Origin of the sequence: Burkholderia pseudomultivorans (assembly GCF_001718415.1) — a bacterium.
GTDB classification, from domain to species: domain Bacteria; phylum Pseudomonadota; class Gammaproteobacteria; order Burkholderiales; family Burkholderiaceae; genus Burkholderia; species Burkholderia pseudomultivorans_A.
In genome coordinates this window covers 57,672-114,096 of record NZ_CP013378.1, presented here as the reverse complement: position 1 = coordinate 114,096, position 56,425 = coordinate 57,672, and the positions used below count along the sequence as shown (strand labels likewise).

Below are 56,425 nucleotides of genomic sequence, written 5' to 3'. Positions count from 1 at the left end.
GGCCCGAGCGTCACGACGAAGCGGCCGAACGACACGCCGCTCAATTGCCACAGGAAAAGATTCTGCGGATTGCCGAGCGGCGTCGCGACCGACCCCGCATTGACGGCCAGTGCGACGACGATCACGAGCCGGCGAAACGGCAGCGGCGTCAGCGCACGCAGCGATACCATCAGCGGCACGACGACGAACAGCGCGACGTCGTTGGTCAGCCACATCGACAGCACGGCCGCGAATACGACCAGCAGCATCGCAAGGCCGCGCTCGGAACGCACGTGATGAACGATGCGGTGCGCGAGCCACATCAAGCAGCCGGACAGCTCGAGCGCCTTGGTCAGCATCAGCAGCCCCGCGAGCGTCGCGACCGTCTGCCAGTCGACACGGCCGGCCAGTACGCCGAATGGTTGCGGACGCACCCATTCCAGCACGACCAGGCCCAGGACCAGCACCGACAGCACGGGTTCCTGCGCGAGCCATCCGAGCCACCGGCGCGGCGCCAGCGCGCTCGCATCATCCATCGATGTGGCCTCGTTATTCTTCGGTTGCGACGTTGCCGCGCAGCCGCGCGAGTATGCCCTCGAGCGCATCGAGGTTGCCGAAGTCGATCATCACCTGCCCTCGCCCGCGACGGCCGAGCTTGATCTTCACCGTCGACGCCAGCAGGTCGGACAACTCCTCCTCGAGACGACGCGTGTCGCGCCCGCCGTCGTCCTTCGCGCGCGCCTTCACGGCCGGCGCTTCCTTGGTCGTCTGCGCGACGAGTTTCTCGGTCTCGCGCACCGACATGCGCTTGTTGACGACCTGGTGTGCGAGCGTGATCTGCGTCGCTGCATCGACTGCAAGCAGCGCACGCGCGTGCCCCATGTCGAGGTCGCCCGCGAGCAGCATCGTCTGGACCGGCGATGCGAGATTCAGCAGGCGCAGCAGGTTCGACACCGCGCTGCGCGAACGACCGACCGACTCGGCCGCCTGTTCGTGCGTGAAACCGAATTCGTCGAGCAGGCGCTGGATGCCGTGCGCCTCTTCCAGCGGATTCAGATCTTCGCGCTGGATGTTCTCGATCAGCGCCATCGCGGCGGCGGCCTGATCGGATACATCCTTCACCAGCACCGGCACCTCGTCGAGCCCGGCGAGACGCGCCGCGCGGAAACGCCGCTCGCCCGCGATGATCTCGTATTTGTCTGATGAAATGGGCCGCACCAGGATCGGCTGCATCACGCCCTGCGCGCGAATGCTGGCCGCCAGCTCCTGCAGGCTGCCTTCGTCCATCCGCGTGCGCGGCTGGTACTTGCCGGCCTGCAGCTTGCCGAGCGCGAGCGTGTTCGGCGCCCCTTCGATCTTCACCGCTTCGGTGATGTCGGCGCTGCCGCCGAGCAGCGCTTCGAGGCCACGTCCCAAGCCCTTCTTCTTTGGTACGGCGTTCATGTCTTTCTTCCTCGCTTCGCTCATGTCCGGCTCACGATGCCTCGAACGCGCGGACGCGCTCGATCATCTCTGCACCGAACTGGAGATAGGCCTGCGCACCGCGCGAGCTGCGATCGAACACGACGCCCGGCAGCCCGTAACTCGGCGCTTCCGCCAGGCGCACGTTGCGCGGAATCACCGCGTCGAACACCTTGTCGCCGAAGTGCGCTTTCAGTTGATCGGAGACCTGCTGCTGCAGCGTGATGCGCGGATCGAACATCACGCGCAGCAAGCCGATGATCTTCAGGTCGCGGTTCATGTTCGCGTGAACCTGCTTGATCGTGTTGACGAGATCCGAGAGCCCTTCGAGCGCGAAGTATTCGCACTGCATCGGGATCACGACGCCGTGCGCTGCGCACAGGCCGTTCAGCGTCAGCAACGACAGCGTCGGCGGACAGTCGATCAGCACGAAGTCGTAATCGTCCTCGACGCGCTCGAGCGCCGCCTTCAGTTGGCGCTCGCGGTTGTCGATGCCGATCAGCTCGATCTCCGCACCGGACAGCTCGCGGTTCGCGGGCAGCACGTCGTACGTGACGGCCTCCGGCCGGATGCGCGCATCGGCAACCGACACGCCGTCGACCAGCACTTCGTACACGGTCGATTCGCATGCGGCCTTGTCGATCCCGCTGCCCATCGTCGCGTTGCCCTGCGGGTCGAGATCGATCAGCAGGACTCGTTGCTCCTGCGCTGCAAGGCTTGCGGCGAGATTGACCGATGTCGTCGTCTTGCCGACGCCCCCCTTCTGGTTCGCAACGCAGAAGATCTTTGCCATCGTTGGTGTGTTCCTCTTACCTTCAAACAATCGGCGCGCCAGCGCGCGCCGTCAAATCGCTTCGTCGACGGTCACTTCGATCAGATGCCGTTCGGCATCGAGCATCGGGACCGTCAGCCGCATCGTCTGCTTCACGTGGCTGCCTTCCGGCAGTCGCGCAATCTCGTCGTGCGGATGCACACCCTTCATTGCCCAGATCGATCCGCCCGGCGCGACCAGATGTCGAGCAAGTTTAACGAAGTCGGACAGGTCAGCGAAAGCGCGCGATACGATCATGTCGAATTTTTCCGGCACTTCGACGCCCGGCTGCAGCGATTCGACCCGCCCGGTCACCACCGACAGGTTGGCGAGCTTCAACTCCGCGCGGGTCTGCGTCTGGAACGCGGACTTTTTTTGCACGATGTCGTTCAGCGTGATCTGCCAGTCGGGCTCGACGATCGCCAGCACGATGCCCGGCAACCCGCCGCCCGAGCCGACGTCGAGCACGCGGGCCGACGCGCGACCACGTAGGTGCGGAACGATGGAGAGCGAATCGAGGATGTGCTGGATCAGCATCTGCTTCGGGTCGCGGATCGCGGTCAGGTTGTAGACCGCGTTCCACTTGCCGAGCAGGGCTACATAGTCGAGCAGCTGGTTGCGCTGCGTATCCGTCAGTGCCAGGTCGAGCGCGGCCGCGCCTTCGACGAGCATCTGTTCGAGTACGTCCCGATTAACCGCCGGCGCGCGACGCGCCGTCATTGGCGCGTCGGGACGACGTCGTCCCCCTGCTCTGTTGCCGATGCGGCGGCGCCGCTGCGGCGGCCGAGGCCGCGCCGCTTCAGGTGCACCATCAGCAGCGAAATCGCCGCCGGCGTGACGCCCGAAATGCGCGACGCCTGCCCGATCGTTTCCGGCCGGAACTGATTGAGCTTCTGGCTCACCTCGAACGACAGGCCACGCACTTCGCGGTAGTCGATGCCGTCCGGCAGACGCGTGTTCTCGTTCGCATCGTTGCGCTCGATCTCGGTTGCCTGACGCTCGATGTAGCCCTGATATTTGATGCCGATCTCGACCTGCTCCTTGATCTGCGCAAGCAGCACCGGATCGTCGGCCAGCGGCTCAGCCGGGCCGCATTCGCCACCCTTCAGCCCGCACACGCCGTCGTAGGTGATGCCCGGACGGCGAAGCAGCTCGGCGAGGCTGTATTCGTGATCGATCGCCTTGCCGAGCAAGGCGGTCGCCTCTTCCGGCGGCAGCGTCTTCGGCGTCACCCAGGTCGTCTTCAGGCGCTCTGTTTCACGTGAAACAGCATCGCGCTTGCGGCAGAACGCATCCCAGCGCACGTCATCGACGAGGCCCAGTTCGCGACCGATCTCGGTCAGGCGCATGTCCGCATTGTCTTCACGCAGGCTCAACCGGTACTCGGCCCGGCTCGTGAACATCCGGTACGGCTCTGCGACGCCGCGGGTCACGAGATCGTCGACCAGCACGCCGAGGTAAGCCTGATCGCGGCGCGGGCACCATGCATCCTTTTCCTGCACGTAGCGGCCGGCATTGAGGCCGGCCAGCAAGCCTTGCGCCGCCGCTTCTTCGTAGCCGGTCGTGCCGTTGATCTGGCCCGCAAAGAACAGCCCGTTGATCGCCTTCGTCTCGAGCGACGCCTTCAGCGCGCGCGGATCGAAGTAGTCGTACTCGATCGCATAGCCGGGGCGCAGGATATGAGCGTTTTCGAGGCCGCGCATCGAATGCACGAGCTCGAGCTGCACGTCGAACGGCAGGCTCGTCGAGATCCCGTTCGGGTAGAACTCGTTGGTCGTCAGCCCTTCCGGCTCAAGGAAGATCTGGTGCGATTCCTTCGACGCGAACCGGTGAATCTTGTCCTCGATCGACGGACAGTAGCGCGGGCCGACGCCCTCGATCACGCCTGTATACATAGGCGAACGGTCGAGGCCGCCACGAATGATGTCGTGCGTGCGCTCGTTCGTATGCGTGACCCAGCATGGCAGCTGCTGCGGATGCTGTTCGGCCCGGCCCAGGAACGAGAACACCGGGATCGGGTCGAGATCGCCCGGCTGCTCTTCCAGCTTCGAGAAATCGATCGTGCGGCCGTCGATACGCGGTGGCGTCCCGGTCTTCAGGCGGCCCTGCGGCAGCTTCAGCTCCTTCAGGCGCGCCGACAGCGACACGGCCGCCGGATCGCCCGCGCGGCCGCCCGTATAGTTGTTCAGGCCGACGTGAATCTTGCCGTCGAGGAACGTGCCGGCCGTCAGGACGACCGCGCGTGCGCGGAAGCGAATGCCGATCTGCGTGACGGCGCCGACCACGCGGTCGCCTTCGACCATCAGATCGTCAACGGCCTGCTGGAACAGCCACAAATTCGGCTGATTCTCGAGCCGGCGGCGGATCGCAGCCTTGTACAGGATGCGGTCGGCCTGCGCGCGCGTCGCCCGCACGGCCGGGCCCTTCGACGAATTGAGGATCCGGAACTGAATACCGCCCTCGTCCGTCGCGGCCGCCATCGCGCCGCCCAGCGCGTCGACTTCCTTGACCAGATGGCCTTTGCCGATGCCGCCGATCGACGGATTGCAGCTCATCTGGCCGAGCGTTTCGATGTTATGGGTCAGCAGCAGCGTCTTCGCGCCCATTCGGGCGGACGCCAACGCGGCTTCCGTGCCGGCATGACCGCCGCCGACGACGATGACGTCAAATTCTGTGGGATAAAGCATGGTGGATTCCGTACGCAGAGCTGCGCACGAACCTATCTGAGAAATGTATGGGGCGAATTATAGCGGGTTCGCTTTTCGCTCGAAGGCCGTCCGAATGGTAGGGTCTGTTCATTTCGACGATTTTCCTTTGCTCGATCGGCCAATCTGTGCGAATTCGCGCCATCCCGGCCGGGCGACTGTGGGACCAGAGCCGGGAAATCGTCGGCTCGCTGTGGTCTGCGCTGCGCGCCGGACAAACAAGCCTGTGGACCGAACGGACACGGACGTCGGGCGCATCAATTCGATCCCTCTCTCACAGAACTTTCGATTGACTGCCAGAGACTTGTCCACTGGCCGCCGTCGGCGGTGCCGGCACGATCCATGTTCCGCCAACATCAAGGCCGGGCAGTGACAGTGCGCTTTCCAGATCGGTGCCTCTTCACAGCACTTCCGACTATTCCTTCCGTAGTTATCCACTCACCTCGACCCACCGGGATAGCCAGTCCCGCGCTGTTCCACGCGCTTCCCCCCAATCGGGATAGGGGCGGTCAGTTAACCTGACCGATCCCCTCCCACACCACCCGGCATGCGGGTCCGCACCGGGCGGTTGGAATGGTTGAGGTTGCCGGGCTTGTGTTGCTCCCGACCCGACACCCAGGTTCGCTGTTGTCTGCTTCACCGAAACTGATTCCTCGCTGCCTGGGCCTGTCGGGCTTCACCCTATCCACCGTTCGGCGAGCTTCACTTACGCGAACATCTGAGGCTATTCACTTCCGAGAACCAGAGGGCTTGCCCTCCCATTCCTTCGGCCCTTCGCTGGCAGCTTTAGCCTTCCCGGCCACACCACCTCACTACTACGGCCTCTGCTGACTTCTCGCTCCGGTCTGCACCGTCGCCCTTTCAGGCACAAGGCGAGATCTCCCCAGGTAAGAACGCACTCCTTCATCGCACAACCGCCGTATTTACGCCGCTTCGCTTTGGTCACGAGAGCTTTGCGGTTTGTTGCCCGCTCGCCCTACTCGGCAGCGCCTTCTATACGGTTCTTGTCCATCGGCTCGCGATTTACGCTCCACGCTTCCTCCCCACACTCGGTCGCCCTCATGCAGTTGCGCTTCACTTCATTCGCCATGACCAGCTTATGGCGGGACTTTCACCCGCAGGAGTGCGCCCATGCTGGGCGCACAACAAAAACGGCGTGTTTCACGTGAAACACGCCGTCCGTTTCCCGCCTCGGGACCGCTCGCTCAAGCCGTCTTCTTCGCCAACCCGAGGTAGGTTTCGATCACGCGCGGGTTCTGTGCAAGCTCGGCAGCCGGCCCTTCCAGCGCAAACTCGCCCGTCTCCAGCACATAACCGTAGTCCGAGATCTGCAACGCAGCGCGGGCGTTCTGTTCGATCAACAGCGTCGCGACGCCCGTGCCACGCAGCGCGCTGATGATATGAAAGATCTCCTTCACGATCAGCGGCGCGAGCCCGAGACTCGGTTCGTCGAGCATCAGCAGGTCGGGCTTGCCCATCAGCGCGCGCCCGACCGCGAGCATCTGCCGCTCGCCGCCCGACAACGTACCGGCCGCCTGCTTGCGTCGCTCCATCAAGCGCGGAAACAGCGCGAACACGTGATCGAGCTGATCGAGGAAGTTCGCCTCCCCGGCCTGCTTGCGGCGATACGCGCCCAGCACGAGGTTATCCTCGACCGTCATCGTGCTGAACAGCTCGCGCTTCTCCGGCACCAGGCACATCCCGCGCGCGACGCGCTGCTCGATCGGCAATGCGCCGACGTCGTCGCCGCGGTACACGACCGCGCCCGACGCGTGCCCGGTGACCGGCAACGCGCCCATGATCGCGTTCAGCAAGGTCGACTTGCCGGCGCCGTTCGGGCCGATCACGCTGACGATCTGCCCCGCACCGACCTTGATTGCCGCGCCGTGCAGCGCCTCGACCTTCCCGTAGCGGACCGCCAGCCCGCGCACTTCGAGAATCGGCATTGTCGTGTCCGCCATCACTCCACCCCGCCCAGATACGCTTCGAGCACCGCCGGATCCTGCTGCACGTCCTGCGGCAGCCCTTCGGCGATCCGCGTGCCGAACTCCATCACCACCAGCCGGTCGGTGAGGTTCATCACGAAATCCATGTCGTGTTCCACGAGCAACACGCTCATCCCTTCCGATTTCAGCCGTCGCAGCAGGTCCGCAAGCTGCTGCTTTTCCTTGTAGCGCAGCCCCGCCGCCGGTTCGTCGAGCAGCAGCAGCGTCGGATCGCAGCACAGCGCGCGGGCGATTTCGAGGATCCGCTGCTGGCCGAGCGCAAGGCTGCCCGCTTCGTCGTACATATGCTGCTCAAGGCCGACACGGCGGATCTGGCGCGCGGCTTCCGCCAGCAGCTGCGCTTCCTCATGCGCATTGAGCCGCGCGACGCTGCGCCACACGCCCGTATGGCCGCGCAGGTGCGCGCCGATCGCGACGTTTTCGAGCACCGTCATCCCCGGCAGCAGCTTCACATGCTGGAACGTGCGGCCGATCCCGCGCCGCACGATCTGGCGCGACGTCAGCCCGTCGATGCGCTCGCCGCGGAACGTGATCGCGCCGGCCGTCGGCTGCAGCACGCCCGTCACGAGGTTGAAGGTGGTCGACTTGCCTGCGCCATTCGGGCCGATCAGCCCGATGATCTGCCCCGCCTTCACATCGAAGCTGACGTCGTTGACGGCCACCAGGCCGCCGAACTGCTTGCGCGCCTTGTCGACGACCAGCAGCGGCTCGCCGGCTGCCGGCCGTTCGCGCTGCGGCAGCGGGTCCGCCTGCTCGGGCACATGCGCGCCGGGCCCGCGCGGAAACAGCTTCGCGACGAACGGCCAGACGCCCTGCCGCGCGTACTGCAGCAGCAGCACCATCAGCACGCCGAACACGATGATCTCGAAGTTGCCTTCCGAGCCGAGCAGCTTCGGCAGCAGCGTCTGCAGATAGTCCTGCAGCACGGTCAGGATCGCTGCGCCGAGCACCGCGCCCCACAGATGCGACACGCCGCCGACCACCGCCATGAACAGGAATTCGATCCCGTGATTCAGGCCGAACGGGGTCGGATTCACCGCGCGCTGCAGGTGCGCGTACAGGAAGCCCGACACCGCCGCGAGCACGGCCGCGTAGACGAAGATCACGACGCGCATCCACGCGGTGTTCACGCCCATCGCCTCGGCCATCACGCCGCCGCCGCGCAGCGCGCGGATCGCGCGGCCGGGCCGGCTGTTCAGCAGGTTCTGCACCGACACGATCGCGGCCAGCACGACGGCCCAGATCAGGAAATACAGGCTGCGGCCGGTGTCGAGCGCGAGGCCGAACAGGCTCAGCGCCGGAATCCCGTTGATCCCGTCGTACTTGCCCAGCATCTCGAGGTTGCCGAACAGGTAGAACAGCGCGAGGCCCCACGCGATCGTGCCGAGCGGCAGGAAGTGCCCGGACAGCCGCATCGTGACCGCGCCGAGCACCAGCGCGACGAGCGCCGTCAGCACGACGCCGACGATCAGCGCGAGCCACGGCGACACGCCGTATCGCGTCGTCAGGAACGCCGTCGCGTACGCGCCGATGCCGACGAACGCGGCCTGCCCGAAGCTCGTCATCCCGCCGACGCCGGTCAGCAGCACGAGCCCGATCGCGACGATCGCGTACAGGCCGATGTAGTTCAGCAGCGTGATCCAGTACTCGGGCACCTGCAGCACGCCCGGCAGCACCGGCAGCGCGAACAGCACCACGAGAAACACCCAGAAGGTCTTGTTGCGTACCATCGTCGTCTTCATCGCGTCACTCCTCGTCCTCTTCCGCGTGCGGCGTCGCGAAGCTGCGCCACAGCAGCACCGGAATGATCAGCGTGAACACGATCACCTCCTTGTACGAACTCGCCCAGAACGACGAATACGATTCGAGCACGCCGACCAGCAGCGAACCGGCCGCCGCCAGCGGATAGCTGACGAGCCCGCCGATGATCGCGCCGACGAAGCCCTTCAGCCCGATCAGGAAACCGGAGTCGTAGTAGATCGTCGTCAACGGGCCGACCAGGATCCCGGACAGCACGCCGAGCGCGGCCGCCAGCGTGAACGCGAGCCGCCCCGCTTCCGTCGTGCCGATACCGACGAGCCGCGCGCCGAGCCGGTTCACCGACGTCGCGCGCAGCGCCTTGCCGGCGATCGTGCGACCGAAGTAGACATAGAGCGCCGCGATCAGCACCAGCGCCGTGACGACCACCACGATGCTCTGTGCGGACACCGCGAGGCTGCCGATCGACAGCGACGCATCCGAGAACGCGTTGGTGCGCGACCCTTCGGCGCCGAACATCACGAGCCCGAGGCCGACCATCGCGAAGTGGACGGCGACCGATACGATCAGCAGCAGCAGCGTCGTGCCCTCGGCGATCGGCTGGTACACGAGCCGGTAGACGAACGGCCCCATCGGCACGACGATCGCGAGCGTCAGCGCGATCTGCGCCAGCATCGGCAGCGGCTGCGCGGCGAAGCTGCGCGTCAGCGCGAACACCGCGAGCGGCAACAGCACGTAGCGGCTGCCGAGCGTCGCCAGCGTGCGGCCGAGCTGGCGGCGGCGCTCGCGATGCCGGATCAGGCCGCCGACTTCGAGCAGGAAGCACGCGATGCCCATCACGAACAGTAGCCAGCAGGTGGCGGGAAATTTTTGCGCCTGCAACGCGGCGAGCGTCAGTGCGCCGTAGGCGACGAACTCACCCTGGGGAATGAAGATCACCCGCGTGACGGAAAACACCAGCACGAGCGCCAGCGACAGCAATGCGTAAATGGCGCCGGTCGTGATGCCGTCTTGAGCGAGGATCGCCGCAATCGAGAGATCCATACGTTTCGTGTATCGAGAAGGCTGCGGAAAACTGCGGACTGGAACCGCGCGGGCGCGCGCAACGCAGGCGCATGCGGCGGACGCGGTTCCACACGGCGCGGACGCGGCGCCCGGGCGCGCGTCCGGCCGACGGCGTGTGCGGCAGCATCCGCGCCGCACACGCCGGTTTCACGTGACACTCATTCGGCCTGCAACTTCCACTTGCCGTCGACGATCTGCACCATCACGCGTGCACGCGTGTCGAAGCCGTTGTGATCGGTCGGCGTCATGTTGATCACACCGTGCGAGACCGGCAGGTCCTTCACGTTCTCGATCGCGGCACGCAGCGCCTCACGGAACGCCTCGGTGCCCGGCTGGGCCTTCTTCAGCGCTTCCGGAATCGCGCGCTGCAGCAGCAGCCCCGCGTCCCACGCATGGCCGCCGAAGGTCGCGAGCGAGCCGGCGCCATAGGCCTTCTCGTAGGCGGCCTTGTACGCGAGCGCAGGCTTCTTCACTGGATTCGAATCGGGCAGCTGGTCGGTGACGAGCACCGGGCCCGCCGGCAGGATCTCGCCTTCGCAGTCCTTGCCGCACACGCGCAGGAAGTCGTTGTTCGCGACGCCGTGCGTCTGGTAGACCTTGCCCTTGTAGCCGCGCTCCTTCAGCGTCTTCGCCGGCAGCGCCGCCGGCGTGCCGGAACCGGCGATCAGCACCGCGTCGGGGTTCGAGCCGATCAGCTTCAGCACCTGCCCCATCACCGACGCGTCGGTCCGCGCGTAGCGCTCGTTCGAGACGATCTTGATGCCGTTCTTCGCGGCGGCCGCGCTGAAGGTGTTGTACCAGCTGTCGCCGTACGCGTCGGCGAAGCCGATGAAGCCGACCGTCTTCACGCCGTGCTTGGCCATATAGCCGGCGATCGCGTCGGCCATCAGCTGGTCGTTCTGCGGCACCTTGAAGCTCCAGGCGCGCTTCGCGTCCATCGGCGAGATGATCTGCGCGCTCGCCGCGAGCGAGATCGTCGGCGTCTTGCCCTGCGATACCGGGTCGAGCATCGCGAGCGAGTTCGGCGTGACGGACGAACCGATGATCGCGTCGACGTGATCCTCGTCGATCAGCTTGCGCACGTTCTGCACCGCGCGGCTCGTGTCGGACGCGTCGTCGAGCACGATGTACTGCACGCTCTTGCCGGCGATTTCCTTCGGCAGCAGCGCGATCGTGTTCTTTTCCGGAATGCCGAGCGACGCGGCCGGCCCGGTGGCCGACAGCGTCACGCCGATCTTCACCTGCGCCGACGCGCTCGCCGCTGCGCACGCGAGGCCCACCGCCAGCACGGCCTCCATCCATCGATTCATCTTCATTTAGCTTGTCTCCAAACGCTGCTCGAAAAATCCGCGGGTCGCTCGGGCGGCTCCCGGTCCTCAAACAAGTTAATAATTTAACTATCTCGCATCGCCCCGCCTACGCTCGTTTTCCCGTGAAACGCCCCGACCGCTGCACGGCAACGCGCGAACGTTCTCCCGTCACGATGCGCAGCGGCAGTGTCGTCAGGATGAAGCGATGTGAAATTCTGGAAATGATCGTTGCGGACGCAACGATCGTCGGCGTGCACGCGAATGCGGCGCGGCACGGCGCCCGACGAGACGGCGGGAAAGCGCCGGCTCATGCGGCTCGCGAACCCGTGAAACCGGCGCGGAGCATGGGCTCCGTACGGGCGGATGCGCAGACAACGACCCGCAGCGGCGATCTTGCGCAGGCAACGCGCGTACAGGCCGCAGGACGGCCCGCAGACACCGCGACGCCCCTACCCGTGCGCGACGACGCGCGAGCGGCGCCAGCCGCCCTTTCTGCCCCGATCCATCGTCCTGCGCTTGTCATTCAACCGCACTCCCTGTTCTGCATTCTGCTTGTAGGAGAACTGCCGACCGATTTTCCCGACCGCCCGGTCGGTGAAAGGCGAGTGTAACGGACGGATTTTGCGCACGCCAACCGGGTAAGCCCGGACGACCGGGCGCCGGCGAGCGGTTGGCGCAGGCGGAAAAACGAGGAACGGGAGAAAGCGCGACGACGCGTGCGCGCGAACAAACGGCAACGCGCCGGTCGACGCATGCTTGTCCGGCGAAAATCCGGCGTACAAATGAAAAAGCGCTGTTGGATTCCGTCCAACAGCGCTTTGGGGTCCGGGCACTTTGTGCCTCGATTGTCTCCTCGTTCTCCACCTGCAAAATTCGTTTCGCGGTGCATCAGAACTGAAACGAATATTAAAGATGCTGACCGGGCACGGCAACTTAGCATTTACCCCTATGGTGCATCGCCGCACGAAATTGGGGCACCAGCTTGCCGCGCGGCACCGGCCCGGGCCTGCCGCCGGGGCCGCGCCGACGATGCCGGATGGTGCTTCGCATCAACGCCGGCCACCGCGCTGCCGCGCCGCTACGATGCCCGGAGCGGTTTGACCCGCGCGATCATCTCGCCGACGATCCCGCGCCGGAACGCCAGCACGCACGCAATGAAGATCAGCCCGGTGACGATCGTCGCCGATTCGCCGAGCGAATGAAACCAGCCGATGCCGGTGGTCGACGCGAGCCATTCGCCGATATCGCCGAGACGATCTTCGAGCGCGACGATCAACGCCGCGCCGAGCAGCGGGCCGAACAGCGTGCCCATCCCGCCGACGAGCGTCATCAGCACGACGAGGCCCGACATCGTCCAGTACGCGTCGGACAGCGTCTCGAAGCCGAGCACCAGCACCTTCAGCGAGCCGGCCAGCCCCGCGAGCCCCGCCGACAGCACGAAGGCGAGCAACTTGAAGCGGTCGGTGTCGTAGCCGAGCGAGATCGCGCGCGCCTCGTTCTCCTTGATCGCGATCAGCACCTGGCCGAACGGCGAATGGACGACGCGCACGATGAACGCGCACGCGGCGACGATCACGGCCAGCACCACGTAGTACAGCGCGACGTCGTTCGACAGGTCGAGCAGCCCGAACAGCCGGCCGCGCGGCACGCCCTGCAGCCCGTCCTCGCCGTGCGTGAACGGCGCCTGCAGGTAGATGAAGTAGACCATCTGCGCGAACGCGAGCGTAATCATCGCGAAGTAGATCCCCTGCCGGCGGATCGCGAACAGGCCCACCGCGAGCCCGAGCAGCGTCGCGGCCACGGTGCCCGCGAGCACGCCGAGTTCGGGCGTGAAGCCGAGCGTCTGCATCGAATAGCCGGTCGCATAGCCGGCCGTCGCAAGGAACATCGCATGGCCGAACGACAGCAGCCCCGTATAGCCGATCAGCAGGTTGAACGCGGCCGCGAACAGGGCGAACGCGAGCACCTTCATCACGAACACCGGATACGCGCCGATGAACGGCGCGACGAGCAGTGCGGCGAGCAGCACGCCGTAGAGCACTTTTCTCTGCATCATTTTTCCTTGCCGAACAGGCCCGCCGGGCGGATCAGCAGCACGATCGCCATGATCACGAACACGACCGTCGCCGACGCTTCGGGGTAGAACACGCGCGTGAAGCCCTCGATCACGCCGAGCAGCAGGCCCGTGACGATCGAGCCGAGGATCGATCCCATCCCGCCGATCACGACCACCGCGAACACGGTGATGATCATCGGCTGGCCCATCAGCGGCGACACCTGGATCACCGGCGCGGCCAGCACGCCGGCGAACGCGGCGAGCGCGACGCCAAAGCCGTAGGTGAGCGTGATCATCATCGGCACGTTCACGCCGAACGCCTCGACCAGCTTCGGATTCTCGGTGCCCGCGCGCAGGTAGGCGCCCAGGCGCGTCTTCTCGATCACGAACCAGGTCGCGAGACACACCGCGAGCGACGCGACGACGACCCACGCGCGGTAGTTCGGCAGGAACATGAAGCCGAGATTGGTCGCGCCGGACAGCTGCGAGGGCACGTCGTACGGCTGCCCCGACGAGCCGTAGATCGAGCGGAACACGCCTTCGACGACCAGCGTCAGGCCGAATGTCAGCAGCAGCCCGTACAGGTGATCGAGCTTGTACAGCCAGCGCAGCATCGAGCGCTCGACCAGGATCCCGAACGCACCGACGATCAGCGGCGCGAGCACGAGCATCGCCCAGTACGGCAGCCCGAAATACGACAGCCCCATCCACGCGAGCATCGCGCCCAGCATGAACAGCGCGCCGTGCGCGAAGTTGATCACGTTGAGCAGCCCGAAGATCACCGCGAGCCCGAGGCTCAGGATCGCGTAGAACGAGCCGTTGACGAGCCCGAGCAGCAGCTGGCTCAGCATCGCGGGCAACGGAATGCCAAAGATTTCCATCGACTTTGCCGTCAGAATGAGTTTCGTTGCGCACGCAACCTTTCATGAATCGCGCGCGCGGGCGGCGCCACGGGCACGTCGCGGCGGCCGCAGGCCCGCGGCACGCGCTACGCGCGCCGCGGCGTCATGCCTACTTCCACAGCGCGCAGCGCGATTCCTGCTTGGTCGCGAATGCCTGTTCGCCCGGAATCGTCGCGAGCACCTTGTAGTAGTCCCAGGGCTCCTTCGACTCGGACGGCTTCTTCACCTCCATCAGGTACATGTCGTGGATCATGCTGCCGTCCTGGCGGATGTAGCCCTTCGCGTAGAAGTCGTTGATCTTCATCTTCTTCAGCTCGGCCATCACCTTGTCGGAGTCGGTCGTGCCGGCGGCCTGCACGGCCTTCAGGTAGGTCGTCACCGACGAATAGTCGGCCGCCTGCAGGCTCGACGGCATCTTCTTCATCTTGCCGAAGTAGCGCTGCGCCCACTGGCGCGAGGCCGCGTCGCGGTTCCAGTACCAGCTGTCGGTCAGCACGAGGCCCTGCGTCGTCTCGAGGCCGAGGCTATGCACGTCGTCGATGAACATCAGCAGCGCGGCGATCTTCATCGTCTTCGTGATGCCGAATTCCTTCGCGGCCTTGATCGAGTTGATCGTGTCGCCGCCCGCGTTCGCGAGGCCGAGGATCTGCGCCTTCGACGACTGCGCCTGCAGCAGGAACGACGAGAAGTCCGACGCGGACAGCGGATGGCGCACCGAGCCGAGCACCTGTCCGCCGTTCGCCTTCACGACATCCGACGTGTTCTTCTCGAGCGCCTTGCCGAACGCGTAGTCGGCGGTCAGGAAGAACCACGTCTTGCCGCCCTGCTTCACCACCGCCGAGCCGGTGCCCTTCGCGAGCGCCATCGTGTCGTATGCGTAGTGGACCGTGTACGGCGTGCACTGCTCGTTGGTCAGCGTGTCGGCGCCCGCGCCGATGTTGATGTAGACCTTCTTCTTCTCGGCCGCGACCTGGTTCATCGACAGCGCGGTGGCCGAGTTCGTGCCGCCGACCAGCAGGTCGAGCCCGCCGCGGTCCATCCATTCGCGCGCCTTCGACGCGGCGATGTCGGCCTTGTTCTGGTGATCGGCGTAGACGACCTCGATCGGCTTGCCGAGCACCTTGCCGCCGAAATCGGCGACCGCCATGCGGATCGCCTCGAGGCCGCCCTGCCCGTCGATGTCCGCGTAAAGCCCCGACATGTCGGTGATGAAACCGATCTTCACGCTATCCGCGGCATGCGCGGCGCCGGCGGTGAATGCGGCGCTCGCGAGCGCAAGGCAAGCGTGTGCGAGGGTCTTCATTTTCATTGACGTCTCCTGTTGTTCTGATGCGTTGTGGTTATTCGACGGCCGCCACGGCTAGCGGCAACGGAAACGGGGCGGCGTCACACCCCGAGCAGGTCGTGGAGGATCGGCATCTTGCCTTCCAGTTCGGTGGCGCGGAAATGCTCGACGATGCGGCCGTGCTCCATCACGTAGAAGCGGTCGGCGAGCGGCGCGGCGAAACGGAAATTCTGTTCGACCATCACGATCGTGTAGCCGCGCGACTTCAGCGCGACGATCATGCGCGCGAGCGCCTGCACGATCACCGGCGCGAGACCTTCCGAAATCTCGTCGAGCAGCAGCAGGTTCGCGCCCGTGCGCAGGATCCGCGCCACCGCGAGCATCTGCTGCTCGCCGCCGGACAGCCGCGTACCCTGGCTCTGCCGGCGCGATGCGAGGTTCGGGAACATCGCGTAGATCTCGTCGAGCGGCATCGCGTGCTCGCGCGGCCCGATCAGCGGCGGCAGCATCAGGTTCTCCTCGCACGACAGGCTCGAGAAGATCCCGCGCTCCTCCGGGCAGTAGCCGACGCCGAAATGCGCGATGCGATGCGTGGCGAGGCCGATCGTCTCGTTGCCCGCGACCTTGATCGAGCCGCTGCGCCGGCCGGTGAGGCCCATGATCGCGCGCAGCGTCGTCGTGCGGCCCGCGCCGTTGCGGCCGAGCAGCGTGACGACCTCGCCGCGGTGCACGCTCAGGTCGACGCCGTGCAATATGTGGGATTCCCCGTACCAGGCTTCGAGCCCCGTGATCTCCAGCGCGGGCGTACCGCTTTCGACGCCGCTCAATTCGCGTTCCTCCCGTTCGCTGTGCTTCATGCGTGGGCTCCCGCGAGCGCCGCGTCGGCGCTGCCCATGTAGGCCTCGATCACGAGCGGGTTCTTCGACACCTCCGCATACGAGCCTTCGGCGAGCACCTCGCCGCGCTGCAGGACGGTGATCGTGTCGGAGATGCCGGCGATCACGTTCATGTTGTGCTCGACCATCAGGATCGTGCGGCCGCTCGCGACCTTCTTGATCAGCGCGGTCACGCGGTCGACGTCCTCGTGGCCCATCCCTTGCGTGGGCTCGTCGAGCAGCATCAGTTCGGGCTCCATCGCGAGCGTCGTCGCGATCTCGAGCGCGCGCTTGCGCCCGTATGCGAGCTCGACGGTCGGCACGTTCGCGAAATCGGTCAGGCCGACCTGCGTGAGCAGGTCCATCGCGCGATCGTCGAGGCGCCGGAGCGTGCGCTCGCTGCGCCAGAAGTGGAATTCGGTGCCGAGCGCGCGCTGCAGGCCGATGCGCACGTTCTGCAATGCCGTGAGATGCGGGAACACCGCCGAGATCTGGAACGAGCGGATGATGCCGCGCCGGGCGACCTGCGCGGGACGCTCGTCGGTGATGTCGATCCCGTTGAAGACGATCTGGCCGGCCGTCGGCGTCAGGAACTTGGTCAGCAGGTTGAAGCAGGTGGTCTTGCCCGCCCCGTTCGGTCCGATCAGCGCATGGATCGCGCCGCGGCGCACACGCAGGTTGACGCCATTCACGGCGGTGAAGCCCCTGAATTCCTTCGTCAGTCCGCGTGTTTCCAGAATCGTGTCGCCGAGAATCATGTTCCCTTCCGTACGAAGTCAGGCGAAGCACCGGGAGGATTCGCGCAAGCGGCCGCGAACAGTCAGCGGATCGGCGGGCTGCCCCCGGACGCCGTATTACGCCTCGAGGGTGGTCTCCCGCGCCGACGCGTATGCACACTGCGCGTCATTGTCGCGCCGTTGGTGCAGTGCAATCATCGGGATTTGCACTTATAGGGCTGGCCGCGATGCCGGCGCGCCCGTGCACGGTTTTCGGCGTGTTTTTCCGTGGCTGCGCGCGTGCCCGACACGCGTGCGAACGGCGTCGTATCGACAAACAAGCCGCGCAAGCGCGCGGCGTGCACGAATCGTGCAGGGCCGATCGCCGTCGCCGCGTGCGATTCTTCGCTATGCGAATCAGCGGACCGTCACGACGACGGGATGACCGCCCGCCACCGTTTCGTCACGCAACCGTCACGGCCGCATCGGTGCGCACCGGCGTCGCGTCGTGCGCCGCGCGGCGATCGGCACGGATCATGTCGCTCGCGCGTTCGGCGATCATCAGCGTCGGCGAATTGGTGTTGCCCGACGTGATGAACGGCATCACCGACGCATCGACGATCCGCAGCCCCGCGATGCCGCGCACGCGCAGCCGGCTGTCGACGACCGCGCGTTCGTCGTCCGCGCGACCCATCCGGCACGTGCCGACCGGATGGAAGATGGTCGTGCCGACCGCGCCTGCCGCCTGCTGCAATTCCGCTTCGGTCTGGTAGCGCGGACCGGGCAGGATTTCTTCGGGACGATAGCGCGCGAGCGCCGGCGCGGACGCGATGCGGCGCGTCAGTCGCAGCGCGTTCGCGGCGACGCGGCGATCGTAGTCGGTCGCCAGGTAGTTCGGCGCGATCACGGGCGCCGCGTGCGGATCCGCACTCGCGACGTGCACGCTGCCGCGCGAGGTCGGCCGCAGATGGCACACGGATGCGGTAAATGCATTGAAACGGTGCAGCGGCTCGCCGAAACGCTCGAGCGACAGCGGCTGCACGTGGTACTCGAGATCGGGGCTCGTCAGCGCGGGATCGTCCGGATCGGATTTCGCGAACGCGCCGAGCTGCGACGGCGCCATCGACATCGGCCCGCGCTGCAGCAGCGCATATTGGGCGCCGATCATCAGCTTGCCCCACCAGTTCGCGGCGAGCGTGTTCAGCGTGCGCACGCCTTCGACGCGAAACGCCATGCGCAGCTGCAGGTGATCCTGCAGGTTCTCGCCGACGCCCGGCAGGTCCTGCACGACGTCGATGCCGAGCGCCTGCAGCCGGCGACCGTCGCCGATGCCCGACAGTTCGAGCAGTTGCGGCGAATTCACCGCGCCCGAGGTGAGCAGCACTTCGGCGCGCGCATGCGCGACGTAGTCGGTGCCGCCGCCGCGGTATTCGACGCCGACCGCGCGCCGCCCGTCGAAGATCACGCGCTGCGCATGCGCGCCGGTGATCACGGTCAGGTTCGGGCGCGCCATCGCGGGCCGCAGGAACGCCTTCGACGTATTCCAGCGCACGCCGCGCTTCTGGTTGACCTCGAAATAGCCGACCCCGGCATTGTCGCCGCGGTTGAAATCGTCGGTCGCGGGGATGCCCGTCTGCTGCGCGGCCTGCGCGAACGATTCGAGGATCTCCCAGCGCAGCCGCTGCTTCTCGACGCGCCAGTAGCCGCCCGCGCCGTGCGCATCGCTCGCGCCCGCATGGTGATCCTCGCTGCGCTTGAAGACCGGCAGCACGCTGTCCCAGGACCAGCCCGCATCGCCCGTCTCGCGCGCCCAGCGGTCGTAGTCGTCGCGCTGGCCGCGCATGTAGATCATGCCGTTGATCGACGAGCAGCCGCCGAGCACGCGCCCGCGCGGATACGACAGCGCGCGGCCGTTGAGCCCCGCTTCGGGCTGCGTCTTGTACAGCCAGTCGGTGCGCGGATTGCCGATGCAGTACAGATAGCCGACCGGGATGTGGATCCAGTGATAGTCGTCCTTGCCGCCCGCTTCGAGCAGCAGCACGCGGATCTCCGGATCCTCGGTCAGGCGGTTCGCGAGCACGCAGCCCGCGGTGCCCGCGCCGACGATCACGTAATCGAATTCGCCCTCGAGCGTGCGTTGAGCATTCACGACGTGTCCCCTTCCTTGTTGTGCGCCGCGCGGCGCGATGCCGCCCGGCATTTCCAGCATAGTGCGCCACGCGTCGCATGCGCGGCGTTCGGCGCGTCCCTGCCGTGTATCGCCGGGTCACCGGCCGATGAAGCGTACTCCCGCTGCCGGCCGCCGATCCAATGAGTTATGCTGAACCGCGTTATAAGCCGCGCTCATATCACGACGATGGACCTCACCCTGCTCCGCGCGTTCGCGACGGTCGCCCGCGAAGGCAACCTGACGCGCGCCGCCGCGCAACTGCACCTGACGCAGCCGGCCGTGAGCCTGCGGATCAAGCATCTGCAGGAAGCGCTGGGCGTCGTGCTGTTTACGCGCACGTCGCACGGGCTGCTGCTCACGCGCGACGGCCAGACGCTGCTGCCGCATGCGGAGCGCGCGCTCGCCGCGGCCGCCGACGTCGAGCGCGCGGCCACCGCGCTGCGTCACGAGGTGCGCGGCCGGCTGCGGATCGGCACGATCCTCGATCCCGGCTTCCTGCGCCTCGGCGGCTTCCTGCGCGCGCTCGTCGAGACCCATCCGCAGATCGAGACCGCGCTGCGTCACGGCATGTCGGGCTGGGTGCTCGAACAGGTGCGCACGCAGGCGCTCGACGCCGGCTACTACATCGGCCGGCCCGGCGACGACGATCCGCGCGACGGCGCGCTGTTCCACACGGTCACGCTCACGCGCTTCCAGTACCGCGTGCTCGCGCCGGCCGGCTGGAAGGAACGCGTGCATCGCGCGCACGACTGGCGCGCCCTCGCCGCGCTGCCGTGGATCTGGACGCCGCCGGCCTCCGCGCACCACCGGCTGCTGTCGCGGCGCTTCGCGCAAGCCGGTGCGCAGCCGGTGAAGGTCGCCGAGGTCGACCAGGAACAGTCGATGCTCGACCTCGTGAAATCGGGGATCGGTCTGACGCTCGCGCGCGATTCGACCGCGCTGGCCGAGGCGCACGCCCATGCGCTGACGATCGTCGAGCGCGTGACGGTGCCGACCGAGCTGAGCTTCGTGACGCTCGCCGCGCGGCGCGACGAGCCCGCGATTGCGGCCGCGCTTGCGTTGATCGAGGCGCAATGGGCGATATGAGCGGCGCTGATGAAACGATGCGACGTGCTGCACAGGGCGCAGCGCTGCCACTGCGGCAGGCCGCGCGTCGTTTCGCCGCGCGGCGCCCGGGCCATGCCGGCGTCACGCCGCCGTCGCGGCGTTTTTGCTAGATTGTGCGTTCGCACACTCGCGAGACCCTTGTCGATCGAAGGAGACCCGCATGGCCCGCAACATCGAGATCAAAGCCCGCGCCCGTGAGTTCGAGCGGCTGCGCGAACAGGCGGCTACGCTCGCGACCGAAGCGCCGCTGTTCTATCGCCAGCAGGACTTCTTCTACGACGTGCCGCGCGGCCGGCTGAAGCTGCGCCGCTTCGAGGACGGCACGCCGGCCGAGCTGATCTTCTACCAGCGCGACGACCGCGACGGCCCGAAGGCGTCGTACTACACGCGCAGCCCGGTAACGAACCCCGACGCGATGCATGCGCTGCTCGCCACCGCGCTGACCACGCGCGGCATCGTCACGAAGGAGCGCCACGTGTATCTCGCGGGACGCACGCGGATCCACCTCGACCGCGTCGACGGCCTCGGCGACTTCATCGAGCTGGAAGTCGTGCTCGGCCCCGACGACGACGAAGCGGGCGGCGAAGCCGAGGCGCACGACGTGTTCACGAAGCTCGGCGTGTCGCCGGACGACCTGGTCGCGGTCGCGTACGTCGACCTGCTGAACGCGGACGCGCAGGAACAGGCGGCCTGATCCGGCCCCGCCGGCGACGGCGCGCTGCGCCGCCGCTTCAGGCGGCGCCCGGCGCCAGATGCGCGAGCGGCAGCGCGCCGTTGCGCTTGAAGGTCGTCAGCACGATGTTCGAGCGCACGCTGTCGACGCCCGGCACGCGCATCAGCTTCTTCATCACGAACTGCGACAGCGCGTTCAGGTCCGGCGCGACGATCCGCAGCAGATAGTCGGCATCGCCGACCACCGCATGACATTCGAGCACTTCGGGCAGCACGTCGATCTGCTGCTGGAACTGCTCGATGATCGAATCGCCGTGATGCTTCAGCTTCAGGCTCGTGAACGCGGTCACGCCGAGCCCGAGCTTTTCGGGCCGCAACATCACGCGATAGCCTTCGATCACGCCCGCGGCCTCGAGCCGCTGCAGCCGCCGGCCGATCTGCGACGGCGACAGCGGCACCTCCTCGCCGAGCTGCTGGTGCGTCGCGCGGCCGAAGCGCTGCAGCACGTCCAGCAGCGCGAGATCGAAGTGATCGAGTTCCAGCATGTTCATTCTCCGCATGATTCGACGATTTGATGCGCGATTATCGCATCATCAGGTGAATCAGCGCCAACTTTGCGCCCAATCCGCGCGCACCCCGCTCTACACTTGCATGTCTCTCAACTCCAGCCGTGCAGAGCCTGATCATGTCCACCGTCGTCACCGCGAAACTGCAGGAGCAGTTCGATGCGGGCCTCGAAACCCGCGCCGATTTCACCATCGACCAGCCGCTCGCGCGTTACGGCCGGGTCGACCACGCGGTGTGGCAGCAGCTCTATGCACGCCAGTCGGCGCTGCTGCGCGGACGCGCGTGCGACGCGTTCGTCGCAGGCCTCGGGAAGATCGAGCTGCCCGCCGATCGCGTGCCGTCGTTCGCCGACGTGAACCGCCAGCTGAAGCCCGCGACAGGCTGGGAAATCGTCGCGGTGCCGGGCCTCGTGCCCGACCGCGTGTTCTTCGAGCATCTCGCGAACCGGCGCTTTCCGGTCACCTGGTGGATGCGCCGCCCGGACCAGCTCGACTACCTGCAGGAACCCGACTGCTTCCACGACCTGTTTGGCCATGTCCCGCTGCTGATCGAGCCGGTGTTCGCCGACTACATGCAGGCATACGGCCGCGCCGCGCTGGCGGTCGCCGACGACGCGGCAGCGCTCGCGCGGCTCGCGCGCCTGTATTGGTACACGGTGGAATTCGGGCTGATCCGCGATCCGCGCGGCCCGAACGGCTTGTCGATCTACGGCGCCGGCATCGTGTCGAGCAAGGGCGAGAGCCTGTACAGCGTCGAAAGCGCGGCGCCGAACCGGCTCGGCTTCGACCTCGAGCGCGTGATGCGCACGCAATACCGGATCGACACGTTCCAGAAGACCTACTTCGTGATCGACGACTTCGCGCAGCTGTTCGCGCTCGCCGGCGTCGACGGGCGCGCGCTCGCGGCCCGGCTCGCGGGGCTGCCGGAAATCGCGGCCGGCGCGGTGCTCGACAGCGATCGCGTGCTGCATCGCGGCACCGGCGAAGGCTGGCCGGACGACGCCGACGCGTGAGCGCCGGCGAACCGACGCGTGTCTGCCAACTATGAAAGAATGACCGATGCCGGCTTCGCCGCGCGGCGCGTGCCGCGCGCGAGCGCCGTTACCGAACGAGGTGCAACATGATCCACAAGCTCACATCAGAAGAACGCAAGACCCAGCTCGAACGCGTGCCGCAGTGGTCGGCCGTGCCGGGCCGCGACGCGATCCAGCGCAGCCTGCGCTTCGCCGATTTCAACGAGGCATTCGGCTTCATGACGCGCGTCGCGATCAAGGCGCAGGAAATGAACCACCATCCGGAATGGTTCAACGTCTACAACCGGGTCGACGTGACGCTGTCGACGCACGACGCCGACGGCCTGACGCAGCGCGACATCGACCTCGCGCTGTTCATCGACCAGGCCGGCGCACACGCGCACCCGGGCGCCTGACCGGCGGCCCGCATGCGATCGCGCGCCCGTCCCGCCACCGGGTGTAACGCCCGGTTACAGGATTCGGACGCGCGGCGCGGTTTCGACGCGCGCCACGTCAACTTTTCATTTCGATGAACGTTTTCTAGGATGTACTCAGCGAAAGCCTTCAGCTTTCCAAGCCATCCTTAAGGCGCACGTAAGTCTCGTACGCTTTCCGCGCCTTGGGGTCCAAACCTTCCAGTTGCAGCGCGCTTCCGCGCTGTACAATCAGCAGCGCATACGGCTTGGAGAGCGCGCTGGCCTCTTCGCAGAGTTTGAGTTCGTCGCCGCTCGACGGCGAGCGGGCGCGCCAGAAATTGATCGCGGCTTCGAGGTCGTGGATCGAAATATCGGACATGATTGGATGTAATCGTTCGCTGGCCGCCATGCTTGATGTCAGGCGATGCGGCGCCCCTGTGGAAACGGCGTCGTGCTGTCCGCGTGCCTGAACCGCCAACCCATTGTACTTGAGCGAACTTCATGCGACTCCTTCTGATCGAAGACGACCGCCCCATCGCACGCGGTATCCAGAGCAGCCTCGAACAGGCTGGCTTCACCGTCGACATGGTGCATGACGGCATCTTTGCCGAACAGGCGCTGGCACAAAACCGCCACGAACTCGTGATCCTCGACCTCGGCCTGCCGGGCATCGACGGGATGACGCTGCTCACGCGCTTCCGCCAGACCAACCGCCATACGCCGGTCATCGTGCTGACCGCACGCGACGAGCTGAACGACCGTATCCAGGGCCTGAACTCGGGCGCCGACGACTACATGCTCAAGCCGTTCGAGCCGGCCGAGCTCGAAGCGCGGATCCGCGCGGTGATGCGCCGCAGCGGCCCGCACAGCGACATGCCGCGTCCGGAAGTGTCGCTCGGCGGTGTCCGCCTGTCGGGCGTCGACCGCCGCATCTTCAACGACGACAAGCCGCTCGAACTGTCGCCGCGCGAATTCGCGGTGCTCGAAATGCTGCTGCTGCGTCACGGCCGCGTCGTCAGCAAGGCGCAGTTGCAGGACCACCTCACGCACTTCGGCGGCGATCTCGGCGACACCGCGATCGAAGTCTACGTGCACCGCGTGCGCAAGAAGCTCGAGCAGTGCCGCGTCGAAATCGTCACGGTGCGCGGCTTCGGCTACCTGCTGCAGGAAATCCGCCAGACGGCAAGCGTCTGAGCGGCAGCGCCCGGCGCTTGCCGCCGGCGCCGTCGCCCCCGCACGTCGCCGTCCGGCGTACGACCGCGCCGCTCCCCGTGAGCGGCGCTTATCCATTTGCCTGTCGAAATGTCTCCTGATCCGGCTGTGACCAGCCTGCGCCGCTCGCTGCTCCGGCGCCTCGCCGCGCCGCTGTCGATGCTCGCGCTGATGAGCGGCCTGATTGCCTACTGGCTCGCGTGGCAATACACGCAACACGTGATCGACCGCTCGCTCGCCGATCTCGCGACCGCCATCTCGAAGCAGATCCAGATCGCCGGCCCCGACGCGCCGTTCACGGTGCCGCCGCTCGCGCAGGCGATGTTCTCCGATCCGGCCGAAGCGCTGATCTACCGGATCAGCGACGGCGAGCAGGAACTCGCCGGCGATCCGAAGCTGCCGCTGCGCGGCATCAACGTGCGCCGCATGCATCACGCGTACGTGTTCGAAGCCGAATACGACAACCGTGCGGTGCGCGTCGCGCAGGTGCGCGTCGACAACGTCGAGGGCGGCAGGCCGATGGTCGTCGAGGTCGCGCAGCCGGTGCGGCACCGCTACCGGATCGCAGCCGAGTTCCTCGTCGCGATCATGATGCCGCTGCTGCTGCTGCTGCTCGCGGGCTGGGGCATCGTGTGGCGCGTCGTGAACCAGCAGCTCGGCCCGCTCACGCATCTCGCCGATTCGCTGAACCGGCAGACCCATACGTCGCTGGAACCGGTCGACGAAACCGACGTGCCGCTCGAGATCCGCCCGCTGACGAGCGCGATGAATGCATTGCTCGGCCGCCTGAAGACCGCGCTCGACGCGCAGCGCAAGTTCATCGCCGACGCCGCGCACCAGCTGCGCACGCCGCTCACGGCCGTGAAGCTGCACGCCGAGCAGGCTGCGACCGCGCGCGATCCGCAGCAGACCCTTACCGCGGTGCGCGAGCTGCGCGCGGCCGCCGACCGCGCGGTGCGGCTGTCGAACCAGCTGCTGTCGCTCGCACGTGCGGAGCCGGGCGAACAGGCCGCGCGCTTCGTCGACGTCGACCTGGCGGCAATGGCGTTCGAGACGGGCGCCGAATGGGTGCCGCGCGCGCTCGCCGCGCACGTCGATCTCGGCTTCCAGCGCAGCGACGATCCCGGCGACGACGAGACGCTGATCGTGCGCGGCAACCCCGTGCTGCTGCGCGAGGTGATCGCGAACCTGCTCGACAATGCGATGAAATACGTGCCGCTCGCGCGGCCGGACGGTGCGCGGATCACGGTGAACGTCGCGCGCGGTGCGCTCGACGGCAACCAGCCGGCCGCCGAGATCGTCGTCGAGGACAACGGCCCCGGCGTGCCCGCGAACCAGCAGGCCGACCTGTTCAAGCGTTTCTTCCGCGGCGACGCGCAGAACGGCAACGGCGTCGAGACCGGCGCGGGGCTCGGCCTCGCGATCGTCCACGACATCATTGCGATGCACGGCGGCACGGTGTCGTACGAAGACGCGCCGGAAGGCGGCTCGCGTTTCGTGGTGCGCGTGCCGCTCGCGGCACGGACGGCGAAGCCCGCCAGCGAGACGCCGGCCGCGGCGCCGACGCACTGAAGCACGCGCGGCGCGCGCCGCGCCCGCGCTTACTTCTTCTTTTTCTTGTCCTTCGCCTTCGACTCGGACTTCTTCTTTTTCTTCTTCTCGCCGTCGTCGGACGTCGCAAGCAGCGTGCCGCGGCACGCTTGCGCACCACAGTGGCACGCGTATTCGCGCTTGAGCTTCTTGGTCAGCTTCGCGTCGATCACGAGGCCGTAGTCGTAGAACAGTTCCTCTTCCGGCGCGATGTCGCGCAGCGCGTGGATGTACACGCGGCCTTCGATCTCTTCCGCCTCGCAGTTCGGCGCGCACGAGTGGTTGATCCAGCGCGCGCTGTTGCCGTCGACCTTGCCGTCGATCACGCCGCCCTCTTCCAGCGCGAAGTAGAACGTATGGTTCGGCTCGTTCGGGTCGTGCGGATGGCGGCGCAACGCTTCCTTCCACGAAATTCGTTCGCCCTTGTATTCCACTACGCGCTCGCCGGCCTTGATCGGCGACACGGCGAACACGCCTCTTCCGTGTACTCCCGAGCGGCGCACCGCGATCCTGCGTGAACTCATCGAACGAATCCTTGTGAAGACGACTTGAATGGAAGGCGGCCGCGATCACGGCCCCGCATCGCGCATGCACGGCCGCCCGAATCGGGCAGACCGGAAATGAAAACGCGGCACCGGTCGGTGCCGCGTCGGGCATGCGGCGAATCACCCGCATCCTACACGTTCGCGATTGCTTCGTTCAACATCGCGCGCACTATCGCGTGCGATCCGCGCACGCGACCGGACGCGATGATGCTCAGCGCTGGCCGAACGCGATGTCGCCGAACAGCGTCTTGTGCTCGCGCGGCTGCGAACGCCAGTACTGCGGCGGCGCCGTCACCTGCGCACCGAGTTCGGCGGCCGCGTGCCAGGGCCAGCGCGGGTCGTACAGCATCGCGCGCGCCATCGCGACGAAATCGGCATCGCCGGCCTCGACAAGCCGGTTCGCATGCGCGGGCTCGTTGATCAGGCCGACCGCGATCGTCGGCATGTCGACCGCGCGCTTCACGGCCTGCGCGAACGGCACTTGATAGCCGGGCGACAGCGGAATCTTCTGCAGCGGCGACACGCCGCCGGACGACACGTCGATCCAGTCGCAGCCGCGCCGCTTCAGCTCGTGCGCGAACGCGATCGTATCGTCGAGCTCCCAGCCGCCTTCGACCCAGTCGGTCGCGGAGACCCGCACGCCGACCGGCCGATCGTCGGGAAACGCCGCGCGCACGGTCTCGAAGATCTCCAGCGGAAAGCGCATGCGGTTCTCGCGCGAGCCGCCATACGCGTCGGTGCGCTGGTTCGCGAGCGGCGACAGGAACTGGTGCAGCAGGTAGCCGTGCGCCGCATGCACCTCGACCGCATCGATGCCGAGCCGCGCCGCGCGTTTCGCGGCCGCCGCGAATGCGTCGCGGATCCGGTTCAGCCCGGCCGTATCGAGCGCGAGCGGCGGCGTTTCGCCATCCTTGTGCGGCACGGCCGACGGCGCATGCGGCAGCCAGCCGCCGTCGGCGACGGAGACGAGCTGGCCGCCCTGCCACGGCACCGCGCTCGACGCCTTGCGCCCCGCGTGCGACAGCTGCATCGCGACGGGGATCGGCGCATGCTTGCGGATCGCGGCCAGCACCGGCTTCAGCGCGGCCTCGGTCACGTCGTCCCACAGGCCGAGGTCGCCGGCCGTGATGCGCCCGTCGGGCTCGACCGCGGTCGCCTCGATGCACAGCAGGCCCGCGCCCGACAGCGCAAGATGGCCGAGATGAATCATGTGCCAGTCGGTCGCCTCGCCGCGCTCGGCGGAGTACTGGCACATCGGGGAAATCACGATCCGGTTCGGAAGGGTCACGCCGCGCAGCGTGAACGGTGAAAACAGCGCAGTCATGGAGGCCGCTCGCGAGAAAAGGACAAGAGCGGACGAGCGTAGCACGCGGGCCGGAAGCCTGCAGGAGGCGGGGCCGGCAGTAAGCGGGTGGTCAGGAATGCGGGGGGAATGCGCGGAAAATGCGAAGCAGGACCGGCTTCGCGCATGACGCGTGCACCGCGCGACCGCGCGCACCGGCACCCGGTGCACGAAGGGATACACCTTGCGGCATCGACCGCCGCGCGCGTCAGAGCCCGACGCTATCGAGCCATTCGCCGAACATCGTTCGCGCCGCCGCTTCCAGCGCCGGGCCGTACTGTGCGGTATCGGCGCGCAGCCGGCACGCGTCGATGCCGGGCGTCGACGCGATCTCGCCGGCATTCCCGATCAGCCAGGGTTCGAAATGATCCGCGAGGATCTCCGGATGGCATTGCAGCGCCAGCACATGCTGACCCCACGCGAACGCCTGGTGGCGACAGGCCGGCGTCGCTGCGAGATGGATCGCACCGCCCGGCAGGTCGAACGTGTCGCCATGCCAGTGCAGCATCGACGTCGCCGCACCGTCGAGATGGCGCAGCGGCGACGCGCGGCCCGCGTCGGTGAGCGCCAGCGGCGCCCAGCCGAGTTCCTTCTGCGCGGCCGGATAGACGCGCGCGCCGAGCGCGCGGGCGATGAACTGCGCGCCGAGGCAGATGCCGAGGATCGGCAGTCCGGCGTCGATGCGCTGCTTCACGAGCGCCGCGAGCGGCGCGATCGTCGGATACTGCGCATCGTCGACCACGCTGATCGGGCCGCCGAGCACGACGAGCAGCGAAGGCTGGAGCACGTCGAGCACCTCGACCCGCGACGACCCGACGTCGACGTAGCGCACTCGCCGGCCCCGTTCGCCGAGCACCTGCTCGAAGCTGCCGAGGTCCTCGAAATGCACGTGGCGGATCGCCACGACTTCAGCGTTCATCACCGGCCTCCCGGTCGATCGACGGACGTCAGCCGGCGAAAATCTTCCAGGTCTTCTTCTGCGTCGCCACGTCGGCCTCTTCGTGCACCGAACAGTCGAGACGCAGATCGCTGTCGGCGAGCGTCAGCGCAAGCGCCGCGCAGTGGTGCGCCGCCTTCTTCGACGGCTTGGCCGGCTGGAAGTGCGTGCACGTCAGGCACATGCGCTGCGGCGGCGTCACGCCGGCCACCTGCAGCTCGCGCAGCGTCTTCAGCAGCGTGCGATAGAGCGCGCTCTGCTCGTCCGCGCCGAGCTTGCCGACCGATTTGGTCAGGAATTCCGGCCATTGCAGCGCCTTCTTCGCCGCGGTACGACCGCGCGCCGACAGGCGCACGGCGAGCGCGCGACCGTCGTCGAGCGCACGACGCTTCTCGACGAGCCCCTTCGTCTCGAGCGTGCTGACCGCATCGCTCGTGGTCGCTGCGGTGAGCTGCGTCTCGCGCGCGATCTCGCCGAGCCGCATCGGGCCCTTGCGCTGCAGCAGCAGCACGAGGATTTCGCCCTGCGTCGGCGTCAGGCCCGCGCCTTCCGCCCAATCCCATGCCTGGCTTCGCATGGCCGTACTCAATCGCAGCAAGCTGTGGGTCACACGACCTGCAGCCTGATTCCCGTAAACGCCTTCGCTCATAGTCTTTTCGCTTTGCCGCCGCCCGGTTTGCCGAGCGGCCGTAGTGTGGAGATCGAATATCTCAAACCGGAAGGGCTCTTTCGAACCCGTCCGACACGCCCGTCGCGAGGCACACGCGGCGGTCGCGTTCGCGGCGACCGGTAAGACACGCATCGTTCCCGGTGTCCGCAAAGCCGACATTCTAAGCGAGAGCGGAAAATCGCACAGCTAAGTTATCCCCTTCATGCTGTGGAAAATCACTGGATAACCTGAATTTTTCGTTGTGCGGCCAATATCGCACGCTTGCGGGACAGCGCGCACCGGCATTTTCCTGTTCGAATCGGCCACCGTGCGACGCGCGGCCATCCACCGGGTTATCCTGTCCGCAGACCGTTGACTTTTCAGCGGAATATCGGGTTATCCACAGAATTTCGGAAGGACTGGCAACGGTTTCGGACGGAATCGGTCCCGACCGGCATCCAGCGAATCGCGAGGCGGTCGAGCCCGTAATCTGCAAAACATTTTTTCACTCGCGCCAACGCAGGCACTGTTGTCGAACCGTCTCGTTCAGCGATTTCTCCTGCTTGAAAACGGTTCGCAGCCACGACGCGTCGTTCACGCGCGCCTTCGCGAGCGCGCCGATCTCGTCGAGCGCCGCGCGCGAACCGAGCGCGGCCGCGTGCGGCGCGATCCGGTCGAGCGTGTCGAGGATGTCCTCGGCGATCGTGCGGCGCTCGCCCGTCTGAGGATTCACGCAGGTGCCCTCGAGCCCGAAGCGGCACGCTTCGAAACGGTTGAACGTGTAGACCAGGTAGTCGTCCTCGGACAGCTTCAGCGGCCGGTCGGTGAGCAGATAGCGCGCGAGCGTCTGGATGTAGCAGGCAATCGCGGCCGCGCGGTCGACCGACAGCGGCGTATCCATCACGCGCACCTCGATCGTCCCGTAGCCGGGCTTCGGACGGATGTCCCAGTAGAAGTCCTTCATCGAGTTGACCACGCCCGTGTTGACCATCTTCATGAAGTATTCCTCGAAGCCGCTCCAGGTCAGCGCGAACGGCGCGCGGCCCGACAGCGGAAACGCGAAGACCGAATTGAGCCGCGCCGAATGGAAGCCGGTGTCGACGTTCTGCACGAACGGCGACGACGCGGACAGCGCGATGAAGTGCGGGATGAAGCGCGACATCGAGTGCAGCAGGAACAGCGCGCTGTCCGGATCGGGACAGCCGATGTGCACGTGCTGGCCGAACACGGTGAACTGTTTCGCGAGATAGCCGTACAGCTCGGACAGGTACTGGAAGCGCGGCGCGTCGTAGATCTGCCGGTCGCTCCATTGCTGGAACGCGTGCGTGCCGCCGCCGGCCAGCCCGACGTTGAGCTGGTCGGCCGCCTTCACGAGCACGTCGCGGATCGCATGCAGTTCGCCGAGCGCCTGCTCGTGCGAATGGCAGATGCCGGTCGACAGCTCGATCATGCTCTCGGTGATTTCCGGCGTGATGTTGCCGGGGAATTTCTCGCCCTGGATCAGCCGCATCAGGTCGGATGCGGCCTTGGTCAGGTCGTAGTTGTGCGTGTTGACGACCTGGATTTCCAGTTCGACGCCGAACGTGAACGGCTCGGAATTGACGAAGGTTTCGAGTGCCATGGCAGGTTCCGGAATCAGTTGCTGTCGCTGCGTTCACCGACCGCCGACAGGCATCGGTAGACGAGGAACGGGCCGACGAGCTGCAGGATCACGATCGTGCACATCACGATCGCGCGCAGGTGCGGATCGAAATTCGGATAGAGCTGGTAGGTGTCGTCGACGAGCAGATAGGACAGCGCGGACATCGGCGTGAGCGCGATGCCGAGCGCGACGCCCTGCTTCATCCCGATGCCGCTCGGCTTCGCGAACGCGACCACGCCGGCGAGCTTCGCGACGACCCGCGTGACGATCAGCGCGATCGCGAGCAAGCCGCCGATCGCGATGTCGCCCCACGTGAACGACGTGAGCGTCAGCACGAACAGGATCACCGTCAGCAGCCAGCCGGCCGTGCCGAAATGCTCGGGCCACAGCTGCGGACGCGCTTCGAGGTTCTTCACGATGATGCCGGCGAGCAGCAGCGTGAGCAGCGTCGACAGCTTCAGCGCCTGCGCGACCGCGATCGCGAGCATCACGAGCCCGAACAGCGCGACGAACGAATGCTCGTCTCGCATCGTCGAGGTCATGTGGCGGAACAGGTAGTTGCACGAACGCGCGACGAGGTACGCGACGATGAACGACCCGACGAGCAGGTAGACCGGCTGCAGGATCGTCGCGAACACGTTGCCGTACGCTTCCTGGTGCAGCCAGCTCGTCACGAGCTTGGTCAGCACGACCGCGTACACGCTGTTCAGCGCGGTCAGCGTGATCAGCCGCTGCGACACCTGCCCTTCCGCGCGCAGCTCGGTCTTGAGCTGGATCACCATCGACGGCGACGTCGCGATCGCGATCGCCGCCAGCACGAGCGCGACCATTCCCGACACGCCGAGCGCGAGCATCGCGAACAGCACGAGCACGAAGGTCAGCGTCGCTTCCGCGAGGCTCGATGCGATCAGCCAGGGATTGCGGCGAATCCAGCGCAGGTCGAGGCGGCTGCCGAGTTCGAACAGCAGCAGGCCGAGCGCGACGTCGATCAGCAGCCGCGAGGTTTCGTCGGTGCTCGCGTCGATCACGCCGAAGCCGAACGAACCGGCGATCAGGCCGATCACCGCGTAGCCGGTGATGCGCGGCAGCCGCCACGCGCGATAGCACAGCTCGCCACACAGGCCGGCCGCGAACAACGCGAGCCCGGCCCAGAACACGGCATCCGGCGCGAGCGGCCAGTTGGGCAGGAATGAGAACGCCGACTTCATCGTGGTGACTTCTCCTTTGGAAGCAACCGCCAGCGACGCGGGGTCAAGCGTCAGGAATGAGATGCGCGCCGGCTGGGTATCGCCCCGAATGTGATTGTTGTGGTTGACGACGGCGGGACATGGGATCCGCCTGTTCCGCCCATCGGCGGATATGCCACTCAGATCGGCCGATCTGGATTGTCGGCCTGGTGTGTGAACGGACTGCGCTGTCTCGAAAGATTCAGATTCGAAAACGCGCGGACCGTTCCGTTGAAGCATGTCCGGCGCCTGGCCGGACGAACGCGAAGGAAACCGATTGTGCCACAGCTTTTTCGTTCCGGAACCGATTGAATCGAGTCGATGGCCTGTGCCTCGCACAGGTCTTTGGTTTAAAAGGATTATCCGTATACATACGTAGTAGAAGTTAACAAGGTGCGCACAGTTCTGTGGATAACTTCCGTTTACGCTGAAAGATCAAGGTGTTGCCAAAACCATAACCCGTTGCACAGGCTGTTTGTGCACAGTAGTCGGAGTTGAGCAACTTTCGGGCCGCTTCGGCGCTGTGCCGAGTTACCCCGTTTACGTCCACTGTGATTGCACACGAAGTGCGCAAGGTTTCCGCGCGGTTATCCACAGTGTCGAGTGGATAACTTGGCGCGGGAAAAGCGAAAAACTGTGAGGACGGATCGGTGCCGGTGTTCAGTCGGCCGCGTTCACCTGGCGGGCGCGCAGCGCGCGGATCAAAAAACGTGCCGGATCGACGGCATCGGCGAGCTCGCGTTCGAGCGGCCACGGTTCGCCTTCGAGTTGCGACGCGATCAGCTCGGCGCCGAGCGCGGCCCATACGAGGCCGCGCGACCCGTAACCGAATGCGCCGTAGAGCCCCGTCATGCGCGGCAGGTCGCGCGCCTTGGCGCCGCTCAGCGCGCGCGCGTTTTCAACCGCCTGCGCTTCGTCGGCGAGCGGGCCGATCAGCGGCAGCCGATCGCCGGCGACCCAGCGGAACGCGACGCGGCCGCGCAGCGCGTCGGATTGCGGCACCTCGCGAAGCAGGCCCGGCAGCAGGCGGCGCACGCGGTCGAGGTTTTCCGCGTGGCCGGCCGCGCGCAGCGCGGGATCGGTGTCGTCGGGTTCGAACGTCGCGCCGATCAGCAGCGAGCCGTCGTCGAGCGGTACCGCGTAGCCGTCGCCGATCGCGGGGCACGGCAGCGGCGCCGCACTGCCCGGCGGCAACAGCGTGAGCTGGCCGCGCACCGGCTGCAGCGCGACATGCCGCAGGCCCGCGAGACGCACCGCGTCGCCCGCGTTCGCGAGCACGACGACGGGCGCATGTGCGAGCGTGTTTCCCGCGGCGTCGAGCGCGTGCCACATGTCGTCGCGGCGCTCGAGCCGCGCGACTTCGGTGCGCGTCAGCAGCTGCACGCGTTCGCCGGCCGCCGCGCATTGCGCATCGGAAAGCGCGGCCGGCCATACGGCGCCGCCCTGCGGAAACAGCAGCCCGCCGTGCGCGACCGGCAGTTGCAGATACGCGCGTGCGGCGCCTTCGTCGAGCAGCGTCGCATAGTCGGATGGCGCGCCGAGCGCTTCGAACGCGTCGCGCATCCGTGTGAAGTCGTCGGCCGATTCCGCGAGATGCACCATCCCGTGCGTGCTGCGCGCGAATGCGTGACCGGCCTGCTCGAGCGCGCGCCAGCGCGCGAGCGCATGCAGGAAGCCGCTGCGCGTGAGCCGGCTCGCGACGTTGTCGTCGCGCGTCATCAGCGGGTGGAACACGCCGGCCGGATTGCCCGACGCTTCGCTCGCGATCCGTTCGTGCCGCTCGATCAGCGTGATGTTCCAGCCGCGCGCGGCGAGCCGTTCGACCACCGCGCAGCCGGCCAGGCCGGCGCCGATCACGATCGCGCGGCGCGCGGCGACCGGCAGCGCGCGCGGCGGTTCGTGCCGGCGCATTCGCCAGCGCGGCGCGTATTCGCCGACGAGCATCGCGCGCTTGCCCGCGAAGCCCTCGACCTTGCGATACGCGAAGCCCGCGTCATCGAGTGCCTGCTTGACGACGCCCGAGCTCGAATAGGTGGCGAAACTCGCGCCATCGCCGGCAAGGCGCGCGAGCGCGCGAAACACCTCGACCGACCACAGATCGGCATTCTTCGACGGCGCGAAGCCGTCGAGATAGAACGCGTCCGCGCGCGCGACGAGCTTCGGCAACAGCTCGAGCGCATCGCCGAACGCGAGCGTGAGCACCACGCGCCCTGCGTCGAACTCGAGCCGGTGCACGCCCGGCACGAGCGTCGGCCAGGCATCCGCGAGCGCCGTGGCACTCGCCGATATGGTTGTGTCCGCAACGATATGGGAAGCGGCGCGGCGCAGGTCCTCGCGCGAGAACGGATGCTTTTCGACCGACACGAAATGCAGCCGCTCGCAGCGCGCGGGATCGTCGCGCCACGCGGCCCACGTCGCGAGGAAGTTGCAGCCGGTGCCGAAGCCGGTCTCCACGATCGTGAACGTGCGGCGCTGCTGCCAGCGCGCCGGCAGCCCGTTGCCGGCGATGAACACGTGCCTGGCCTGTGCGAGCGCGCCGGCGGCGCTGTGATAGATGTCGCCGTACGCGGGCGACACGAGGGTGCCGTCGTCGCGAAACGCGAGCGTGGCGGGAACAAGTCGGTCTGGCATGCGAAACAAAAAACGTGGCAGCCAAGCCTGGCAAGGGATTGCGCGGGGCCTCCCGCGCCGGCCGTTGGCAAAAACCAACGGCGCGGCGCACGGGCGGTGCGGGCTGCGTATCCTGTCCGGTTGGCGCAGGTCAAAAAACGGGCAATCGACGATTGATTCGGCGAAATACCGATGAAAATCTTTGAAACCCTTGTCGTTATTGGGTTTGCGCTGCGCTATCATAGCAACGCCGTACCGCGGGGTGGCCACCGGCGAAGCCGGAGGGCGCGTCGCGCGGGCCAGGATTCGGCGCTGTGTCGTCGGAGTCCGACTCTCGACGGCACGGTTCGCGCACGTATAATCGGCGCGTTCGCGCTGTTCGTGTCAACCTAACCTGATAAAGGAACCTTAATGAACAAACAGGAACTGATCGACGCCGTCGCCGCCCAAACGGGCGCCAGCAAGGCTCAAACCGGCGAAACGCTGGACACGCTGCTCGAAGTCATCAAGAAGGCCGTGTCGAAGGGTGATGCGGTTCAGCTGATCGGCTTCGGCAGCTTCGGTTCGGGCAAGCGCGCAGCACGTACGGGCCGTAACCCGAAGACGGGCGAAACCATCAAGATCCCGGCAGCCAAGACGGTCAAGTTCACGGCTGGCAAGGCGTTCAAGGACGCCGTCAACAAGCGTTAATCCCGCGCCTGTTCAAAGAAAAACCCGCCGTTCGGCGGGTTTTTTGTTGGGTGCTCGCGACAGTTTCGCCACAGTTCGACACCCTCTTGCAAGATTTAACGGTTGTTTTACGAGCCGTTACACGTGCACGATCTGCGCGTCGCCCGGGTCTTCGTCGTCGTGCCCGTCGACGTCCCACGCGGGGAACGGATCGTCGAACGCGGCCCATCCGGTCGCGCCGAGCGCGAATTCCGCATCGGTCAGCAGGCACGCGTCGAGCTTCGCGCGCCACGCGTCGGTGTCGAGCCCGATGCCGATCAGCACCAGTTCCTGCCGGCGATCGCCGACCGACCGGTCGTCGAGGTCGCCTTGCCATTCCGCGCGAATTTCCGCGAGCAGCTCGTCGTCGTCCGGCCATTCCGCGCGATCCTGCGCCGCCCACCAGAGGCCTGCCGGGCCGTGCCGGCATACGCCGCCCGCCTGCGACAGCGAGCCCGCGATGTCGTTGCGCGTCGCGAGCCAGAAGAAGCCCTTGCTGCGCAGCACACCGGGCCATTCCTGATGCAGCAGCGCCCACAGCCGGGCCGGATGGAACGGCCGGCGCGCACGGTAAACGAAATTGCCGATGCCGAATTCGTCGGCTTCGCCGTGCACGTGAGCGTGATGATGCGCGTCGCCCGGCGCGCGATCGTGATCGTGGCCCTGCTCGAGCGACGCGAGCCAGCCCGGCGCATTCGCCGCCTCGTCGAAATCGAAGCGGCCGGTGTTCAGCACTTCGCCGAGCGGCACGTTGCCGAAGGTCGACACGACCTGGTGCGCGCGCGGGTTGAGCCGCGCGAGGATGCGCTGCAGGCGCGCGAGTTCGTCCGCGCCGACGAGGTCGGCCTTGTTGATCACCAGCACGTCGCAGAATTCGATCTGCTCGATCAGCAGCTCGACGAGCGTGCGGTCGTCCTCCTCCGACGCGGCGATGCCGCGCGTCGCGAGCGCGTCGTCGGAGCCGTAGTCGCGCAGGAAGTTGAACGCGTCGACCACGGTGACGAGCGTGTCGAGCCGCGCGGTTTCGCCGAGCGACGTGCCGTCGTCGTCGACGAACGTGAAAGTCTCGGCGATCGGCATCGGCTCCGCGATACCGGTCGATTCGATCAGGATTGCATCGAAGCGGCCCTCGGCCGCGAGCTGGCGGATCTCGACGAGCAGGTCGTCGCGCAGCGTGCAGCAGATGCAGCCGTTCGACATCTCGACGAGACGCTCCTCGACATGCGACAGCGCCTGCGCGTCGCGCACGATCGACGCGTCGATGTTGACCGCCGCGAGATCGTTGACGATCACCGCGACCTTCAGGCCCGCGCGATTCGCGAGGATGTGGTTGAGCAGCGTGGTCTTGCCGGCGCCGAGGAAGCCGGACAGCACGGTGACGGGCAACGGCTGGTTCATTGCCGGATTCATAGCGATTTGCACCAACTGAAAAGTGGAAAAGCGGCCGCGGCGTCGTTCCGGGGCGCGATCGGCGCGAGGCCGCGCGCGGGCGAAACCGCAGCGTGAGCCCGCATTGTGCATCAAACCCGCGCCGGCCGGCCGGCGTCGCGCCGCGCGGTTACTGCGGCGGCAGCAGCTTCCACTGCGACAGGATGTCGGCGATCTGCCGCGCGTATTTGTCGCGCAGCGACGGCGTTTCCGAATGGTAGGCGCCGACGGCCTGCCACGTGTTGCCGTACCGGTTCATCTTCTGGCGCAGGTGCCACGCTGCAATATAGACGTTCTTGCACGGCTCCATCAGCGTATCGCGGTCGATTCCGTAGCGCGACAGCGTCGGCAGGTGGATCGAATTGATCTGCATGAGGCCGTAGTCGACCGAGCCGTTCGTATTCTTGTTCAGCGCGGTGGGCCGGTTGCGCGACTCCTGCCATGCGATCGCACGCAGGATCAACGGATTGACCTTCTGGTATTTCGCGGCTTCGTCGAAACAATCGGCGTGCGCGCTCGCGCTGGCGAACCACGCGCCGGCGGCGATCCACACGATCGAAGCGAACCGTCTGTTCATGGTGCGAAAACCGGAGGGGAAAAGGCGCGGGTTCGGGAAAACCCGTGCCCGTTATTCGTGCGACGAGAAACGCGCCGCCCGTATCATACCGGCAGTCCGTGACATTGCGACAAACCGGAAGGCGGCTGCGGGTATACCGCATTGCCGTGCCGGCGCGGCGCCCGCCTGGCGCGCCTTACATGTCGCATACGGATCGCCGCATGCCTGTCGTATGTGAGACAGTCCTCGGATCAATGTGATATTTCGGACATGAAAAGCTGCTAATGTCGCCTTTTTCGGATTTGGATCCCAGCACTACCGCCGGAAGCGGCCTGAGCCGGCATCGCCCCATTCATCCATGACAAGAAATCGCTTCGTTATGCGGCGCGTCGCCACGACGCTGATCGTCGCCGGCATCGTCGTCTCGCAGGCCGCCTACGCTCAGGTCACGCTCAACTTCGTCAATGCGGATATCGACCAGGTCGCGAAAGCGATCGGCGCCGCCACCGGCAAGACCATCATCGTCGACCCGCGCGTGAAGGGGCAGCTCAATCTCGTCGCCGAACGCGCGGTGCCGGAAGACCAGGCGCTGAAGACGCTGCAGTCGGCGCTGCGCATGCAGGGCTTTGCGCTGGTGCAGGATCACGGTGTGCTGAAGGTCGTACCGGAAGCCGACGCGAAGCTGCAGGGCGTGCCGACCTATGTCGGCAATGCGCCGCAGGCGCGCGGCGACCAGGTCATCACGCAGGTGTTCGAACTGCACAACGAATCGGCGAACAACCTGCTGCCCGTGCTGCGGCCGCTGATCTCGCCGAACAACACGGTGACGGCCTACCCGGCGAACAACACGATCGTCGTGACCGACTACGCGGACAACGTGCGCCGCATCGCGCAGATCATCGCGGGCGTCGACAGCGCCGCGGGCGCGCAGGTGCAAGTGGTTCCGCTGCGCAACGCGAACGCGATCGACCTCGCCGCGCAGCTGCAGAAGATGCTCGACCCGGGCGCGATCGGCAACAGCGACGCGACGCTGAAGGTGTCGGTCACGGCCGACCCGCGCACCAACTCGCTGCTGCTGCGCGCGTCGAACGGCGCGCGGCTCGCGGCCGCGAAACGGCTCGTGCAGCAGCTCGACGCGCCGAGCGCGGTGCCCGGCAACATGCACGTCGTGCCGCTGCGCAACGCCGACGCGGTGAAGCTCGCGAAAACGCTGCGCGGGATGCTCGGCAAGGGCGGCAACGACAGCGGCTCGTCGGCGTCGTCGAACGACGCGAACAGCTTCAACCAGAACGGCTCGTCGTCGAGCGGCAACTTCTCGACCGGCACGGCCGGCACCCCGCCGCTGCCGTCGGGCGGCCTCGGCGGTTCTTCGTCGTCCTCGTCGTCGTACGGCGGCACGTCGTCGAGCGGCGGCCTCGGGAACGCCGGCCTGCTCGGCGGCGACAAGGACAAGAACGACGACAACCAGCCCGGCGGGATGATCCAGGCCGATGCAGCGACCAACTCGCTGATCATCACCGCGTCCGATCCCGTCTACCGGAACCTGCGCGCGGTGATCGACCAGCTCGACAAGCGTCGTGCGCAGGTCTATATCGAGGCGCTGATCGTCGAACTGAACTCGACGACGGCCGGCCAGCTCGGCATCCAGTGGCAGGTCGCGAGCGGCGCGCTGCTGGCCGGCACGAACCTCGCGGCGACCGCGGGCAGCGTGGCCGGCAACAGCATCATCAACCTGACGGCGGGCACGGTGAATTCCAGCACCGGCACGCTGACGGGGGTCGGCCTGCCGGCCAACCTGTCGAACCTGAACCAGGGCCTCAACATCGGCTGGCTGCACAACATGTTCGGCGTGCAGGGCCTCGGCGCGCTGCTGCAATACTTCGCGGGCGTGAGCGACGCGAACGTGCTGTCGACGCCGAACCTGATCACGCTCGACAACGAGGAAGCGAAGATCGTCGTCGGCGAGAACGTGCCGATTCCGACCGGTTCGTATTCGAACCTGACGAGCGGCACCACGAGCAACGCATTCAACACCTACGATCGCCGCGACGTCGGCCTGACGCTGCACGTGAAGCCGCAGATCACCGAAGGCGGGATCCTGAAGCTGCAGCTCTATACCGAGGATTCCGCGGTGGATACCGCGACGACGAACGCGCAGACGGGCCCGTCGTTCACGAAGCGTTCGATCCAGTCGACGATTCTCGCGGACAACGGCGAAGTGATCGTGCTCGGCGGCCTGATGCAGGACGCGTACAACGTGTCGAACAGCAAGGTGCCGCTGCTCGGCGACATCCCGTGGATCGGCCAGCTGTTCCGCTCGGAAAGCAAGCAGCGCAAGAAGACCAACCTGATGGTGTTCCTGCGCCCGGTGATCATCAGCGACCGCGATACCGCGCAGGCCGTCACCGCGAACCGCTACGACTACATCCAGGGCGTGACGGGCGCATACAAGTCGGACAACAACGTGATCCGCGACAAGGACGACCCGGTCGTGCCGCCGATGCCGCTCGGCCCGAGCCAGGGCGGCACGGCCGCGGGCAACCTGTTCGATCTCGACAAGATGCGTCGCCAGCAGATGCAGCGCCAGGTGGCGCCGCCGGCCGCACCCGAACAGGCGCCCGCGCAATCGCAGGGCGTGCCGCCGCAGACGGTGCCGCAGCAGCCGCTGACCGCGCCGGGAGCGTCGCAGTGAGCGACCTGCTGTCCTCCGCCCCCGACGGCGCGCCCGGTGAACGGCAGCCGCCGTCGCCGCTCGCCGCGCGCCTGCTGCCGTACGGTTTCGCGAAGAACGGCCAGGTGCTGATCGCGCACCAGCTCGACGACACGCTCGAGGTGTGGATCAGCGAACGCACGAACGACGCGGCGCTGGCCGAGATCGCACGCAACTTCGGCTCGATCGCCGTGCAGCGCGTGCCGGCCGACGAGCTCGCGCAGGCGATCAACCACGCGTACGCGCGCCAGGACGGCAGCGCTGCGCAGATCGTCGGCGAAGTCGAGGGCGAAGTCGACCTGTCGCGGCTGATGCAGGACATCCCCGAAGTCGAGGACCTGCTCGAATCGGAAGACGACGCGCCGATCATCCGCATGATCAACGCGCTGCTCACGCAGGCCGCGCGCGAACAGGCGTCGGACATCCATATCGAGCCGTTCGAGAACGCGTCGGTCGTGCGCTTTCGCGTCGACGGCACGCTGCGCGACGTCGTGCGGCCGAAGAAGGCGCTGCACGGCGCGCTGATCTCGCGGATCAAGATCATGGCGCAGCTCGACATCGCGGAGAAACGCCTGCCGCAGGACGGGCGCATCACGCTGCGCGTCGGCGGCCGGCCGGTCGACGTGCGCGTGTCGACGCTGCCGACCGGGCACGGTGAGCGCGCGGTGCTGCGTCTGCTGGAAAAGGACGCGCAGCGGCTGAACCTCGAAGCGCTCGGGATGGGCCGCGACACGCTCGCGCAGTTCGACAGGCTGATCTCGCGTCCGCACGGCATCGTGCTCGTCACCGGGCCGACCGGCTCCGGCAAGACGACGACGCTGTACGCGTCGATGTCGCGCCTCGAAACCGCGACGACCAACATCATGACCGTCGAGGACCCGATCGAATACGACCTGGCGGGCATCGGCCAGACGCAGGTGAACGAGCGGATCGGGATGACCTTCGCGCGCGCGCTGCGCTCGATCCTGCGTCAGGATCCGGACGTGATCATGATCGGCGAAATCCGCGACCTCGAAACCGCGCAGATCGCGGTGCAGGCGTCGCTGACGGGCCACCTGGTGCTCGCGACGCTGCACACCAACGATGCGGCGTCGGCCGTCACGCGATTGACCGACATGGGCGTCGAACCGTATCTGCTCGCGTCGTCGCTGCTCGGCGTGCTCGCGCAGCGTCTGGTGCGCCAGCTGTGTCCGGTCTGCAAGGAAGAACGGCAGGAAGAAGGCCGCACCGTGTGGCATCCGGTCGGCTGCGACAAGTGCGGGCACTCGGGCTATGCGGGCCGGCGCGGCGTCTACGAACTGCTCGTGATCGACGACGCGATCCGCTCGCTGATCCACCGCAACGCGGCCGACGCGGAGATTCTCGCCGCGGGCCGCGCGGAAGGGATGCGCACGCTGCGCGACGACGCCGAGCGCTGGCTCGCGGCCGGCGCGACGTCGCTCGAGGAAGTGCTGCGCGTGACGGGAGGCGCATAGCGCGATGCCGGCATTCCGTTTCGAAGCGATCGATTCGGCGGGACGCGCGCAGAAAGGCGTGATCGACGCCGACAGCGCCCGCGCCGCGCGCGGCCAGCTGCGCACGCAAGGGCTGACGCCGCTGGCGGTCGAGCCGGCCGCGAGCGCGACCCGCGGCGCGCGTTCGCAACGGCTCGCGCTGGGCCGCAAGCTGTCGCAGCGCGAGCAGGCGATCCTCACGCGCCAGCTCGCGAGCCTGCTGATCGCCGGGCTGCCGCTCGACGAAGCGCTCGGCGTGCTGACCGAGCAGTCCGAGCGCGACTACATCCGCGAACTGATGGCCGCGATCCGCGCCGAGGTGCTCGGCGGCCATTCGCTCGCGAATGCGCTGAGCCAGCATCCGCGCGATTTCCCCGAGATCTATCGCGCGCTGGTGTCGGCCGGCGAGCATACGGGCAAGCTCGGCATCGTGCTGTCGCGGCTCGCCGACTACATCGAGCAGCGCAACGCGCTGAAGCAGAAGATCCTGCTCGCGTTCACCTACCCCGCGATCGTCACGCTGATCGCGTTCGGCATCGTCACCTTCCTGCTGAGCTACGTGGTGCCGCAGGTCGTCAACGTGTTCGCGAGCACGAAGCAGCAGTTGCCGATCCTGACGATCGTGATGATGGCGCTGTCGGAATTCGTGCGGCACTGGTGGTGGGCGATCCTGATCGCGGTCGCGCTGGTCGTATGGCTCGTGAAGGCGACGCTGTCGCGCGACGGCCCGCGCCTCGCGTTCGACCGCTGGCTGCTGACCGCACCGCTCGCGGGCAAGCTGGTGCGCGGCTACAACACGGTGCGCTTCGCGAGCACGCTCGGCATCCTGACGGCCGCCGGCGTGCCGATCCTGCGCGCGCTGCAGGCGGCCGGCGAGACGCTCAGCAACCGCGCGATGCGCGCGAACATCGACGATGCGATCGTACGCGTGCGCGAAGGCTCCGCGCTGTCGCGCGCGCTGAACAACGTGAAGACGTTTCCGCCGGTGCTGGTGCACCTGATCCGTTCGGGCGAGGCGACCGGCGACGTGACGACGATGCTCGACCGCGCGGCCGACGGCGAGGCGCGCGAGCTGGAACGCCGGACGATGTTCCTGACGAGCCTGCTCGAGCCGCTGCTGATCCTGGCGATGGGGGGCATCGTGCTGGTGATCGTGCTGGCGGTGATGCTGCCGATCATCGAGCTGAACAACATGGTGCAGTGACGGCGGCTGCGGCCGTCACCGCCGGGCTTCAGCGCATGTAGATCGCCGGCGACGGCGTATTGGCGGGAAGCTGGATTTCGGCGCGGGCGCCGTTGCGGTCGATGACGATCGAGCGGGCGCGCACTTCGGCGAGTTTCGCGCCGGGCGTGAGCTCCGTGCCGAGCGACACCGCGCGCGGCGGTTCGCCGCCGACGCCGACGATCGCCGCGGCGCCGTGCTGCAGCGCGAGGATGCCGAACAGGTGGATGTCCTGCACGGGATTGCGTTCGAGCTGTCCGCCGAACAGCGCCGCGGCGTCCTCGGTGCGGATCGGCGGCCGCGCGGCGGCGGCGGGCAGCGGCGCTTCGCGGGCCGACAGCGTGACGACCCAGTAGGTGGCCGTCGCGCACAACGCAGCGAAGAGTGCGAGGGAAAGGATCCGGATCGAGAGCGCGTTCATGCGCGCTATTGTACGGATGTATGTGAAATTTGCGTTGAGTGAAAGCCCTCGGCGGTGCGCGCCTTACAATGCGTGCTCCGCGTTCCGGGATAACGGAAGCTTGCCGTCAGGCATTTGTCCGGATGTCACGGGCGCGTCATTCAATCGACGACATTTTTTGGAAAGAGGTAGTCAGTCATGCAAACGTGGATCACTCGCCGCAATGGAGCCGCCCGCCGTCAGCGCGGTTTCACGCTGATCGAGATCATGGTGGTGGTCGCGATCCTCGGGATCCTCGCCGCGCTGATCGTGCCGAAGATCATGAGCCGCCCGGACGAGGCACGCCGCATCGCCGCCAAGCAGGACATCGGCACGATCATGCAGGCGCTGAAGCTGTACCGTCTCGACAACGGCCGCTATCCGACCCAGGAGCAGGGCCTGAACGCGCTGATCCAGAAGCCGTCCACCGATCCGATTCCGAACAACTGGAAGGACGGCGGTTATCTCGAGCGCCTGCCGAACGATCCGTGGGGCAACGCGTACAAATACCTGAACCCGGGCGTGCACGGCGAGATCGACGTGTTCAGCTACGGCGCCGACGGCAAGGAAGGCGGCGAAGGCAACGATACCGACATCGGCTCGTGGCAATAAGCCGTCGCTGACCGCTCCGATCTTTCGTCCCTGCGCTTCATGCCCGCCCTTCGTACGACCCACCGCTCCGGCTGCGACGGCGGCATGCGCCGCGCGGCGGCGCCGTCCGTCCTGGCGTGTGGGGCGAGCGAGCCGGAATCTCGCCGCGGGGCCGCGGAGACGGTCAGGCCGTCCGCCGCGCACGCTGCCTTCGGCGGGCAGCGGGCGACGCATCGCCGTCGCGCAGCCCGCGGCTTCACGCTGCTCGAAATGCTCGTCGTGCTGGTGATCGCGGGCCTGCTGGTGTCGCTCGCGTCGCTGTCGCTGACGCGCAATCCGCGCACCGACCTGCGCGAGGAAGCGCAGCGGCTCGCGCTGCTGTTCGAGACCGCCGGCGACGAGGCGCAGGTGCGCGCGCGCCCGATCGCGTGGCAGCCGACCGCGCACGGCTTCCAGTTCGACGTGAGCTCGCCCGACGGCTGGCGTACGCTGCGCGACGACCTGCTGCGCCCGCGCAACTGGGATGCCGGCGTGACGGGCGCCGATATCGACTACCCCGGTTCCGACACGCGCGCGAGCCGCGTCGTGTTCGGCACCGAGAGCATCGACACGCCGGTGCGCGTGACGCTGCATTCGGCCGCCGGCAGTGCGACGATCGTCGGCACCGGCAACGGCCGCTACGAGGTGCAGTGACGATGCGTCGTCGGATGCCCTGTTCCCCTGTTTCAGCGCCCGCCCGCGGTCGGCGCGCGCGCGGCTTCACGATGATCGAGGTGCTGGTCGCGCTCGCGATCATCGCGATCGCGCTCGCCGCGTCGATTCGCGCGGTCGGCACGATGGCGACCGGCGCGTCCGACCTGCATCGCCGGCTGCTGGCCGGCTGGAGCGCCGACAACGCGCTCGCGCAGCTGCGGCTCGCGCATGCGTGGCCGGCCGTCGGGGACCAGAGTTTCGACTGCTCGCAAGGCAACGTGCAGCTCGTGTGCTCGCAGCGCGTGAGCGCGACGCCGAACCCGGTGTTCCGGCGCGTCGAGATATCGGTGAGCATGCCGGGCCGCTCCGGCGTGCTCGCGCAGATGGTGACGGTGGTCGCGAATGAAACCAGCCGTTCGCTCTGACGCACCGATGCCGCGCCCGGCCGTCCGCCCTGCCCACCCGCGTCGCCGCGCGCGCGGCTTCACGCTGATCGAGCTGATGATCGCGATCGCGATCCTCGCGGTGGTCGCGATCCTCGCGTGGCGCGGGCTCGACCAGATCATGCGCGGCCGCGACAAGGTGGCGTCCGCGATGGAGGACGAGCGCATCTTCGCGCAGATGTTCGACCAGATGCGCATCGACGCGCGCCTCGCGGCAACCGACGACGAAGCGGGCCAGCCCGCGATCGGCGTCGCCGGCAATACGCTGCAGATCGTCCGCGAGTTCGACGTGCCGGGCGCCGCGCCGCGGCTGCAGGTGGTCCGCTACCGGATCGCCGGCGGGCGCGTGGTGCGCTATGCGTCGCCGCCGCTCGACGACGCGAACCGGCTGCGCAGCCTGTTGAAGGACAGCAGCGTCGACGGCTGGAGCGCGGTCGCGCTGATGGGCGGCGTCGGCGCGATCGACGCGAAGCTGTACGTGCCGCGCGTGGGCTGGACCACCAGCGTGCAGGCGGCCAACGACACGCTCGCGCAGAACAACGATGCGCTGAAGGTGCCGCAGCTCGGCAATGCGCCGCCGCCGCGCGCGGTGACGGGGCTGCAGGTCAGCATCGGCGCGACGTCGCTGCGCGTGCCGGTCACGCGCGTGTTTCTCGTCGGGGAATGACGATGCGCGCCCGCCCTCACCGTTCGATCCAGGCCGGCCGTGCAGCCGCCTCGCGTCCGGCGCGTAGCCGCGCACGGCGCGCGCAGCGCGGCGCGGCGATCATCACCGCGCTGCTGGTGGTCGCGCTGTCGGCGATCCTCGTCTCGGGGATGCTGTGGCGCCAGCAGGTGCAGGTGCGCCGCATCGAGAACCAGCGCATGCTCGCGCAGGCGCAGTGGGTGGCGCGCGGCGCACTCGACTGGACCCGGATGATCCTGCGTTCCGAAGGCGATACGGCACCCGGCATCACGTATCTCGGCGGGATCTGGGCCGTGCCGATCGCGAAGACGAAGCTGTCGGATTTCCTCGGCCGGATCGGCGCGCCCAATGCCGACGGCGGCGAGGACACCTATATCTCCGGCTCGATCGAGGATGCGCAGGCGAAGTTCAACCTGCGCAACCTCGTCGCGTCGCCGGCGCCCGGCGTGCTGCAGCTCAACGTCGCGCAGTTGCAGGCGTTCCAGCGCCTGCTGACGACGCTCGGCTACGACGGCGCGTTCGCGAAGCGGATCGCGCTGCAGGTGCGCGCGGGCCTGATGCATTCGGCGACGCGCTTCCAGCTGCCGACGCTGCCCGGCGGCGGCATCGCGCCGACCGCGCCGGCCGGCGGCGACATGCAGGGCGGCAGCGACTTCACCGACGATCCCGGCCTGGCCGGCGGCGAACGCGGGCCCGCGCCGCTGATGATGACGGGCGTCGACAGCCTGCTCGACGTCGACGGCGTGACGCCCGAGATGGTCGAGCGGCTGCGCCCGTTCGTCACCGTGCTGCCGACCACGACGCCCGTGAACATGAACACTGCGCCCGCCGAGGTGATCGCGGCGCTGATGCCGGGGATGAGCGTGTCGTCCGCGCAGGCGCTGGTGTCGCGCCGCGAGACGGTGTTTTTCCGCAACGTCGGCGACGTGCAGCTGGCGCTGCGCGGCGCCGGCGCACCGAACGTGACGATCGACTCGAGCCAGGTCGACGTCAATTCGAGCTATTTCATCGTGCATGGCCGGATCCAGCACGACCGCGCGGAGGTCGATCGCACCTCGCTCGTGTATCGTGATCCGACCACGCACTCGACGCGGGTCGTGCGCATCCGCGATCAGCTATAACGACGCCATTCGGGAGAGGAGCTCTTGAGCACGTTGATTGTTTCATTGCCGCCGCGCGAGCCCGCCGTGCCGTTGCAGGAATGGCAGTGGCCCGAGCTGCCGTTCACGCTCGTCGACAAGGCCGGCCACGTGCAGCGCGCGGGCCGCGCCGCGCTCGCGCTGCTGCCGCGCGCGGCCGCGACGGTGCTGATCGTCGCCGCGCGCGACGTGTTGCTGCTGGCCGCGACCGTGCCGCCGCTCAAGGGGCCGAAGCTGCGCCAGGCGCTGCCCAACATCGTCGAGGACCAGCTGATCCAGGATCCGCTCGGCTGCCATATCGCACTCGATCCTGCGCCGCTGCCGGACGGACGTCGCGTGCTGGCCGTCGTCGATCGCGCGTGGTTCCGCGCGATCTGCGACGCGTTCGTCGCGGCCGGCCACCGGCATCTGCGCGCGGTGCCGGCGACGCGCTGCCTGCCTGCGCCGCTCGCGTCAGCCCGGCCGGCGGCCGATGCGGCCGATTTGCCCGACGCCCTGGCCGGCGGCGACGCGCCCGAGCTCGACGCCGACGCGGCGGCCGCGCCCGATGCGCGCCCGGCTGCGGTGGCCGCGGTGCTCGGCGTCGCGACGTCGGTCGAGCCGGTGCTGGTCGAGGCCGGCGCGCAGCCCGTCGCGACCGGCGCGCCGCGCCTCGAGCTGGCGATCGCGCGCGGCGCGCTCGGCGAAGGCTTCGCGGCGCCCGCCTCGCGCGCGACCGGCACGCTGGCCGCGCTGGCCGGCGGCGGCGCCGTCGAGCTGTACGAACTCGGCGAACCGGGGGCGGAGCCGCGCCTCGCCTCGGTCGGCCGCACCGACGGCGGCCCGCTGCTGCCGGGCGCGATGCCGCTGTCGTTCGATGCGTTCGCGCACCGCGCGCTCGCCGAGCGCTTCGATCTGTGCCAGTTCGAATTCGAATCGCAGCCGTGGCGCTTCGATCGCGCGACGCTGAAGCGCCTGCGCGTGCCGATCGCGCTCGTGGCGGCGACGCTCGGCGTCGCGGTGATCGGGATGAACCTGCACTGGTGGAAGCTGTCGCGCGAACGCGACGCGCTGTCGGCACAGATCACCGAGACGCTGCTGTCCGCGTTCCCGAAGACGACCACGGTGCTCGATCCGCCCGCGCAAATGCAGCGCCAGCTCGACCAGCTGCGGCTCGCGGCCGGCGAACTGTCGCCGAACGATTTCCTCGCGCTCGCGAGCGGGCTGTCGCGTTCGCTGGGCGCGCTGCCGCAGAACGGGATCGCGTCGCTCGACTATCACGACCGGCGGCTCGACGTCGGCTTCAAGCCCGAGGTCAAGGTCGATCCCGACTTCCCGCAGCGCCTTGCGCGCAACGGGCTGTCCGGCGAAGTCGACAGCAACACGGGCAAATGGACGATCCGGAGCCGCTCATGAACACCGCACAACTGAACGAGACGCTGGCCCAGTTCTGGGGCGAGCGCACGCCGCGCGAAAAGACGCTGCTCGGCTGGGGCGGCGCCGTGCTGGCCGTCGCGATCGCGTATTCGGTGCTGTGGTCGCCCGCGCAGGAAGGCCGCGCGCGCATCCAGCGCGAGCTGCCGACGATGCGCCGCGAGCTCGCGCAGATGACCGCGCAGGCCAACGAGGCGAAGTCGCTCGCCGCCGCCGCGCAGGGCGTCGCGCCGACCGGCCTCGCGCTGAAGGACGCGCTGACCGCGTCGCTGTCCGACCACGGGCTGCAGGGCGCGCAGGTGCAGATCGTCGGCAACGGCGTGCAGATCCAGATGAAGAACGTGTCGTTCCCGGCGTGGACGCAATGGCTCGACGATGCGCGCCGGCAGTTCAAGGTGCAGGTCGGCGAGGCGCACGCGACGGCGCTGAAGGAGGACGGCCAGGTCGACCTGACGGCCGTGATGCAGCCCTCGACGCAGAAATGAGGATACGGATGACGCAAGCGGCGGGCGCTCGATGAGGCCGTGGATCAGGCGGCTCGCCGCCGCATTGCCGTGGGTCGCGACGGGCGGCCTCGCGACCGTGGTCACGCTGGTCGCGCTCGCGCCGGCCGCGTGGATCGCGCCGCAGTTCGCGCGCGCGACCGGCGGCCACGTGAATCTTGCCGATCCGGCCGGCTCGCTGTGGCACGGTTCGGGCACGCTGATGCTCGCGCCGGGCGCCGACCAGAGCGCGGCGACGCTGCTGCCCGGCCGCGTCGAGTGGACCACGCGCTTCTGGCCGCTGCTGACCGGGCGCGTGCAGATGCGCATGCGCCAGACCGAAGCGATGCCGGAGCCCGTCACGCTCGATGCGACGTGGCGCGGCGCCGTGCTGTCGGCGGGCGCGATGGCCGTGCCCGCGTCGCTGCTCGCAGGGCTCGGCACGCCGTTCAATACGCTGGACCTGCAGGGCGACGTGCGGCTCGGCTGGACCGACTGGCGACTGATCGGCAGCAATGCGTTCGGCCAGCTGACGGTGACGATCGACGGGATGAGTTCGCGTGTGTCGCGCGTGAAGCCGCTCGGCTCGTACCGCGCGGTGCTGCAGGCGAAGGGCACGGGCGCCGATCTCGACCTGACGACGACGCAGGGCCCGCTGTTCCTCGACGGGCACGGCAGCTTCGGGCCCGGCAGCGGCGGGTTTCGCGGCACCGCGCATGCGGCGCCCGAGCAGCAGGCCAACCTCGCGGGCCTGCTGAACCTGCTCGGCCACCCGATCGGCAACGGCCAGGTGTCGCTGATCTACGGCGACGCGATGCGCTGACGCGCACGCCGCGCGCTTCGCTTACTGCTGTGCGAGCGCGCCGGCGCCCGAGGCTGCGGCCGCGGCCGGCGCTGCCGCGGCGGAGGCCGGCAACGGCGCGGGCGCGGCCATCTCGCCGGTTTCGCGCGCCATGTCCGACGCGCTCCAGCCGCCGCCGAGCGCCTTCACGAGACCGACCGACGACACCATCCGCTGGCCCGCGATCGACGCGAGCTTCTGCTGCGCGGTGAAGGCGGTGGCCTGCGCGGTCAGCACGTTCAGGTAGGCGACGGTGCCGGCCTTGTACTGGTTCGTGACGATCGCGAGCGAATGCTGGGCGTTTTCGACGGCCTGCCGCTGCACGTCGATTTCCTGCGCGAGGATGCGCTGCGACGCGAGATTGTCCTCGACGTCCTGGAACGCGCTCAGCACCGACAGCCGATACGCGGCCACGTCCTGGTCGTAGGTCGCGCGCGCGGCCTCGGTCTGCGCGGCGCGCAGGCCCGCGTCGAACAGCGTCGCCGCGAGCTGCGGGCCGACCGTCCAGAACCGCGCGGGCAGCGTGAACAGCTGCGACCACACCGAGCTCTCGAAGCCGCCGCTCGCCGACAGCGTGAGCGTCGGGAAGAACGCCGAGATCGCGACGCCGATCTGCTCGTTCGCGGCCGCCGCGCGGCGCTCGGCCGCGGCGATGTCGGGACGGCGCTCGAGCAGCGCGGACGGCACGTCGACCGGCGTGACCGGCGGTTCGGCCGCGAGCGGCATCGGCGGCAGCGAGAAGGTCGACGCCGGTTCGCCGATCAGCGTCGCGATCGCATGCTCGTACTGCGCGCGCGCGACGCCGTTGTCGATCGACGCCGCCTGCGCGCTCTGCAGCTGGGTCTGCGCCTGGATCACGTCCACGCGCGCGGCGACGCCCTGCGCGTACTGGTTTTCGGTGAGCTTCAGCGACTGCTGGTACGACTGCACGGTATCGTCGAGCAGCTTTTGCAGCGCGTCGGAGGTGCGCAGCTGGAAGTAGGTCTGCGCGAGCAGCGCCTGCTGCGACAGCCGCGCGTTCGCGAGATCGGCGGCGGCGGCCGCTTCGCCGGCGCGCTGCGCGCTGACGGTGCGGCTCACCTTGCCCCACAGATCGGGCTCCCAGCTCGCATCGAGGCCGACGCTGTAGCTGTTGCCGATCGTGCTCGACGAGCCGCCGAAGGTCGACGACGACGAAGAAGACGCCCGCGGCGTGCGCGAGCGCGAACCCGACGCGCTCAGCCCGACGGTCGGGAAATACGCGGCGCGCGCCTCGGTGACGAGCGCGCGCGCCTGCCGGTACGCGGCCGCCGATTGCGCGATGGTCTGGTTCGACGCGTTGAGCTTGTCGATGAGCGCGTTCAGCTGCGGATCGTTGTAGACCGTCCACCACGGGCCGCGATCGGCGCGGTCGGCCGGCTGCGCGACTTTCCAGCCGGCGGGCGCTTCCTTGAAGGCGGCGGGAATCGACGTGTCGGGACGATGATAGTCGGGGCCGACGGCGCAGCCGGCGAGCAGCACGGCCGTCGCAACGGCGACGGCGGCGCTCAGCGGGCGAACGGCGCGCGGGAGTGAGGCGTACGGCATCGTGATTTTCCTGTCTGGGCGCAGCGGGCGGCGCTGCGCGATGCGGTCGTTGCCGCTGGCGGACAAATGGTAACTGACGGCGGAAGGGCTGCGCACCCGTTAGGGTACGGTGCGCGGCGAGCGGAATGTGTTACCGGCGCGTCAGGCCGGTTTACCGGGCATTACGGATCGCTTGCGCGGCGACGCAGCCGGTGAGGCGGACAGGAAAGGGGAAAACGACGCGGCCCGGCCGCGCCGCGTCAGTGGCAGCGTGCGGGCACCGGCTCGGCGGCCGCACGCCATGACGACGGTTCCGTCGCGCCCGGCCGGGTCGTGCCGCGGCGCGCCGCGCCTTTCGCGTTGCGCTGCCGGCGATGATCGAACCACGCGATCCCGAGCGCGGCGAGCGAGCCGCCCGGCACCACCAGCATCGTCACGTACAGCGCGATCTTCCAGCCGCGGTGCGGCCCGGAGAACACATGATGAGCGGTATCGGTCAGGTTGCGGCGCAGCGCGCCGGCGGCATTTTTCAGGAACAGCATCGCGAACATCCTCGGGTGCCCGGCAGCGCGGGCGAATCGGTCAGAACATAGTCTCCGGCAGTGCAGCATGCACGTCGTAACTGGTTGCCTGAAATAATATTGACTAAGCAATCATTTTTCAAGATACTGGGCGCGTTTTGACCTGAAACGCACTGTTGCGTCGTGCGCAATCGAATGACCGGCGGCCTCTACGATCCCGACAACATCGCGCTGGAAACGAGCCTCGGCTACTACCTGACGAAGGCCAGGCAGGTGCTCGTCGAGCGGATGGACCGTGCGCTCGCGCCGTTCGATCTCACCGCGCAGCAGATCGGCGTGATCCTGCTGCTGTCGCGCGGTCATGCGCGCACGCCGTTCGAGCTGTCGCGCAAGATGTCGTACGACAGCGGCTCGATGACGCGAATGCTCGACCGTCTCGAACGCAAGGGGCTGGTCGCGCGCTCGCGCAGCGAGCAGGACCGCCGGATGATCGAGCTGACGCTGACCGCGCGCGGCGCGGAAGCCGCCGCGGCGCTGCCGTCGCTGATCGCGACCGCGCTGAACGCGCAGCTTGCCGGCTTCTCGGCGGACGAGCTCGCGACGCTGACGAGCCTGCTGCAGCGCTTCATCGGCAACGGGCCCGGTCTGGCCGACGGCTGTCCGCGTCCCGACGAAGCGGACGACTGACGCGGAGGCGCGATGTCTAGGTTAAGCATTCGCTTATTTATCTGTCTGGGCAGAAGATGACGCGTCACGTGCTCGATTCGATCCCTGTCCTGTTCCATCCGCCCGGGCCGCGCAGCACCGCGGGCCGGTGTCTTGCGTCGGCGCGTCGCGCGCGCCGCGCCTAGGAGAATCCGATGTCCGCCACCACGGCATCCGCCGCCTCCCCCGCCGCCGAACCCGCGCCGCTGACCGGCGGCGCGCTCGCGCTGCTCACCGTCGGGCTTGCGCTCGGCACCTTCATGGAAGTGCTCGATACGTCGATCGCGAACGTCGCGGTGCCGACCATCTCCGGCAGCCTCGGCGTCGCGACCAGCGAAGGCACGTGGGTGATCTCGTCGTACTCGGTCGCATCGGCGATCGCGGTGCCGCTGACCGGCTGGCTCGCGCGGCGGGTCGGCGAGGTGCGGCTGTTCACGCTGTCGGTGCTCGCGTTCACGATCGCGTCCGCGCTGTGCGGCCTCGCGTCCAATTTCGAGACGCTGATCGCGTTCCGGCTGCTGCAGGGCCTCGTGTCGGGGCCGATGGTGCCGCTGTCGCAGACGATCCTGATGCGCAGCTACCCGCCCGCCAAGCGCGGGCTCGCGCTGGGGCTATGGGCGATGACGGTGATCGTCGCGCCGATCTTCGGCCCGCTGCTCGGCGGCTGGATCAGCGACAACTACACGTGGCCGTGGATCTTCTATATCAACCTGCCGATCGGCATCTTCTCGGCGACCTGCGCGTTCTTCCTGTTGCGCGGCCGCGAGACGAAGACGACGAAGCAGCGGATCGACGCGATCGGCCTCGCGCTGCTGGTGATCGGTGTGTCGTGCCTGCAGATGATGCTCGACCTCGGCAAGGACCGCGACTGGTTCAACTCGTCGTTCATCGTCGCGCTCGCGCTGATCGCGGTCGTGTCGCTCGCGTTCATGCTGGTGTGGGAGGCGACCGAGAAGGAGCCGGTGGTCGACCTGTCGCTGTTCAAGGATCGCAACTTCGCGCTCGGCGCGCTGATCATCTCGTTCGGCTTCATGGCGTTTTTCGGCTCGGTCGTGATCTTCCCGCTGTGGCTGCAGACCGTGATGGGCTACACGGCCGGCAAGGCCGGCCTCGCGACCGCGCCGGTCGGCCTGCTCGCGCTGGTGCTGTCGCCGCTGATCGGCCGCAACATGCACCGGCTCGACCTGCGGATGGTCGCGAGCTTCGCGTTCGTCGTGTTTGCGGGCGTGTCGCTGTGGAACGCGACGTTTACGCTCGACGTGCCGTTCAACCACGTGATCCTGCCGCGGCTCGTGCAGGGCATCGGCGTCGCGTGCTTCTTCGTGCCGATGACGACGATCACGCTGTCGAGCATTCCCGACGAGCGGCTCGCGAGCGCGTCGGGGCTGTCGAACTTCCTGCGCACGCTGTCGGGCGCGATCGGCACGGCGGTCAGCTCGACCTTCTGGGAAAACGACGCGATCTACCACCATGCGCGGCTGTCGGAGTCGGTGAGCGTCTACGCGCAGAACACGACCGACTACCAGGGCGCGCTCGCGCAGCTCGGCATCCTCGGACAGACGGCCAACGCGCAGCTCAACCAGCTCGTCACGCAGCAGGGCTTCATGATGGCGACCAACGACTTCTTCCACCTGTCGGCGGTCGTGTTCGTCGCGCTCGCGGCGCTCGTCTGGATCACCAAGCCGAAGAAGGGCGCAGGGCCGGCGATGGGGCATTGAGCGCGGGCGCGCGGACGGCCTTCGCGTCCGCGCCCGCCGCTACTCCCTCGCCCGCAGGCCGCCGAACGCGAGATCGTCGCCGGGCGCGACCGGCAGCGTCGCGCGTGCGACCTCGAGCCACGCGCGCGCCGCGTGCGACAGATAGCCCTTCTTCAGCCAGCCGAGCGCGATCGCCCACGTGATCTCCGGCTCGACGATCGGCCGGCAGGTGAACTGCCCCGCATCGAGCCGCCGGCAGTACGGCTCGGGCAGCAGCGCGATGCCGACGCCCGCATGCACGAGCGCGGCCATGAAGTCCCAGTGCCCGCTGCGGCTCACGATCGACGGCGTGAAGCCGGCCTGCCGGCACGCGTCGAGCACCGCGTCGTGCAGCGCGAGGCTTTCCGCGTAGAACACGAACGACTCGCGCGCGAGATCGGCAAGCGGCACGGCCGCGTGGTCCTCCCAGCGCGACTCGCGCGGCGCGACCAGCCACAGCGGCGCGCGCACCATCGGCAGCCGCTCGAAGGTGCCGGGATCGACCGGCTCCAGCAGCCCGCCCAGTTCCAGCTCGCCCGAGGTCAGCGCGGCCTCGATCATCCGTGCGCCCTGCTCGAACAGCTTCAGCTCGATGTTCGGATAGCGCTGCTTGTACGCGGCGATGATCGGCGTAAACAGCGACCCGCCGAGCGGCGGAATGCCGATCGTCAGCTCGCCGCGCCCGAGCGTGCCGAGATCGTTCAGCTCCGACTGCAGCTGCGCCTGCGCGGCGAGCACGTCCTGGCCGCGCTGGAACACGATCCGCCCGGCGTCGGTGAGCACCATCTGCCGTCCGTCGCGCAGCAGCAGCGGCGAGCCGACCTCGTCCTCGAGCGCCTTCACCATCTTGCTGATGGTCGGCTGCGTGACGAACAGCCGGTCGGCCGCCGCAGTGAAGCTCTGCTGACGAACCACCTCGACGAAGTACCGCAGCGCGCGCAATTCCATCGACGACTCCCCAGATTGGTGCAGCGACTTACAAAAATTCCGAATTGGAATGACAAGGATAGAGACAAGTCATTTTATTTATGGATGGGGGAAACCTATACTTGCGCCATTGAAGAAATATCTGTATGGAGCCTCGCCATGAACAAGCCGATCGCCATTGCCGCCGCCCGCGCCGCCGTCCCGACCGGGGTCGCGCGTACCGCGCGCATTGCGCTGCAGGCCGCCGCGCTCGGCGCGCTCTGGATGGCGGTCGACTGGGCCGTGCGGCAGCTCGGGCTGCCGATCCCGTCCGGCGTGATCGGCCTCGCGGTGCTCCTCGTGCTGCTGTTCTCGGGCCGCGTCGCGCCCGCGTGGGTCAAGGACGGCGCGAACTGGCTGCTGTCCGACATGCTGCTGTTCTTCGTGCCGGCGGCCGTCGCGGCCGTCCAGTACGGCGGGCTGTTCCGCGAGGACGGCTGGCGCATCGCGCTGGTGATGCTCGCCGGCACCGCGTTCGTGATGGTCGCGGTGGCCGTCGCGGTCGATCTCGCGGCGAAGCTCGAACGCCGGCTCGCCGTGCAGCGCGTGTACGCCGAACGCCGCCGCGCGCGCGCCTGAGCGCCGCCCTCCCCGAATCGCACCGGAGCCTTTCATGCTTGCCGCGCTGTCGAACCTGTTCGCCGACCAGGCGAACGCCGCGATTTCCTTCGGCTGCTTCGTGCTGACGGTCGTGCTGTACTTCGCGTCGAAGCGCCTCTACGCGTACCGCAAGACGCTGCTGTTCTCGCCGCTCGTGTTCGTGCCGGGCGTGCTGGTGCTGCTGGTGTTGCTGACCGGCATCCCGTATTCGGTCTACTTCCGCGACACGCGCTGGCTGATGTGGCTGCTCGGCCCCGCGACGATCGCGTTCGCGGTGCCGATCTACGAGTATCGCGAGCTGATCCGCCGACACTGGCTGTCGCTGTCGGTCGGCGTCGCGGTCGGGATCGGCGCGGGCGTGTGCGGGTCGCTGCTGCTCGCGAAGCTGCTGCACCTGTCGCCGGAGCTGCAGCGCTCGCTGATGACGCGCTCGGTGTCGACGCCGTTCGCGCTCGCCGTGTCCGACAAGATCCATGCGCCGAGGGATCTCACCGCGCTGTTCGTGATCGCGACCGGGATCTGCGGGATGCTGCTCGGCGAACTCGTGCTGGCGCTCGTGCCGATGCGCACGCGGCTCGCGCGCGGCGCGCTGTTCGGCGCAGCCGCGCATGGCGTGGGCACCGCGAAGGCGCGCGAGATCGGCAGCGAGGAAGGCGTCGTGTCGAGCCTGACGATGATGATCGCGGGCGTCGCGATGGTGCTGATCGCGCCGCTGCTGACGCTGCTGCCGATCTGACCCGGCGTGCGGCGTGCCGGCTGGGCCAGCCGCGCAGCCGCCGCGATCACCCTGCCGGCCGCGCCGTCGCGCGGCGCTTCGGCGTGCCGCGCATCCGTCCCCGTCTCCCTGCATCGCCCCTTCAGCCGCCCGACAATCGGCTGAGAT

52 protein-coding genes (1 of these 52 running past the window's edge) are annotated in these 56,425 nt (G+C 67.8%); 22 read left to right on the top strand and 30 right to left on the bottom strand.

The window, feature by feature from the left end; genetic code table 11:
* The 15 genes from WS57_RS13505 to WS57_RS13435 form a co-directional block, all read right to left on the bottom strand.
* A protein-coding gene (locus WS57_RS13505) for an SLC13 family permease (protein WP_060251107.1) crosses the window boundary here: on the bottom strand, nt 1-515 show its start. Its footprint begins 616 nt before the window's first position; 515 of the gene's 1,131 nt are visible here — the first part of the coding sequence; the start codon lies at nt 513-515; the stop codon falls past the left edge of the window.
* Nucleotides 516-528: 13 nt separating this feature from the next.
* Nucleotides 529-1,422 carry a ParB/RepB/Spo0J family partition protein gene (locus tag WS57_RS13500; RefSeq protein WP_009690285.1) on the bottom strand — a complete coding sequence of 298 codons (894 nt, stop codon included), beginning with the start codon at nt 1,420-1,422 and terminating at the stop codon, nt 529-531.
* Between the two features lie 31 nt (nt 1,423-1,453).
* Nucleotides 1,454-2,233, bottom strand: a complete 780-nt coding sequence (locus WS57_RS13495) for a ParA family protein (RefSeq protein ID WP_009690286.1) — start codon at nt 2,231-2,233, stop codon at nt 1,454-1,456.
* A 51-nt stretch (nt 2,234-2,284) separates the two neighbouring features.
* Nucleotides 2,285-2,971, bottom strand: coding sequence for a 16S rRNA (guanine(527)-N(7))-methyltransferase RsmG (rsmG, locus tag WS57_RS13490; RefSeq protein WP_009690287.1), 687 nt, complete (start codon nt 2,969-2,971; stop codon nt 2,285-2,287).
* Nucleotides 2,968-4,938 carry a tRNA uridine-5-carboxymethylaminomethyl(34) synthesis enzyme MnmG gene (gene mnmG, locus WS57_RS13485; RefSeq protein ID WP_009690288.1) on the bottom strand — a complete coding sequence of 657 codons (1,971 nt, stop codon included), beginning with the start codon at nt 4,936-4,938 and terminating at the stop codon, nt 2,968-2,970. Before mnmG ends, rsmG begins: the two co-directional genes overlap by 4 nt.
* A 1,223-nt stretch (nt 4,939-6,161) precedes the next feature.
* On the bottom strand, nt 6,162-6,917 hold the full coding sequence (locus tag WS57_RS13480) for an ABC transporter ATP-binding protein (protein WP_059516069.1): 756 nt from the start codon (nt 6,915-6,917) through the stop codon (nt 6,162-6,164).
* Complete coding sequence (locus tag WS57_RS13475; protein WP_069244406.1) at nt 6,917-8,704, bottom strand: ABC transporter permease subunit; 1,788 nt, start codon at nt 8,702-8,704, stop codon at nt 6,917-6,919. The genes WS57_RS13480 and WS57_RS13475 overlap by 1 nt, the downstream gene beginning before the upstream one ends.
* Nucleotides 8,705-8,708: 4 nt before the next feature.
* A complete protein-coding gene (locus WS57_RS13470) occupies nt 8,709-9,764 on the bottom strand; it encodes a branched-chain amino acid ABC transporter permease (RefSeq protein ID WP_040128657.1) in 1,056 nt (351 codons plus the stop codon).
* Between the two features lie 179 nt (nt 9,765-9,943).
* Nucleotides 9,944-11,101, bottom strand: coding sequence for an ABC transporter substrate-binding protein (locus WS57_RS13465; protein ID WP_009692058.1), 1,158 nt, complete (start codon nt 11,099-11,101; stop codon nt 9,944-9,946).
* 1,072 nt (nt 11,102-12,173) lie between these two features.
* Entirely contained in the window at nt 12,174-13,148 is a 975-nt protein-coding gene (locus WS57_RS13460; RefSeq protein ID WP_040129056.1) for a branched-chain amino acid ABC transporter permease, read from the bottom strand.
* A complete protein-coding gene (locus WS57_RS13455) occupies nt 13,148-14,032 on the bottom strand; it encodes a branched-chain amino acid ABC transporter permease (RefSeq protein WP_040128654.1) in 885 nt (294 codons plus the stop codon). Before WS57_RS13455 ends, WS57_RS13460 begins: the two co-directional genes overlap by 1 nt.
* Nucleotides 14,033-14,162: 130 nt before the next feature.
* On the bottom strand, nt 14,163-15,362 hold the full coding sequence (locus WS57_RS13450; RefSeq protein WP_059605079.1) for an ABC transporter substrate-binding protein: 1,200 nt from the start codon (nt 15,360-15,362) through the stop codon (nt 14,163-14,165).
* 77 nt (nt 15,363-15,439) lie between these two features.
* Nucleotides 15,440-16,195, bottom strand: a complete 756-nt coding sequence (locus WS57_RS13445) for an ABC transporter ATP-binding protein (protein WP_009692053.1) — start codon at nt 16,193-16,195, stop codon at nt 15,440-15,442.
* Nucleotides 16,192-16,971 carry an ABC transporter ATP-binding protein gene (locus WS57_RS13440; RefSeq protein ID WP_009692052.1) on the bottom strand — a complete coding sequence of 260 codons (780 nt, stop codon included), beginning with the start codon at nt 16,969-16,971 and terminating at the stop codon, nt 16,192-16,194. The genes WS57_RS13445 and WS57_RS13440 overlap by 4 nt, the downstream gene beginning before the upstream one ends.
* A gap of 421 nt (nt 16,972-17,392) precedes the next feature.
* The gene (locus tag WS57_RS13435) at nt 17,393-19,078 is read right to left on the bottom strand and encodes a GMC family oxidoreductase (protein WP_069244405.1); all 1,686 of its coding nucleotides are present in this window, start codon (nt 19,076-19,078) and stop codon (nt 17,393-17,395) included.
* Nucleotides 19,079-19,285: 207 nt separating this feature from the next.
* Between WS57_RS13435 and WS57_RS13430 the strand changes: the two genes are divergently transcribed.
* Both WS57_RS13430 and WS57_RS13425 read left to right on the top strand, forming a co-directional pair.
* Nucleotides 19,286-20,185, top strand: a complete 900-nt coding sequence (locus WS57_RS13430; protein ID WP_069244404.1) for a LysR family transcriptional regulator — start codon at nt 19,286-19,288, stop codon at nt 20,183-20,185.
* Nucleotides 20,186-20,366: 181 nt separating this feature from the next.
* On the top strand, nt 20,367-20,900 hold the full coding sequence (locus WS57_RS13425; RefSeq protein WP_069244403.1) for a class IV adenylate cyclase: 534 nt from the start codon (nt 20,367-20,369) through the stop codon (nt 20,898-20,900).
* A gap of 37 nt (nt 20,901-20,937) precedes the next feature.
* Here the strand turns inward: WS57_RS13425 and WS57_RS13420 are convergent, their stop codons facing one another.
* Complete coding sequence (locus WS57_RS13420; RefSeq protein WP_006408082.1) at nt 20,938-21,423, bottom strand: Lrp/AsnC family transcriptional regulator; 486 nt, start codon at nt 21,421-21,423, stop codon at nt 20,938-20,940.
* A 140-nt stretch (nt 21,424-21,563) separates the two neighbouring features.
* On the opposite strand from WS57_RS13420, the gene phhA reads away from it, so the two are divergent.
* Complete coding sequence (gene phhA, locus WS57_RS13415; protein ID WP_040129054.1) at nt 21,564-22,457, top strand: phenylalanine 4-monooxygenase; 894 nt, start codon at nt 21,564-21,566, stop codon at nt 22,455-22,457.
* 107 nt (nt 22,458-22,564) lie between these two features.
* Nucleotides 22,565-22,873, top strand: a complete 309-nt coding sequence (locus tag WS57_RS13410) for a 4a-hydroxytetrahydrobiopterin dehydratase (protein WP_009691788.1) — start codon at nt 22,565-22,567, stop codon at nt 22,871-22,873.
* A gap of 148 nt (nt 22,874-23,021) precedes the next feature.
* Here the strand turns inward: WS57_RS13410 and WS57_RS13405 are convergent, their stop codons facing one another.
* The gene (locus WS57_RS13405; RefSeq protein WP_009691787.1) at nt 23,022-23,252 is read right to left on the bottom strand and encodes a DUF3717 domain-containing protein; all 231 of its coding nucleotides are present in this window, start codon (nt 23,250-23,252) and stop codon (nt 23,022-23,024) included.
* A gap of 122 nt (nt 23,253-23,374) precedes the next feature.
* Here WS57_RS13405 and WS57_RS13400 point away from each other — a divergent pair, with 122 nt between their 5' ends.
* Together WS57_RS13400 and WS57_RS13395 are read left to right on the top strand one after the other, a co-directional pair.
* Entirely contained in the window at nt 23,375-24,067 is a 693-nt protein-coding gene (locus WS57_RS13400) for a response regulator transcription factor (RefSeq protein ID WP_006401494.1), read from the top strand.
* A 108-nt stretch (nt 24,068-24,175) separates the two neighbouring features.
* Complete coding sequence (locus WS57_RS13395) at nt 24,176-25,657, top strand: sensor histidine kinase (protein ID WP_040128649.1); 1,482 nt, start codon at nt 24,176-24,178, stop codon at nt 25,655-25,657.
* Between the two features lie 29 nt (nt 25,658-25,686).
* Here WS57_RS13395 and WS57_RS13390 read toward each other — a convergent pair whose 3' ends face one another.
* From WS57_RS13390 to mnmC, 7 genes are all read right to left on the bottom strand, one after another.
* Nucleotides 25,687-26,199 carry an SET domain-containing protein gene (locus tag WS57_RS13390; protein WP_040128648.1) on the bottom strand — a complete coding sequence of 171 codons (513 nt, stop codon included), beginning with the start codon at nt 26,197-26,199 and terminating at the stop codon, nt 25,687-25,689.
* Nucleotides 26,200-26,431: 232 nt separating this feature from the next.
* On the bottom strand, nt 26,432-27,544 hold the full coding sequence (locus WS57_RS13385; protein ID WP_040128647.1) for an NADH:flavin oxidoreductase/NADH oxidase: 1,113 nt from the start codon (nt 27,542-27,544) through the stop codon (nt 26,432-26,434).
* 226 nt (nt 27,545-27,770) lie between these two features.
* Entirely contained in the window at nt 27,771-28,481 is a 711-nt protein-coding gene (locus WS57_RS13380; RefSeq protein ID WP_069244402.1) for a glutamine amidotransferase, read from the bottom strand.
* A gap of 28 nt (nt 28,482-28,509) precedes the next feature.
* A complete protein-coding gene (locus tag WS57_RS13375; RefSeq protein ID WP_009691779.1) occupies nt 28,510-29,148 on the bottom strand; it encodes a MarR family winged helix-turn-helix transcriptional regulator in 639 nt (212 codons plus the stop codon).
* Between the two features lie 505 nt (nt 29,149-29,653).
* Nucleotides 29,654-30,769 carry a YbdK family carboxylate-amine ligase gene (locus WS57_RS13370; protein WP_009691778.1) on the bottom strand — a complete coding sequence of 372 codons (1,116 nt, stop codon included), beginning with the start codon at nt 30,767-30,769 and terminating at the stop codon, nt 29,654-29,656.
* A 14-nt stretch (nt 30,770-30,783) separates the two neighbouring features.
* Nucleotides 30,784-31,998 (bottom strand): cation:proton antiporter, encoded by a 1,215-nt coding sequence (locus WS57_RS13365; RefSeq protein ID WP_009691777.1) that lies wholly within the window; start codon nt 31,996-31,998, stop codon nt 30,784-30,786.
* A 678-nt stretch (nt 31,999-32,676) separates the two neighbouring features.
* Complete coding sequence (mnmC, locus tag WS57_RS13360; protein WP_069244401.1) at nt 32,677-34,647, bottom strand: bifunctional tRNA (5-methylaminomethyl-2-thiouridine)(34)-methyltransferase MnmD/FAD-dependent 5-carboxymethylaminomethyl-2-thiouridine(34) oxidoreductase MnmC; 1,971 nt, start codon at nt 34,645-34,647, stop codon at nt 32,677-32,679.
* A gap of 390 nt (nt 34,648-35,037) precedes the next feature.
* On the opposite strand from mnmC, the gene WS57_RS13355 reads away from it, so the two are divergent.
* The gene (locus WS57_RS13355) at nt 35,038-35,316 is read left to right on the top strand and encodes an HU family DNA-binding protein (RefSeq protein WP_006401505.1); all 279 of its coding nucleotides are present in this window, start codon (nt 35,038-35,040) and stop codon (nt 35,314-35,316) included.
* 117 nt (nt 35,317-35,433) lie between these two features.
* On the opposite strand, the gene WS57_RS13350 is transcribed toward WS57_RS13355, so the two are convergent.
* Both WS57_RS13350 and WS57_RS13345 read right to left on the bottom strand, forming a co-directional pair.
* A complete protein-coding gene (locus WS57_RS13350; RefSeq protein ID WP_069244400.1) occupies nt 35,434-36,744 on the bottom strand; it encodes a GTP-binding protein in 1,311 nt (436 codons plus the stop codon).
* A 148-nt stretch (nt 36,745-36,892) separates the two neighbouring features.
* Entirely contained in the window at nt 36,893-37,339 is a 447-nt protein-coding gene (locus tag WS57_RS13345; protein ID WP_009693229.1) for a lytic transglycosylase domain-containing protein, read from the bottom strand.
* A gap of 358 nt (nt 37,340-37,697) precedes the next feature.
* Here WS57_RS13345 and gspD point away from each other — a divergent pair, with 358 nt between their 5' ends.
* Genes gspD through gspF form a run of 3 tightly spaced genes read left to right on the top strand, consistent with a single transcriptional unit; the run spans nt 37,698 to nt 42,725 of the window.
* Entirely contained in the window at nt 37,698-40,010 is a 2,313-nt protein-coding gene (gene gspD, locus WS57_RS13340; RefSeq protein WP_040128641.1) for a type II secretion system secretin GspD, read from the top strand.
* Complete coding sequence (gene gspE, locus WS57_RS13335) at nt 40,007-41,503, top strand: type II secretion system ATPase GspE (protein WP_059605065.1); 1,497 nt, start codon at nt 40,007-40,009, stop codon at nt 41,501-41,503. The genes gspD and gspE overlap by 4 nt, the downstream gene beginning before the upstream one ends.
* A 4-nt stretch (nt 41,504-41,507) precedes the next feature.
* Complete coding sequence (gene gspF / locus WS57_RS13330; RefSeq protein WP_059478227.1) at nt 41,508-42,725, top strand: type II secretion system inner membrane protein GspF; 1,218 nt, start codon at nt 41,508-41,510, stop codon at nt 42,723-42,725.
* 28 nt (nt 42,726-42,753) lie between these two features.
* Here the strand turns inward: gspF and WS57_RS13325 are convergent, their stop codons facing one another.
* Nucleotides 42,754-43,164, bottom strand: coding sequence for a type II secretion system protein N (locus tag WS57_RS13325; RefSeq protein WP_009693223.1), 411 nt, complete (start codon nt 43,162-43,164; stop codon nt 42,754-42,756).
* A gap of 177 nt (nt 43,165-43,341) precedes the next feature.
* On the opposite strand from WS57_RS13325, the gene gspG reads away from it, so the two are divergent.
* Genes gspG through gspN form a run of 8 tightly spaced genes read left to right on the top strand, consistent with a single transcriptional unit; the run spans nt 43,342 to nt 49,451 of the window.
* Nucleotides 43,342-43,794 (top strand): type II secretion system major pseudopilin GspG, encoded by a 453-nt coding sequence (gene gspG / locus WS57_RS13320; protein ID WP_009693222.1) that lies wholly within the window; start codon nt 43,342-43,344, stop codon nt 43,792-43,794.
* Between the two features lie 39 nt (nt 43,795-43,833).
* Nucleotides 43,834-44,466: a GspH/FimT family pseudopilin gene (locus WS57_RS13315; protein WP_420481038.1), complete on the top strand. Its 633-nt coding sequence runs from the start codon at nt 43,834-43,836 to the stop codon at nt 44,464-44,466.
* A gap of 2 nt (nt 44,467-44,468) precedes the next feature.
* Nucleotides 44,469-44,891 carry a type II secretion system minor pseudopilin GspI gene (gspI, locus tag WS57_RS13310; protein ID WP_059478287.1) on the top strand — a complete coding sequence of 141 codons (423 nt, stop codon included), beginning with the start codon at nt 44,469-44,471 and terminating at the stop codon, nt 44,889-44,891.
* Complete coding sequence (locus WS57_RS13305; RefSeq protein ID WP_155755092.1) at nt 44,869-45,576, top strand: PulJ/GspJ family protein; 708 nt, start codon at nt 44,869-44,871, stop codon at nt 45,574-45,576. The genes gspI and WS57_RS13305 overlap by 23 nt, the downstream gene beginning before the upstream one ends.
* Nucleotides 45,577-45,578: 2 nt before the next feature.
* A complete protein-coding gene (gene gspK, locus WS57_RS13300; protein WP_069245416.1) occupies nt 45,579-46,715 on the top strand; it encodes a type II secretion system minor pseudopilin GspK in 1,137 nt (378 codons plus the stop codon).
* A gap of 24 nt (nt 46,716-46,739) precedes the next feature.
* On the top strand, nt 46,740-48,128 hold the full coding sequence (gspL, locus tag WS57_RS13295) for a type II secretion system protein GspL (protein ID WP_059516051.1): 1,389 nt from the start codon (nt 46,740-46,742) through the stop codon (nt 48,126-48,128).
* The gene (gspM, locus tag WS57_RS13290; RefSeq protein WP_040129050.1) at nt 48,125-48,631 is read left to right on the top strand and encodes a type II secretion system protein GspM; all 507 of its coding nucleotides are present in this window, start codon (nt 48,125-48,127) and stop codon (nt 48,629-48,631) included. Before gspL ends, gspM begins: the two co-directional genes overlap by 4 nt.
* 31 nt (nt 48,632-48,662) lie before the next feature.
* Nucleotides 48,663-49,451, top strand: coding sequence for a type II secretion system protein N (gene gspN / locus WS57_RS13285; protein WP_059516049.1), 789 nt, complete (start codon nt 48,663-48,665; stop codon nt 49,449-49,451).
* A gap of 21 nt (nt 49,452-49,472) precedes the next feature.
* On the opposite strand, the gene WS57_RS13280 is transcribed toward gspN, so the two are convergent.
* Together WS57_RS13280 and WS57_RS13275 are read right to left on the bottom strand one after the other, a co-directional pair.
* The gene (locus tag WS57_RS13280) at nt 49,473-51,035 is read right to left on the bottom strand and encodes an efflux transporter outer membrane subunit (protein ID WP_059516047.1); all 1,563 of its coding nucleotides are present in this window, start codon (nt 51,033-51,035) and stop codon (nt 49,473-49,475) included.
* Between the two features lie 239 nt (nt 51,036-51,274).
* Nucleotides 51,275-51,556: a multidrug ABC transporter ATPase gene (locus tag WS57_RS13275; RefSeq protein WP_081056770.1), complete on the bottom strand. Its 282-nt coding sequence runs from the start codon at nt 51,554-51,556 to the stop codon at nt 51,275-51,277.
* 174 nt (nt 51,557-51,730) lie between these two features.
* Between WS57_RS13275 and WS57_RS13270 the strand changes: the two genes are divergently transcribed.
* Both WS57_RS13270 and WS57_RS13265 read left to right on the top strand, forming a co-directional pair.
* Nucleotides 51,731-52,222, top strand: a complete 492-nt coding sequence (locus tag WS57_RS13270) for a MarR family winged helix-turn-helix transcriptional regulator (protein WP_009690068.1) — start codon at nt 51,731-51,733, stop codon at nt 52,220-52,222.
* A gap of 173 nt (nt 52,223-52,395) precedes the next feature.
* Nucleotides 52,396-53,958, top strand: a complete 1,563-nt coding sequence (locus WS57_RS13265) for a DHA2 family efflux MFS transporter permease subunit (RefSeq protein WP_059516043.1) — start codon at nt 52,396-52,398, stop codon at nt 53,956-53,958.
* A 39-nt stretch (nt 53,959-53,997) separates the two neighbouring features.
* Here WS57_RS13265 and WS57_RS13260 read toward each other — a convergent pair whose 3' ends face one another.
* Complete coding sequence (locus WS57_RS13260; RefSeq protein WP_040128625.1) at nt 53,998-54,924, bottom strand: LysR family transcriptional regulator; 927 nt, start codon at nt 54,922-54,924, stop codon at nt 53,998-54,000.
* A gap of 138 nt (nt 54,925-55,062) precedes the next feature.
* Here WS57_RS13260 and WS57_RS13255 point away from each other — a divergent pair, with 138 nt between their 5' ends.
* Both WS57_RS13255 and WS57_RS13250 read left to right on the top strand, forming a co-directional pair.
* Complete coding sequence (locus WS57_RS13255; protein ID WP_009691941.1) at nt 55,063-55,521, top strand: CidA/LrgA family protein; 459 nt, start codon at nt 55,063-55,065, stop codon at nt 55,519-55,521.
* Nucleotides 55,522-55,555: 34 nt separating this feature from the next.
* Entirely contained in the window at nt 55,556-56,278 is a 723-nt protein-coding gene (locus WS57_RS13250) for an LrgB family protein (protein WP_069244398.1), read from the top strand.
* The last annotated feature ends 147 nt before the right edge of the window (nt 56,279-56,425 follow it).

Bases quoted from the DNA above. Each gene is read 5' to 3' on its own strand.
- WS57_RS13500 (WP_009690285.1), bottom strand. From the start codon at position 1,422: ATGAACGCCGTACCAAAGAAGAAGGGCTTGGGACGTGGCCTCGAAGCG.
- WS57_RS13495 (WP_009690286.1), bottom strand. From the start codon at position 2,233: ATGGCAAAGATCTTCTGCGTTGCGAACCAGAAGGGGGGCGTCGGCAAG.
- rsmG (WP_009690287.1), bottom strand. From the start codon at position 2,971: ATGACGGCGCGTCGCGCGCCGGCGGTTAATCGGGACGTACTCGAACAG.
- mnmG (WP_009690288.1), bottom strand. From the start codon at position 4,938: ATGCTTTATCCCACAGAATTTGACGTCATCGTCGTCGGCGGCGGTCAT.
- WS57_RS13480 (WP_059516069.1), bottom strand. From the start codon at position 6,917: ATGGCGGACACGACAATGCCGATTCTCGAAGTGCGCGGGCTGGCGGTC.
- WS57_RS13475 (WP_069244406.1), bottom strand. From the start codon at position 8,704: ATGAAGACGACGATGGTACGCAACAAGACCTTCTGGGTGTTTCTCGTG.
- WS57_RS13470 (WP_040128657.1), bottom strand. From the start codon at position 9,764: ATGGATCTCTCGATTGCGGCGATCCTCGCTCAAGACGGCATCACGACC.
- WS57_RS13465 (WP_009692058.1), bottom strand. From the start codon at position 11,101: ATGAAGATGAATCGATGGATGGAGGCCGTGCTGGCGGTGGGCCTCGCG.
- WS57_RS13460 (WP_040129056.1), bottom strand. From the start codon at position 13,148: ATGCAGAGAAAAGTGCTCTACGGCGTGCTGCTCGCCGCACTGCTCGTC.
- WS57_RS13455 (WP_040128654.1), bottom strand. From the start codon at position 14,032: ATGGAAATCTTTGGCATTCCGTTGCCCGCGATGCTGAGCCAGCTGCTG.
- WS57_RS13450 (WP_059605079.1), bottom strand. From the start codon at position 15,362: ATGAAAATGAAGACCCTCGCACACGCTTGCCTTGCGCTCGCGAGCGCC.
- WS57_RS13445 (WP_009692053.1), bottom strand. From the start codon at position 16,195: ATGAAGCACAGCGAACGGGAGGAACGCGAATTGAGCGGCGTCGAAAGC.
- WS57_RS13440 (WP_009692052.1), bottom strand. From the start codon at position 16,971: ATGATTCTCGGCGACACGATTCTGGAAACACGCGGACTGACGAAGGAA.
- WS57_RS13430 (WP_069244404.1), top strand. From the start codon at position 19,286: ATGGACCTCACCCTGCTCCGCGCGTTCGCGACGGTCGCCCGCGAAGGC.
- WS57_RS13425 (WP_069244403.1), top strand. From the start codon at position 20,367: ATGGCCCGCAACATCGAGATCAAAGCCCGCGCCCGTGAGTTCGAGCGG.
- WS57_RS13420 (WP_006408082.1), bottom strand. From the start codon at position 21,423: ATGCTGGAACTCGATCACTTCGATCTCGCGCTGCTGGACGTGCTGCAG.
- phhA (WP_040129054.1), top strand. From the start codon at position 21,564: ATGTCCACCGTCGTCACCGCGAAACTGCAGGAGCAGTTCGATGCGGGC.
- WS57_RS13410 (WP_009691788.1), top strand. From the start codon at position 22,565: ATGATCCACAAGCTCACATCAGAAGAACGCAAGACCCAGCTCGAACGC.
- WS57_RS13405 (WP_009691787.1), bottom strand. From the start codon at position 23,252: ATGTCCGATATTTCGATCCACGACCTCGAAGCCGCGATCAATTTCTGG.
- WS57_RS13400 (WP_006401494.1), top strand. From the start codon at position 23,375: ATGCGACTCCTTCTGATCGAAGACGACCGCCCCATCGCACGCGGTATC.
- WS57_RS13395 (WP_040128649.1), top strand. From the start codon at position 24,176: ATGTCTCCTGATCCGGCTGTGACCAGCCTGCGCCGCTCGCTGCTCCGG.
- WS57_RS13390 (WP_040128648.1), bottom strand. From the start codon at position 26,199: ATGAGTTCACGCAGGATCGCGGTGCGCCGCTCGGGAGTACACGGAAGA.
- WS57_RS13385 (WP_040128647.1), bottom strand. From the start codon at position 27,544: ATGACTGCGCTGTTTTCACCGTTCACGCTGCGCGGCGTGACCCTTCCG.
- WS57_RS13380 (WP_069244402.1), bottom strand. From the start codon at position 28,481: ATGAACGCTGAAGTCGTGGCGATCCGCCACGTGCATTTCGAGGACCTC.
- WS57_RS13375 (WP_009691779.1), bottom strand. From the start codon at position 29,148: ATGAGCGAAGGCGTTTACGGGAATCAGGCTGCAGGTCGTGTGACCCAC.
- WS57_RS13370 (WP_009691778.1), bottom strand. From the start codon at position 30,769: ATGGCACTCGAAACCTTCGTCAATTCCGAGCCGTTCACGTTCGGCGTC.
- WS57_RS13365 (WP_009691777.1), bottom strand. From the start codon at position 31,998: ATGAAGTCGGCGTTCTCATTCCTGCCCAACTGGCCGCTCGCGCCGGAT.
- mnmC (WP_069244401.1), bottom strand. From the start codon at position 34,647: ATGCCAGACCGACTTGTTCCCGCCACGCTCGCGTTTCGCGACGACGGC.
- WS57_RS13355 (WP_006401505.1), top strand. From the start codon at position 35,038: ATGAACAAACAGGAACTGATCGACGCCGTCGCCGCCCAAACGGGCGCC.
- WS57_RS13350 (WP_069244400.1), bottom strand. From the start codon at position 36,744: ATGAATCCGGCAATGAACCAGCCGTTGCCCGTCACCGTGCTGTCCGGC.
- WS57_RS13345 (WP_009693229.1), bottom strand. From the start codon at position 37,339: ATGAACAGACGGTTCGCTTCGATCGTGTGGATCGCCGCCGGCGCGTGG.
- gspD (WP_040128641.1), top strand. From the start codon at position 37,698: ATGCGGCGCGTCGCCACGACGCTGATCGTCGCCGGCATCGTCGTCTCG.
- gspF (WP_059478227.1), top strand. From the start codon at position 41,508: ATGCCGGCATTCCGTTTCGAAGCGATCGATTCGGCGGGACGCGCGCAG.
- WS57_RS13325 (WP_009693223.1), bottom strand. From the start codon at position 43,164: ATGAACGCGCTCTCGATCCGGATCCTTTCCCTCGCACTCTTCGCTGCG.
- gspG (WP_009693222.1), top strand. From the start codon at position 43,342: ATGCAAACGTGGATCACTCGCCGCAATGGAGCCGCCCGCCGTCAGCGC.
- WS57_RS13315 (WP_420481038.1), top strand. From the start codon at position 43,834: ATGCCCGCCCTTCGTACGACCCACCGCTCCGGCTGCGACGGCGGCATG.
- gspI (WP_059478287.1), top strand. From the start codon at position 44,469: ATGCGTCGTCGGATGCCCTGTTCCCCTGTTTCAGCGCCCGCCCGCGGT.
- WS57_RS13305 (WP_155755092.1), top strand. From the start codon at position 44,869: ATGAAACCAGCCGTTCGCTCTGACGCACCGATGCCGCGCCCGGCCGTC.
- gspK (WP_069245416.1), top strand. From the start codon at position 45,579: ATGCGCGCCCGCCCTCACCGTTCGATCCAGGCCGGCCGTGCAGCCGCC.
- gspM (WP_040129050.1), top strand. From the start codon at position 48,125: ATGAACACCGCACAACTGAACGAGACGCTGGCCCAGTTCTGGGGCGAG.
- gspN (WP_059516049.1), top strand. From the start codon at position 48,663: ATGAGGCCGTGGATCAGGCGGCTCGCCGCCGCATTGCCGTGGGTCGCG.
- WS57_RS13280 (WP_059516047.1), bottom strand. From the start codon at position 51,035: ATGCCGTACGCCTCACTCCCGCGCGCCGTTCGCCCGCTGAGCGCCGCC.
- WS57_RS13275 (WP_081056770.1), bottom strand. From the start codon at position 51,556: ATGCTGTTCCTGAAAAATGCCGCCGGCGCGCTGCGCCGCAACCTGACC.
- WS57_RS13270 (WP_009690068.1), top strand. From the start codon at position 51,731: ATGACCGGCGGCCTCTACGATCCCGACAACATCGCGCTGGAAACGAGC.
- WS57_RS13265 (WP_059516043.1), top strand. From the start codon at position 52,396: ATGTCCGCCACCACGGCATCCGCCGCCTCCCCCGCCGCCGAACCCGCG.
- WS57_RS13260 (WP_040128625.1), bottom strand. From the start codon at position 54,924: ATGGAATTGCGCGCGCTGCGGTACTTCGTCGAGGTGGTTCGTCAGCAG.
- WS57_RS13255 (WP_009691941.1), top strand. From the start codon at position 55,063: ATGAACAAGCCGATCGCCATTGCCGCCGCCCGCGCCGCCGTCCCGACC.
- WS57_RS13250 (WP_069244398.1), top strand. From the start codon at position 55,556: ATGCTTGCCGCGCTGTCGAACCTGTTCGCCGACCAGGCGAACGCCGCG.